Annotated in this window: 57 protein-coding genes and 4 tRNA genes (2 of these 61 running past the window's edge); 6 read left to right on the forward strand and 55 right to left on the reverse strand. The window is 64.2% G+C overall.

Translation table 11 applies throughout. The annotated features are described in order from the left end of the window. From secY to CEG14_RS25385, 28 genes are all read right to left on the reverse strand, one after another. Positions 1 to 1,043, reverse strand: partial view of a preprotein translocase subunit SecY gene (gene secY, locus CEG14_RS25250; RefSeq protein ID WP_094829170.1) — the 5' portion only. Its footprint begins 283 nt before the window's first position; the window shows 1,043 of its 1,326 coding nt (coding positions 1-1,043); the start codon lies at positions 1,041 to 1,043; its stop codon lies beyond the left edge, outside the window. A 14-nt stretch (positions 1,044 to 1,057) separates the two neighbouring features. Then, positions 1,058 to 1,498: a 50S ribosomal protein L15 gene (gene rplO / locus CEG14_RS25255; RefSeq protein WP_094829171.1), complete on the reverse strand. Its 441-nt coding sequence runs from the start codon at positions 1,496 to 1,498 to the stop codon at positions 1,058 to 1,060. A gap of 9 nt (positions 1,499 to 1,507) precedes the next feature. Then, a complete protein-coding gene (rpmD, locus tag CEG14_RS25260; protein ID WP_094798024.1) occupies positions 1,508 to 1,693 on the reverse strand; it encodes a 50S ribosomal protein L30 in 186 nt (61 codons plus the stop codon). Between the two features lie 3 nt (positions 1,694 to 1,696). Beyond that, positions 1,697 to 2,218 (reverse strand): 30S ribosomal protein S5, encoded by a 522-nt coding sequence (gene rpsE, locus CEG14_RS25265; RefSeq protein ID WP_094798025.1) that lies wholly within the window; start codon positions 2,216 to 2,218, stop codon positions 1,697 to 1,699. A gap of 15 nt (positions 2,219 to 2,233) precedes the next feature. Then, positions 2,234 to 2,599, reverse strand: coding sequence for a 50S ribosomal protein L18 (gene rplR, locus CEG14_RS25270; RefSeq protein WP_094829172.1), 366 nt, complete (start codon positions 2,597 to 2,599; stop codon positions 2,234 to 2,236). 21 nt (positions 2,600 to 2,620) lie between these two features. Then, positions 2,621 to 3,154, reverse strand: coding sequence for a 50S ribosomal protein L6 (gene rplF / locus CEG14_RS25275; RefSeq protein WP_094829173.1), 534 nt, complete (start codon positions 3,152 to 3,154; stop codon positions 2,621 to 2,623). A gap of 12 nt (positions 3,155 to 3,166) precedes the next feature. Continuing rightward, entirely contained in the window at positions 3,167 to 3,562 is a 396-nt protein-coding gene (rpsH, locus tag CEG14_RS25280) for a 30S ribosomal protein S8 (RefSeq protein ID WP_094798028.1), read from the reverse strand. 10 nt (positions 3,563 to 3,572) lie between these two features. After that, positions 3,573 to 3,878 (reverse strand): 30S ribosomal protein S14, encoded by a 306-nt coding sequence (gene rpsN / locus CEG14_RS25285; protein WP_094829174.1) that lies wholly within the window; start codon positions 3,876 to 3,878, stop codon positions 3,573 to 3,575. A 12-nt stretch (positions 3,879 to 3,890) separates the two neighbouring features. Further along, positions 3,891 to 4,430, reverse strand: a complete 540-nt coding sequence (gene rplE / locus CEG14_RS25290) for a 50S ribosomal protein L5 (protein WP_094829175.1) — start codon at positions 4,428 to 4,430, stop codon at positions 3,891 to 3,893. A gap of 12 nt (positions 4,431 to 4,442) precedes the next feature. Continuing rightward, positions 4,443 to 4,766: a 50S ribosomal protein L24 gene (rplX, locus tag CEG14_RS25295; protein ID WP_094829176.1), complete on the reverse strand. Its 324-nt coding sequence runs from the start codon at positions 4,764 to 4,766 to the stop codon at positions 4,443 to 4,445. Positions 4,767 to 4,776: 10 nt separating this feature from the next. Continuing rightward, a complete protein-coding gene (gene rplN / locus CEG14_RS25300; RefSeq protein WP_003806916.1) occupies positions 4,777 to 5,145 on the reverse strand; it encodes a 50S ribosomal protein L14 in 369 nt (122 codons plus the stop codon). A gap of 654 nt (positions 5,146 to 5,799) precedes the next feature. After that, on the reverse strand, positions 5,800 to 6,510 hold the full coding sequence (locus CEG14_RS25305) for a hypothetical protein (RefSeq protein ID WP_143277281.1): 711 nt from the start codon (positions 6,508 to 6,510) through the stop codon (positions 5,800 to 5,802). 45 nt (positions 6,511 to 6,555) lie between these two features. Further along, the gene (rpsQ, locus tag CEG14_RS25310) at positions 6,556 to 6,837 is read right to left on the reverse strand and encodes a 30S ribosomal protein S17 (protein WP_094829178.1); all 282 of its coding nucleotides are present in this window, start codon (positions 6,835 to 6,837) and stop codon (positions 6,556 to 6,558) included. Positions 6,838 to 6,839: 2 nt separating this feature from the next. Beyond that, positions 6,840 to 7,031 (reverse strand): 50S ribosomal protein L29, encoded by a 192-nt coding sequence (gene rpmC, locus CEG14_RS25315; protein WP_094829179.1) that lies wholly within the window; start codon positions 7,029 to 7,031, stop codon positions 6,840 to 6,842. Positions 7,032 to 7,043: 12 nt separating this feature from the next. Further along, entirely contained in the window at positions 7,044 to 7,460 is a 417-nt protein-coding gene (rplP, locus tag CEG14_RS25320) for a 50S ribosomal protein L16 (protein ID WP_094798034.1), read from the reverse strand. A 2-nt stretch (positions 7,461 to 7,462) separates the two neighbouring features. Beyond that, positions 7,463 to 8,254, reverse strand: coding sequence for a 30S ribosomal protein S3 (gene rpsC / locus CEG14_RS25325; protein ID WP_094829180.1), 792 nt, complete (start codon positions 8,252 to 8,254; stop codon positions 7,463 to 7,465). A gap of 9 nt (positions 8,255 to 8,263) precedes the next feature. Then, positions 8,264 to 8,593: a 50S ribosomal protein L22 gene (gene rplV / locus CEG14_RS25330; RefSeq protein WP_010925688.1), complete on the reverse strand. Its 330-nt coding sequence runs from the start codon at positions 8,591 to 8,593 to the stop codon at positions 8,264 to 8,266. Positions 8,594 to 8,596: 3 nt separating this feature from the next. Continuing rightward, entirely contained in the window at positions 8,597 to 8,872 is a 276-nt protein-coding gene (gene rpsS, locus CEG14_RS25335) for a 30S ribosomal protein S19 (RefSeq protein ID WP_094829181.1), read from the reverse strand. Between the two features lie 12 nt (positions 8,873 to 8,884). Beyond that, on the reverse strand, positions 8,885 to 9,712 hold the full coding sequence (gene rplB, locus CEG14_RS25340; RefSeq protein WP_094829182.1) for a 50S ribosomal protein L2: 828 nt from the start codon (positions 9,710 to 9,712) through the stop codon (positions 8,885 to 8,887). Then, positions 9,713 to 10,009, reverse strand: a complete 297-nt coding sequence (gene rplW / locus CEG14_RS25345) for a 50S ribosomal protein L23 (protein ID WP_094829183.1) — start codon at positions 10,007 to 10,009, stop codon at positions 9,713 to 9,715. Further along, positions 10,006 to 10,623 (reverse strand): 50S ribosomal protein L4, encoded by a 618-nt coding sequence (rplD, locus tag CEG14_RS25350; RefSeq protein ID WP_094829184.1) that lies wholly within the window; start codon positions 10,621 to 10,623, stop codon positions 10,006 to 10,008. Before rplD ends, rplW begins: the two co-directional genes overlap by 4 nt. Positions 10,624 to 10,627: 4 nt before the next feature. After that, positions 10,628 to 11,317 (reverse strand): 50S ribosomal protein L3, encoded by a 690-nt coding sequence (gene rplC, locus CEG14_RS25355; RefSeq protein WP_179280675.1) that lies wholly within the window; start codon positions 11,315 to 11,317, stop codon positions 10,628 to 10,630. A 502-nt stretch (positions 11,318 to 11,819) separates the two neighbouring features. Beyond that, positions 11,820 to 12,131: a 30S ribosomal protein S10 gene (gene rpsJ, locus CEG14_RS25360; protein ID WP_003806903.1), complete on the reverse strand. Its 312-nt coding sequence runs from the start codon at positions 12,129 to 12,131 to the stop codon at positions 11,820 to 11,822. Positions 12,132 to 12,191: 60 nt separating this feature from the next. Continuing rightward, positions 12,192 to 13,382, reverse strand: a complete 1,191-nt coding sequence (tuf, locus tag CEG14_RS25365; protein ID WP_094829186.1) for an elongation factor Tu — start codon at positions 13,380 to 13,382, stop codon at positions 12,192 to 12,194. Positions 13,383 to 13,460: 78 nt separating this feature from the next. Further along, positions 13,461 to 15,563, reverse strand: coding sequence for an elongation factor G (fusA, locus tag CEG14_RS25370; protein ID WP_094829187.1), 2,103 nt, complete (start codon positions 15,561 to 15,563; stop codon positions 13,461 to 13,463). A 17-nt stretch (positions 15,564 to 15,580) separates the two neighbouring features. After that, positions 15,581 to 16,051 carry a 30S ribosomal protein S7 gene (gene rpsG / locus CEG14_RS25375; protein WP_094798042.1) on the reverse strand — a complete coding sequence of 157 codons (471 nt, stop codon included), beginning with the start codon at positions 16,049 to 16,051 and terminating at the stop codon, positions 15,581 to 15,583. A 169-nt stretch (positions 16,052 to 16,220) separates the two neighbouring features. After that, the gene (rpsL, locus tag CEG14_RS25380) at positions 16,221 to 16,598 is read right to left on the reverse strand and encodes a 30S ribosomal protein S12 (protein WP_005017264.1); all 378 of its coding nucleotides are present in this window, start codon (positions 16,596 to 16,598) and stop codon (positions 16,221 to 16,223) included. Between the two features lie 839 nt (positions 16,599 to 17,437). Next, positions 17,438 to 18,157: a response regulator transcription factor gene (locus tag CEG14_RS25385; protein ID WP_094829188.1), complete on the reverse strand. Its 720-nt coding sequence runs from the start codon at positions 18,155 to 18,157 to the stop codon at positions 17,438 to 17,440. Positions 18,158 to 18,420: 263 nt separating this feature from the next. Between CEG14_RS25385 and CEG14_RS25390 the strand changes: the two genes are divergently transcribed. Genes CEG14_RS25390 through CEG14_RS25400 form a run of 3 tightly spaced genes read left to right on the forward strand, consistent with a single transcriptional unit; the run spans position 18,421 to position 22,610 of the window. Continuing rightward, positions 18,421 to 19,122, forward strand: coding sequence for a response regulator transcription factor (locus tag CEG14_RS25390; RefSeq protein ID WP_094829235.1), 702 nt, complete (start codon positions 18,421 to 18,423; stop codon positions 19,120 to 19,122). Positions 19,123 to 19,147: 25 nt separating this feature from the next. Next, entirely contained in the window at positions 19,148 to 20,260 is a 1,113-nt protein-coding gene (locus CEG14_RS25395) for a FecR family protein (protein ID WP_094829189.1), read from the forward strand. Positions 20,261 to 20,276: 16 nt separating this feature from the next. After that, on the forward strand, positions 20,277 to 22,610 hold the full coding sequence (locus CEG14_RS25400) for a CHASE2 domain-containing protein (RefSeq protein ID WP_256986059.1): 2,334 nt from the start codon (positions 20,277 to 20,279) through the stop codon (positions 22,608 to 22,610). On the opposite strand, the gene CEG14_RS25405 is transcribed toward CEG14_RS25400, so the two are convergent. Further along, positions 22,607 to 23,935, reverse strand: coding sequence for a hypothetical protein (locus CEG14_RS25405; protein ID WP_094829190.1), 1,329 nt, complete (start codon positions 23,933 to 23,935; stop codon positions 22,607 to 22,609). The two genes, CEG14_RS25400 and CEG14_RS25405, sit on opposite strands and share 4 nt — an antisense overlap. Before the next feature lie 225 nt (positions 23,936 to 24,160). On the opposite strand from CEG14_RS25405, the gene CEG14_RS25410 reads away from it, so the two are divergent. Next, complete coding sequence (locus CEG14_RS25410; protein WP_094829191.1) at positions 24,161 to 24,571, forward strand: TssQ family T6SS-associated lipoprotein; 411 nt, start codon at positions 24,161 to 24,163, stop codon at positions 24,569 to 24,571. 128 nt (positions 24,572 to 24,699) lie between these two features. Here CEG14_RS25410 and rpoC read toward each other — a convergent pair whose 3' ends face one another. The 20 genes from rpoC to CEG14_RS25510 form a co-directional block, all read right to left on the reverse strand. Further along, a complete protein-coding gene (gene rpoC / locus CEG14_RS25415) occupies positions 24,700 to 28,944 on the reverse strand; it encodes a DNA-directed RNA polymerase subunit beta' (RefSeq protein WP_094829192.1) in 4,245 nt (1,414 codons plus the stop codon). Further along, the gene (gene rpoB, locus CEG14_RS25420; protein WP_141243266.1) at positions 28,944 to 33,056 is read right to left on the reverse strand and encodes a DNA-directed RNA polymerase subunit beta; all 4,113 of its coding nucleotides are present in this window, start codon (positions 33,054 to 33,056) and stop codon (positions 28,944 to 28,946) included. Before rpoB ends, rpoC begins: the two co-directional genes overlap by 1 nt. Positions 33,057 to 33,216: 160 nt before the next feature. Then, on the reverse strand, positions 33,217 to 33,597 hold the full coding sequence (rplL, locus tag CEG14_RS25425) for a 50S ribosomal protein L7/L12 (RefSeq protein WP_094829194.1): 381 nt from the start codon (positions 33,595 to 33,597) through the stop codon (positions 33,217 to 33,219). Positions 33,598 to 33,676: 79 nt separating this feature from the next. Then, positions 33,677 to 34,201, reverse strand: coding sequence for a 50S ribosomal protein L10 (rplJ, locus tag CEG14_RS25430; RefSeq protein WP_094829195.1), 525 nt, complete (start codon positions 34,199 to 34,201; stop codon positions 33,677 to 33,679). A 241-nt stretch (positions 34,202 to 34,442) separates the two neighbouring features. Further along, a complete protein-coding gene (gene rplA, locus CEG14_RS25435; RefSeq protein ID WP_094829196.1) occupies positions 34,443 to 35,138 on the reverse strand; it encodes a 50S ribosomal protein L1 in 696 nt (231 codons plus the stop codon). 2 nt (positions 35,139 to 35,140) lie between these two features. Further along, entirely contained in the window at positions 35,141 to 35,572 is a 432-nt protein-coding gene (gene rplK, locus CEG14_RS25440) for a 50S ribosomal protein L11 (protein WP_094829197.1), read from the reverse strand. A 59-nt stretch (positions 35,573 to 35,631) separates the two neighbouring features. Further along, on the reverse strand, positions 35,632 to 36,165 hold the full coding sequence (nusG, locus tag CEG14_RS25445; RefSeq protein ID WP_094829198.1) for a transcription termination/antitermination protein NusG: 534 nt from the start codon (positions 36,163 to 36,165) through the stop codon (positions 35,632 to 35,634). Between the two features lie 8 nt (positions 36,166 to 36,173). Next, a complete protein-coding gene (gene secE / locus CEG14_RS25450) occupies positions 36,174 to 36,554 on the reverse strand; it encodes a preprotein translocase subunit SecE (protein WP_094829199.1) in 381 nt (126 codons plus the stop codon). A 51-nt stretch (positions 36,555 to 36,605) separates the two neighbouring features. Next, positions 36,606 to 36,681, reverse strand: a tRNA-Trp gene (locus CEG14_RS25455). 194 nt (positions 36,682 to 36,875) lie between these two features. After that, positions 36,876 to 38,066 carry an elongation factor Tu gene (tuf, locus tag CEG14_RS25460; protein WP_094829186.1) on the reverse strand — a complete coding sequence of 397 codons (1,191 nt, stop codon included), beginning with the start codon at positions 38,064 to 38,066 and terminating at the stop codon, positions 36,876 to 36,878. A gap of 73 nt (positions 38,067 to 38,139) precedes the next feature. After that, positions 38,140 to 38,214: transfer RNA gene (locus tag CEG14_RS25465), tRNA-Thr, on the reverse strand. Between the two features lie 4 nt (positions 38,215 to 38,218). After that, positions 38,219 to 38,292: transfer RNA gene (locus CEG14_RS25470), tRNA-Gly, on the reverse strand. 213 nt (positions 38,293 to 38,505) lie between these two features. Continuing rightward, a tRNA-Tyr gene (locus CEG14_RS25475) sits at positions 38,506 to 38,592 on the reverse strand. Between the two features lie 224 nt (positions 38,593 to 38,816). Continuing rightward, entirely contained in the window at positions 38,817 to 39,635 is an 819-nt protein-coding gene (locus CEG14_RS25480) for an amino acid ABC transporter ATP-binding protein (RefSeq protein WP_094829200.1), read from the reverse strand. 28 nt (positions 39,636 to 39,663) lie between these two features. Next, a complete protein-coding gene (locus CEG14_RS25485) occupies positions 39,664 to 40,356 on the reverse strand; it encodes an amino acid ABC transporter permease (RefSeq protein ID WP_094829201.1) in 693 nt (230 codons plus the stop codon). Between the two features lie 8 nt (positions 40,357 to 40,364). After that, complete coding sequence (locus tag CEG14_RS25490; protein ID WP_094829202.1) at positions 40,365 to 41,060, reverse strand: amino acid ABC transporter permease; 696 nt, start codon at positions 41,058 to 41,060, stop codon at positions 40,365 to 40,367. Positions 41,061 to 41,077: 17 nt separating this feature from the next. Beyond that, the gene (locus tag CEG14_RS25495) at positions 41,078 to 41,887 is read right to left on the reverse strand and encodes an ABC transporter substrate-binding protein (protein WP_256986063.1); all 810 of its coding nucleotides are present in this window, start codon (positions 41,885 to 41,887) and stop codon (positions 41,078 to 41,080) included. 128 nt (positions 41,888 to 42,015) lie between these two features. Then, positions 42,016 to 43,626, reverse strand: a complete 1,611-nt coding sequence (locus CEG14_RS25500; protein WP_094829204.1) for a rhodanese-like domain-containing protein — start codon at positions 43,624 to 43,626, stop codon at positions 42,016 to 42,018. Between the two features lie 16 nt (positions 43,627 to 43,642). Then, complete coding sequence (gene metC / locus CEG14_RS25505; RefSeq protein ID WP_094829205.1) at positions 43,643 to 44,821, reverse strand: cystathionine beta-lyase; 1,179 nt, start codon at positions 44,819 to 44,821, stop codon at positions 43,643 to 43,645. Between the two features lie 4 nt (positions 44,822 to 44,825). Then, the gene (locus tag CEG14_RS25510) at positions 44,826 to 45,413 is read right to left on the reverse strand and encodes a cysteine dioxygenase family protein (protein ID WP_094829206.1); all 588 of its coding nucleotides are present in this window, start codon (positions 45,411 to 45,413) and stop codon (positions 44,826 to 44,828) included. A 120-nt stretch (positions 45,414 to 45,533) separates the two neighbouring features. Here CEG14_RS25510 and CEG14_RS25515 point away from each other — a divergent pair, with 120 nt between their 5' ends. After that, positions 45,534 to 46,445: a LysR substrate-binding domain-containing protein gene (locus CEG14_RS25515; protein ID WP_094829207.1), complete on the forward strand. Its 912-nt coding sequence runs from the start codon at positions 45,534 to 45,536 to the stop codon at positions 46,443 to 46,445. Here the strand turns inward: CEG14_RS25515 and CEG14_RS25520 are convergent. The 6 genes from CEG14_RS25520 to mnmG all read right to left on the reverse strand — a co-directional run bounded on the left by CEG14_RS25520 (position 46,439) and on the right by mnmG (position 52,623). Beyond that, the gene (locus tag CEG14_RS25520; protein ID WP_094829208.1) at positions 46,439 to 47,446 is read right to left on the reverse strand and encodes an asparaginase; all 1,008 of its coding nucleotides are present in this window, start codon (positions 47,444 to 47,446) and stop codon (positions 46,439 to 46,441) included. The two genes, CEG14_RS25515 and CEG14_RS25520, sit on opposite strands and share 7 nt — an antisense overlap. Then, on the reverse strand, positions 47,439 to 48,353 hold the full coding sequence (locus CEG14_RS25525; RefSeq protein WP_094829209.1) for a ParB/RepB/Spo0J family partition protein: 915 nt from the start codon (positions 48,351 to 48,353) through the stop codon (positions 47,439 to 47,441). The genes CEG14_RS25520 and CEG14_RS25525 overlap by 8 nt, the downstream gene beginning before the upstream one ends. 44 nt (positions 48,354 to 48,397) lie before the next feature. Then, positions 48,398 to 49,171: a GNAT family N-acetyltransferase gene (locus CEG14_RS25530; RefSeq protein WP_176461373.1), complete on the reverse strand. Its 774-nt coding sequence runs from the start codon at positions 49,169 to 49,171 to the stop codon at positions 48,398 to 48,400. 61 nt (positions 49,172 to 49,232) lie between these two features. Beyond that, positions 49,233 to 50,030 carry a ParA family protein gene (locus CEG14_RS25535; RefSeq protein WP_094829210.1) on the reverse strand — a complete coding sequence of 266 codons (798 nt, stop codon included), beginning with the start codon at positions 50,028 to 50,030 and terminating at the stop codon, positions 49,233 to 49,235. Further along, a complete protein-coding gene (gene rsmG / locus CEG14_RS25540) occupies positions 50,027 to 50,704 on the reverse strand; it encodes a 16S rRNA (guanine(527)-N(7))-methyltransferase RsmG (protein WP_094829211.1) in 678 nt (225 codons plus the stop codon). Before rsmG ends, CEG14_RS25535 begins: the two co-directional genes overlap by 4 nt. Further along, on the reverse strand, positions 50,701 to 52,623 hold the full coding sequence (mnmG, locus tag CEG14_RS25545) for a tRNA uridine-5-carboxymethylaminomethyl(34) synthesis enzyme MnmG (protein ID WP_094829212.1): 1,923 nt from the start codon (positions 52,621 to 52,623) through the stop codon (positions 50,701 to 50,703). Before mnmG ends, rsmG begins: the two co-directional genes overlap by 4 nt. A 3,397-nt stretch (positions 52,624 to 56,020) precedes the next feature. Here mnmG and CEG14_RS25550 point away from each other — a divergent pair. Next, positions 56,021 to 56,402, forward strand: partial view of a formate/nitrite transporter family protein gene (locus CEG14_RS25550; RefSeq protein WP_094829213.1) — the 5' end (the start) only. The gene runs 509 nt beyond the window's last position; only the first 382 of its 891 coding nucleotides appear in the window; the start codon lies at positions 56,021 to 56,023; the stop codon falls past the right edge of the window.

The following is a 56,402-nucleotide window of genomic DNA, read 5'->3' on the forward strand; positions in this document are numbered from 1 at the left end:
ACGAACGCACCGCTCTTCTTCAGGTTATCTGCCGTTTCGCGGCTGTTGAACACCAGAGCCGTGTAGAAAAAGCAGAAGAAGATGATCGCGACCGAATAAAGCGTGATGTAAAGCGGTTGACGAGGTTCGAGCGCAGCAGCCAGGTCGCGCAGCCACAGCATGCTGTTGCTGCTCGAGAACCAGCTCGTGACCGTGGCCGGGAACAGAATGATCGACGATGCGAAGATCGGCGGAATCACCCCTGCCATGTTCAGCTTGAGCGGCAGATGCGAGCTCTGACCACCATAGACCTTGTTGCCCACTTGGCGCTTGGCGTAGTTGACCGTGATCTTTCGTTGACCACGTTCGACGAACACCACGAACGCCGTGACCAGCACCACCAGAGCGACGATGAAGAGGGCCGAAACCACCGACATCGCATTGGTACGCACCAGGTCGAGCAGACCCGCCAGCGCCGTGGGAAGACCCGCGACGATACCGGCAAAGATCAGGATCGAGATGCCATTGCCCAGACCACGTTCGGTGATCTGTTCACCCAGCCACATGACGAACATGGTGCCGGTGACCAGGGTCACCACGGTGGTGAAGCGGAAGATCATTCCCGCATCGATCACCAGACCAGGTTGCGATTCCAACGCCACCGAAATGCCCACAGCCTGCACCAGCGCCAGCAAAACCGTGCCGTAGCGGGTGTATTGGGTGATCTTGCGCCGGCCGGCCTCGCCCTCTTTCTTGAGCGCTTCCAGCGACGGCACCACCACCGACATCAACTGCATGATGATGGATGCCGAAATGTACGGCATGATCCCCAGGGCAAAGATCGAAAAGCGCGAAAGCGCACCGCCCGAGAACATGTTGAACAGGCCCAGGATCCCGCCCTGGTTCTGGCGGAACAAGTCCGCCAGCGCGTCCGGATTGATGCCCGGAACAGGGATGTGAGTACCGAGACGGTAAACCACGAGGGCGAGAATCAGGAACACGAGACGGCGCTTGAGATCGCCGTACCGCGAACCGGATTTGCCCAGTGCCTGCGCATTAGCCACGCGTCACCTCGCTATCAAGCAAGCGAACCGCCCGCGGCTTCGACAGCGGCGCGAGCGCCGGCCGTTGCCGTGATGCCGCGAAGCACCACTTTGCGCGAGAGTTCACCCGACTTGATGACCTTGGCGTAACGCACGCTTTGGCCAACCACGCCAGCCGCCTTCAGGGCCTGGACGTCGACTTCTTCGACGGTCAGGGCCTGCAGATCGGAGAGGCGCACTTCGGCGTACAGATGCTGACCGAGCGGGGTGAAACCACGCTTGGGCAGACGACGCTGCAGCGGCATTTGACCGCCTTCGAAGCCAACCTTGTGGAAACCGCCCGAGCGCGACTTCTGGCCCTTGTGACCACGGCCGGCGGTCTTACCCAGACCCGAACCGATACCACGGCCGACGCGGCGCTTGGCATGCTTGGAGCCCTCAGCGGGCTTCAGCGAATTGAGTTGAATATCCGACATCGTGATTCCTTAGGCTTCCGAGACGGTCACGAGGTAATCCACTTTACGGATCATCCCGCGCACTTCGGGCGTGTCGACCAGCACGCGGCTGCTGTTGAGACCGCGCAGACCCAGGCCGCGAACCGTGTCGCGGTGGGATTGCTTGGTACCGATCACCGAGCGCACGAGCGTAACTTTGATCTGTTTCTGAGCCATGATTTACCCCAGGATCTCTTCGACGGACTTGCCGCGCTTGGCAGCAACTTCCGCCGGAGTCAGGGATGCGCGCAGACCGTTCAACGTGGCGCGAACCATGTTGTAGGGGTTGCTCGAGCCGAGGCTCTTGGCAACCACGTTACGCACACCCATCACTTCGAAAATAGCGCGCATCGGGCCGCCGGCGATAACGCCAGTACCTTCAGCGGCCGGCGAGATCAGCACCGTCGAGGCGCCGTGCTTGCCCACAACGGTGTGGAACAGCGTGCCGTTCTTCAGAGCAACCTTGAACATGCCGCGGCGGGCCTGTTCCATCGCCTTCTGGACCGAGACCGGCACTTCACGCGCCTTGCCCTTGCCCATGCCGATGCGGCCGTCGCCGTCGCCAACCACGGTCAGCGCTGCGAAGCTCATGGTGCGACCACCCTTCACAACCTTGCTGACGCGGTTGACCGCGATCATTTTTTCGCGCAGGCCGTCGTCGTTCTCTTTTTCCGCGGCGCCCTTGCCTTGTACTTTAGCCATTTGACAGATCCTCGCTTAGAACTTCAGGCCGGCTTCACGCGCGGCATCGGCCAGCGCCTTGACGCGGCCATGGTAACGAAAGCCCGAGCGATCGAAGGCAACCAGTTCGATACCGGCGGCCTTGGCCTTTTCGGCAACACGCTTGCCCACCAGGGCGGCTGCGGCGGCATTGCCACCGGCACCCGACTGGCCAGCCAGTTGGTTGCGCACTTCGGCTTCCAGCGTCGAGGCGCTGACGACCACACGATCGCCTTCCGGCGAAATGATGTTGGCGTAGATGTGCAGGTTCGAGCGGAACACCGAGAGGCGATGAACGCCCAGCTGGGTGATCTTCCGACGAGTCGGAACTGCACGACGCAAACGGGATACTTTTTTGTCCATGATTCGTCCTTGCGTGCGCCGTTATTTCTTCTTGGTTTCTTTGATGACGACGCGTTCGTCCGAGTAACGCACGCCCTTGCCCTTGTAGGGTTCGGGTTCGCGGTACGCGCGGATTTCAGCGGCCACCTGACCGACGACTTGCTTGTTCGGGCCCTTGATGACGATTTCCGTCTGGGTCGGGCATTCGGCCTTCACACCGGCGGGCAGCTTGTGCACGACGTCGTGGGAGAAACCGAGCTGCAGCTTGACGGCTTCGCCCTGGATCTGGGCACGATAGCCCACGCCCACGAGGTTCAGCTTGCGTTCGAAGCCCTTGCTCACGCCGGTCACCATGTTGGCGACCAGAGCGCGCACGGTGCCCGACATGGCGTTGGCGTGACGCGAATCGTCGGCGGCGGCAAACGTCAGCTTGCTGCCTTCCAGAACGACATTCACGTCACCGGTCAGCGCCTGGTTCAGCGTGCCCAGCGGGCCCTTGACGGTGATCTGGTCCTGCTGGATGTTGGCTTCAACACCCTTGGGCAGTTCGACCGGATATTTAGCGATACGCGACATTAGAATTTCTCCTTAGGCCACGTAGCACAGCACTTCGCCGCCCACGCCATTGGCGCGAGCCTTGCGGTCGGTCATCACGCCGCGCGAGGTCGAAACGATAGCCACACCCAGGCCGTTCATGACCTGAGGAATGCTGGTACGGCCCTTGTAGATACGCAGACCAGGGCGCGAGACGCGTTCGATGCGCTCGATGACCGGACGGCCGGCGTAGTACTTCAGGGTGATCTCGAGTTCAGGCTTGGCCTGGGTACCCTTGATCTCGAAGCCATCGATATAGCCTTCATCTTTCAGCACAGTGGCGATAGCCACTTTGAGCTTCGAGGAGGGCATGTTCACCGTGACTTTGTCGACTTGCTGCGCATTGCGAATGCGGGTCAGCATATCGGCGATGGGATCGCTCATGCTCATATTCGTTCTCCTACCAGCTGGCCTTGGTCATGCCGGGCACTTCGCCCTTCATGGCCATTTCACGCAGTTTGTGACGGGTCAGGCCGAACTTGCGGAACACACCGCGCGGACGACCGGTGACCACGCAGCGATTGCGCTGGCGAGTCGGGTTGGCATTGCGCGGCAGCTGTTGCAGCTTGAGCCGAGCTTGGTAACGTTCTTCGTCGGTCTTCGACTGGTCGTCGATAATCGCCTTCAATTCGGCGCGCTTGGCAGCGAACTTGTCTGCCAGCTTGGCGCGCTTGATGTCGCGATTGATGAGGGAGAGTTTAGCCACGTCATCAGCCCCTTAGTTACGGAACGGGAAGCTGAAGGCCGTCAACAGCGCCTTGGCTTCTTCGTCGGTCTTGGCGGTGGTGGTGATGCTGATGTTCAGCCCACGCAGCGCGTCGATCTTGTCGTACTCGATTTCGGGGAAAATGATTTGCTCTTTCACCCCGATGTTGTAGTTGCCACGGCCGTCGAACGCACGACCCGAGATGCCGCGGAAGTCACGAACGCGCGGCAGCGCGACCGCAACCAGGCGATCCAGGAATTCGTACATGCGTTGACCACGCAGCGTGACCATGCAACCGATCGGGTAGTTTTCACGGATCTTGAAACCCGCGATAGCTTTGCGCGTCTTGGTGATGACGGGCTTTTGACCGGCGATCTTGGTCAGGTCCGAGACAGCGTGCTCGATGACCTTCTTGTCGGCGACCGCTTCCGAGACACCCATGTTCAGGGTGATCTTGGTGATGCGGGGCACTTCCATGACGCTTTTGTAGCCGAACTTGGCTTGCAGGTCGCCAGCGACCTTGCTCTTGTAAAACTCTTGCAAACGAGACATGTCTTTCGCCCCTTACGCCTTGGCGCCGACCACGGCACCATTGGAACGGAACACGCGAACCTTGCTGCCGTCTTCTTCGATCTTGATACCGACGCGGTCGCCCTTGCCAGTCGCAGGATTGAACAGCGCGACGTTCGAGATATGGATCGGGAGCGTCTTTTCGACGATGCCGCCGGGGTTGTTGGCCATGGGATTGGCCTTCACGTGCTTCTTCACGACGTTCACGCCTTCGACCAGAACGTGGTCGGCGTCAACGCGGGCCAGCACGGTGCCGCGACGGGTCTTGTCGCGGCCAGTCAGAACGATGACTTCGTCGCCTTTACGGATCTTGTTCATCGTGGGCTCCTTACAGCACTTCCGGGGCCAGCGACACGATCTTCATGAAGCGCTCGGTACGCAGTTCACGCGTAACGGGCCCGAAGATGCGGGTGCCGATGGGCTCCAGCTTGGCATTGAGCAAAACGGCGGCATTGCCACCGAAGCGAATCAGCGAACCGTCCTTACGGCGCACGCCCTTGGCGGTACGAACCACCACAGCGTTGTAGATTTCGCCTTTCTTGACGCGTCCGCGCGGGGCCGCATCTTTGACGCTCACCTTGATGATGTCGCCGATTCCGGCATAGCGGCGCTTGGAGCCACCGAGCACCTTGATGCACATGACTGCACGCGCACCAGTGTTATCGGCCACGTCCAGCGTGGTCTGCATTTGGATCATGATTTTTCCTGTTCCAACTTAACTGAAAACACGCCCTTCCCGGATGGGGAGGCCCGTCTTTCCTGCCAGTTTTGGTCCCGTCAGGTCCGCCACCTCGTCGAGAATGACGCGATGCCGACCCTGGGTTGAAATCCTGCGGAAATTTCCCTGCAAAGTTAGCCGAAGCGGCACTAGGCAGATCACCAGGTCATCCGCCCTGAACCTCGCATCCTCGGGCACTGCTGGAATCACTGCGGCTTGATCGCCGCTGCGGATTCTGCGTCGTGCGCCCGGGGGTTTCTGAAAAGCTCCAGCGAAACTGGTACCTAGGCCAACCCAACTAACAATTTGGGAAAGCTGGTTATTCTAGCCCGCCCATTTGGCAAACGCAAGTCTGTTTTGCCTGGAAAAACAAGGACGTGTGCGCTTGCCACAACAGCCGGCGCCCGGGACGAACCGCGGGATGCGGCATCCACCCTAGGCCTGGTGCCGCGCAGTCGCTCGCACTTTGCGCGAGACAGCCGCAGACAGGCGCCTGCAACGTAAGTGAGCACTTCCCTGACGCGGCGTCGGCGCGCCGCTCCCGGCATCCTGGGGCGGCATCGCCCCCGCCCATCGGGCCTCATGCGCTACTGTTGGCGCCCCGCGACGCCCGGCCGCGGCGGCGCCGTCCCTCTACTTCACGCGGCGGCTCAGGTCGCTGACGCTGCGCTGCGCGTCACCGGCGCTGTCCCGCGCCGACCTGGCTTCCTGCTGGGCCGATTTTGCATCCTGCTGCGCCGACTTGGCCGCCTGCTGCGCGGCGCTGGCGTCGCGCTGGACCGCGGCCAGCTCCTTTTGCAATTGGGCGACCGAACGCTGCAGGTCGTTCACCTGGTTGCCGCCGGCGGATTTGTCGACCACCTTGCCCTGCTGCTCGAGGCCGCGGCGCAGGTCGGCCAATGCCTTGGCCTGCTCATCCCCGGTACGTCGCAGCGCCTGGATCACCCCCGCCTGCTCCTCGACCTGGCGCTTGAGCGCCTCGTTGCCCTGCTGCAGCTTGTCGATGTTGCGCGTCGCCTCTTTCAGCTCCGTCAGCCTCACGTATACGGGCAAGCCGTTGGCGGCGTCGATCGCGACGAGGCTGCTCTCCAGGAGCGACGGCCATTTGATCTCGTCGGCCTGCACGCCGGCGGCCTGGACCGACATGCTGCCGAGCGCCAGCAGCAATGCGCCCGCGGCCAGGCGCAGTTGGCCGGCACGGGTTTGACACGCGGACTTGCCTGAATATGCACGCATCATGATTTCTCCGGATCGGTTCGCCCATTGCGAACGCGCGCTCAGCATAGGTCCGGATCCGGACGAAAAACCGCAGGCAAAAAAAAACGGCATGGAAACCTGTTCCATGCCGTTTCATCACCATCGCGGCGCGAGCCGCGAATGGCGTCGTACTCAGATGACGCGTGCCGCTTCGATCAGGCGCACCACCGTCCACGCCTTGGAGCGGGAGATGGGACGGCCTTCTGCGATTTCAACGGTATCGCCTTCGTTGTACTGGTTCGATTCGTCGTGCGCCTTGTACTTGGCCGAGCGCATGATGATCTTGCCGTAGATGGGGTGCTTCACGCGGCGTTCGACGAGAACGACCACGGTCTTGTCCATCTTGTTGCTGACGATCTTGCCGACCAGCGTACGTTGACGCTTCGCGACCTGGGTGTTTTGCGTTTCGCTCATGTTTAGTTCCCTGCCTTTTGGGTCAGCAAGGTGCGCACACGCGCGATGTCGCGACGCACATTGCGCAGCTGGCGGTGGTTAGCAAGCTGCTGCGTGGCCTTCTGCATACGCAGACCAAATTGCGCCTTCAGCAGGCTTTCGAGCTCTTTGCCCAGCTCGGCGGCGTCTTTCGAACGGAGTTCGCTAGCTTTCATATTGTGTACTCCTTAAGCACCGATATGACGCGCAACGAACGTGGTGGCGATCGGCAGCTTGGCAGCGGCCAGGCGGAACGCCTCGCGCGCCAGCTCTTCGCTGACACCTTCCATTTCGTAGAGCACCTTGCCGGGCTGGATTTCAGCGACCCAGTACTCCGGGTTGCCCTTACCGTTACCCATCCGGACTTCAGCCGGCTTTTGCGAGATCGGCTTGTCGGGGAAGATACGGATCCAGATCCGGCCACCGCGCTTGATGTGACGGTTGATGGCACGACGAGCGGCTTCGATCTGACGCGCGGTCAGACGGCCACGGCCGGTAGCCTTCAGGCCGAATTCGCCGAAGGACACGTGCGTACCACGAGTCGCCAGACCCGTGTTGCGGCCCTTCTGCTCCTTGCGATACTTTCTGCGAGAGGGTTGCAGCATGGTTATTCTCCTTCAGGAGCCGGAGCCGCGTCCGCCTTGCGGGGACCACGACCGCGACCACCCGGACGACCGTTGCGGGCACCTTCCGGACGATCGCCACGGGGGGCGCGACGCGGACGACGCTCTTCTTCACGCGGGGCGGCGGTCTCGACGGGCAGCTCGCCATTGGCCAGCATGTCGCCCTTGTAGACCCACACCTTGATGCCGATCACACCGTAGGTGGTGTGGGCTTCGGAGGTGCCGTAGTCGATGTTCGCCTTCAGCGTGTGAAGCGGCACACGGCCTTCGCGGTACCACTCGGTACGCGCAATTTCGATACCGTTCAGACGGCCCGAGCTCATGATCTTGATGCCCTGGGCGCCCAGACGCATCGCGTTCTGCATGGCGCGCTTCATGGCGCGGCGGAACATGATGCGCTTTTCGAGCTGCTGCGAGATCGAGTCGGCGATCAGCTGAGCGTCGGTTTCCGGCTTGCGGATTTCCTCGATGTTGACGTGCACGGGCACGCCCATCAGACGCTGCAGATCGGCCTTCAGGCTTTCGATGTCTTCGCCGCGCTTGCCGATCACCACGCCCGGACGAGCCGAGTAGACGGTGATGCGTGCATTCTTGGCGGGACGCTCGATGACCACGCGACCAACGGAGGCGCTCTTGAGCTTCTTCTTCAGGTATTCGCGGACGCGGATGTCTTCAGCGAGCATGCCGCCGAAGGCCTTGTCGTCTGCGTACCAACGCGAAGACCAGTTACGGGTGACCGCGAGACGGAACCCAGTGGGGTGAATTTTCTGACCCATCGTGACTCCTTAGGCTCCGACCTTGACCGTGATATGGCAGGTCTGCTTCTCGATACGGTTGCCACGGCCCTTGGCGCGAGCCGAGAAACGCTTCATCGATTGCGCCTTGTCCACGAAAATCGTGGTGACCTTCAGCTCGTCGATATCGGCGCCGTCGTTGTGCTCGGCGTTGGCGATGGCGGACTCGACAGCCTTCTTCAGGATGACGGCAGCCTTCTTCGGCGAGAAGGTAAGGATGTTCAGGGCTTGAGCCACCGACTTGCCGCGGATCAGGTCCGCGACGAGACGAGTCTTCTGAGCCGAGATGTGAACACCACGGATAATGGCAGTAGTTTCCATCGCTTACCTCTTCGCCTTCTTGTCCGCGGCGTGACCCTTGAACGTACGGGTCAGCGCGAACTCGCCCAGCTTGTGACCGACCATGTTCTCGTTGATGTAAACGGGAACGTGTTGACGGCCGTTGTGCACAGCGATCGTCAGGCCGATGAATTCCGGCAGGACCGTGGAACGACGCGACCAGGTTTTGATCGGCTTCTTGTCTTTGCCCGCGACTGCCGTATCCACCTTTTTGATCAGGTGGGCATCGACAAACGGGCCTTTCTTGATCGAACGTGACATAGTGTTCGCCTCTTACTTGCGCTTGCGCCGTTGGACGATCATATTGTTCGTCCGCTTGTTGCGACGGGTCTTGAAGCCCTTCGCCGGAGTACCCCACGGGCTGACCGGTTCGCGAGCTTCGCCGGTACGGCCCTCACCACCACCGTGCGGGTGGTCGATCGGGTTCATGGCCACACCACGAACCGTCGGGCGGATACCGCGCCAACGCATGGCGCCGGCCTTGCCGATCTGGCGCAGGCTGTGTTCTTCGTTACCGACTTCACCGATGGTGGCACGGCATTCGATGTGCACGCGGCGAACTTCGCCGGAGCGCAGGCGAACCTGAGCGTACGTGCCTTCGCGGGCCATCAGGACGGCGGAAGCGCCGGCCGAACGAACCATCTGAGCACCCTTGCCCGGGATCATTTCGATGCAGTGAATCGTCGTACCCACCGGGATGTTGCGGATCGGCAGGGTGTTGCCGGCGCGGATCGGGGCTTCGATGCCCGAGATCAGCGTGGCGCCCACTTCCAGACCGCGCGGAGCGATGATGTAACGACGCTCGCCGTCGGCGTAGCACAGCAGCGCGATGTGAGCCGTACGGTTGGGGTCATATTCCAGACGCTCAACCTTCGCCGGGATGCCGTCCTTGTTGCGACGGAAATCGACGATACGGTAGTGCTGCTTGTGACCACCACCACGATGGCGCACGGTGATGTGGCCATTGTTGTTGCGGCCCGAGCCACGGGTCTTCTTTTCGAGCAGGCCGGCGAACGGTTCGCCCTTGTGCAGGTTCGGGCTGACAACCTTCACCATGCCACGACGGCCAGCCGAGGTCGGCTTTACTTTAACGAGGGCCATTTACTTCACCTCCGCAAAGTCGATTTCCTGGCCTTCCTTGAGCGACACGTAGGCCTTGCGCTCATTACGGCGACGACCAACGAATCGGCCAAAGCGCTTGACTTTGCCCTTACGGTTGAGGACCTGCACGGCTTCGACCTGCACCTTGAACAGCAGTTCGACGGCAGCCTTGATCTCCGGCTTGGTGGCATCAGCCACGACACGGAAAGCGATTTGCTGATTCTTTTCGGCAACGAACGTGGCTTTTTCAGTCACGACCGGCGCCAGAATGACTTGCATCAAGCGTTCGGCGTTCATCCCAGCATCTCCTCGAGTTGAGCGATGGCCGGCTTGGTGATCAGCACTTTCTTGTAGTGGATCAGCGACAACGGATCGGCATAACGGGACTCGATCACGGCAACGTGCGGCAGGTTGCGCGTGGCGAGGTAAACATTTTCATCGACGGCGTCGGTGATGATCAGGACCGAATCCAGACCCAGCGACTTCAGCTTGGCGGCAGCCAGCTTGGTCTTGGGCGACTCGAGCGAGAAAGTATCGACAACAGCGATGCGGTCTTCACGGGCGAGCTGCGACAGAATCGAACGCAGGCCAGCGCGGTACATCTTCTTGTTGACCTTCTGGCTGAAGTTCTCTTCGGGCGAGTTCGGGAACGTGCGACCACCCCCACGCCACAGCGGCGACGAGGTCATACCGGCGCGAGCGCGGCCGGTACCCTTCTGGCGCCAGGGCTTCTTGGTGGAGTGCTTGACTTCGGTACGGTCTTTCTGGGCGCGGTTACCGCTGCGTGCGTTGGCCTGGTAGGCAACGACGATCTGGTGAACCAGCGCTTCGTTGAAATCGCGACCGAAGATGGTGTCGGGCGCGCTGAACGTAGCGGCCTGACCTTGATCGTTCAGGAGCTTGAGATCCATTTACTTACGCCCCCTTCTTCGCCGGCGCCTTGATGGCCGGACGGACGATGACATCGCCACCTGCGTGGCCGGGGACAGCGCCCTTGACCAGCAGCAGACCGCGTTCGACGTCGACGCGAACCACGTCGAGGTTTTGAACGGTGCGGGTGACATCACCCAGGTGACCAGCCATGCGCTTACCCGGGAAAATACGACCCGGATCTTGAGCTTGACCGATAGAACCCGGAACGCGGTGCGAGCGCGAGTTACCGTGCGAAGCGCGTTGCGAACCGAAGTGGTGGCGCTTGATGGTACCGGCGAAACCCTTACCGATGGTCGTACCCGTGACGTCGACCTGTTGGCCGGCTTCAAAGATCGATTCGACGGCGATCACCGAACCAGCCGTGAATTCGGCGGCGCGGGTGGGATCGAGACGGAATTCCTTCAGGATGCTGCCGGCTTCGGCGCCAGCCTTGGCGTAATGGCCGGCCTGAGCCTTGGCCACGCGCGAGGCGCGACGGGTGCCATAAGTCACTTGGATGGCGGCGTAGCCGTCGGATTCCAGGGACTTGACTTGAGTCACACGGTTGTTGGACACGTCCAGCACGGTCACCGGGATGGATTCACCTTCCTCGGTAAAAATGCGGGTCATGCCGACCTTGCGACCCACCAGACCCAGCCGATGGGCGGCGGGCGTGGGTGTCGTATTCGACATCGTTTTCTCCATTCCCGACTGCGATTGGTCGGGGCTAATCGGGCAAAAGGTAACGGCCTTTGCCCTACAGGACTAAGTAACCAAGACGCCTGCGCCACCAGCCAGTTGAGAGTCCTGACCGTAAAGCGTGAGGCACGCGCCCATAGTTGCTCTTGCCACAAAATGGCAAGCTTCGCATATTAGCATGCTTTTTTCTGACAACACAAGCACTTAGCGCGCTTATCCCCTGCGCGCGGGCCGCCCGGATGTGCAATCCGCACAACACCAAGCGCGGTGTTTTTTCGGGGCCGGTTGGGCGGGCTCGGCAGCGCTCGCGCTGCCCTGCCCCGCGGTCACCGCAGGAGCGCAAGCGGGCAGAAAAGTCAGTGGATGCTCACTGTCGTGCCACGTGGCGCCGCGGCGGGGCACGGCTTACCGCGCGCTCAAAAACAAAATGGCCGCGCCCCGGAGGGTGCGGCCACTTCTACGAACCTGCCTGTTGCCAGGCCAGCTCGAACCAGCCTTACTGCAGCGCGATTTCGACGTCGACGCCGGCCGGCAGATCCAGACGCATCAGGGCGTCCACGGTCTTGTCGGTCGGATCCACGATGTCCATCAGGCGCTGATGGGTGCGGATTTCGAACTGGTCACGCGAGGTCTTGTTGACGTGCGGCGAACGCAGGACGTCATAGCGACGGATACGCGTGGGCAGGGGAACCGGACCGCGCACGACAGCGCCGGTACGCTTGGCGGTGTCGACGATTTCCGCTGCGGACTGATCGATCAGCTTGTAATCGAAGGCCTTCAGACGGATGCGGATCTTTTGGTTTTTCATGGCGTTTCCTAAAGAACGAGATGCGGAGGCGGCGAACCGCCTCCGCTGATGGGTGCAGCTTTACTTGATGATCTTGGCAACGACGCCGGCGCCGACGGTACGACCGCCTTCACGGATGGCGAAGCGCAGGCCTTCTTCCATGGCGATGGGGGCCAGGAGCTTGACGACCATCGAGACGTTGTCGCCCGGCAGGACCATTTCCTTGTCTTGCGGCAGATCGATCGTGCCGGTCACGTCCGTCGTGCGGAAGTAGAACTGGGGACGATAGCCGTTGAAGAACGGGGTGTGGCGGCCGCCTTCTTCCTTCGACAGGATGTACACCTCGGCGCTGAAGTCCGTGTGCGGGGTGATCGAACCCGGCTTGGCCAGAACCTGGCCGCGCTCGACGTCTTCGCGCTTGGTGCCGCGCAGCAGGATGCCCACGTTGTCGCCGGCCTGACCTTGGTCGAGCAGCTTGCGGAACATTTCCACGCCCGTGCAGGTGGTCTTCACGGTGGGCTTGATACCGACGATTTCGATTTCTTCGCCGACCTTGACGATACCGCGCTCGATACGGCCGGTCACCACGGTGCCGCGACCCGAGATCGAGAACACGTCTTCCACCGGCATCAGGAACGCGCCGTCGATGGCACGCTCAGGCGTCGGGATGTAGGTGTCCAGCGCTTCGGCCAGGGCCAGAATCGCTTGCTCGCCCAGTTCGCCCTTGTCGCCTTCCAGCGCCAGCTTGGCCGAACCCTTCACGATCGGGGTGTCGTCGCCCGGGAAGTCGTACTTCGACAGAAGTTCGCGAACTTCCATTTCCACCAGCTCGAGCAGCTCGGCGTCGTCGACCATGTCTGCCTTGTTCAGGAAGACGATGATGTACGGCACGCCAACCTGGCGCGACAGCAGGATGTGTTCACGCGTCTGGGGCATCGGGCCGTCAGCGGCCGACACCACCAGGATCGCGCCGTCCATCTGGGCCGCGCCGGTGATCATGTTCTTCACGTAGTCAGCGTGACCCGGGCAGTCAACGTGCGCGTAGTGACGCGTCTGCGTTTCGTATTCCACGTGGGCCGTGTTGATCGTGATGCCGCGGGCCTTTTCTTCAGGAGCCGCGTCGATCTGGTCGTAGCCCTTGGCTTCGCCGCCGAACTTGGTCGACAGGACCGTCGTGATCGCTGCCGTCAACGTCGTTTTGCCGTGGTCAACGTGACCAATCGTACCCACGTTCACGTGCGGCTTGGTACGTTCAAACTTGCCTTTTGCCATGATCTCAATCCTTCAACTTTCAAGGAAATTTGGATATTTGCCGCGCCCCCCGGATCACGAGAGACGCGGCGACGGTTTTTACTTGGCCCGAGCGGCGATGACTTCGTCAGCGACGTTCTTGGGAGCCTCGGAGTAATGCTTGAATTCCATCGTGTACGTGGCACGACCTTGCGTCAGCGAACGCAGGTTGGTGGCGTAACCGAACATCTCGGCGAGGGGAACCTCGGCCTTGATGATCTTGCCGCCGCCGACCATGTCGTCCATGCCCTGGACCATGCCGCGACGCGAGGACAGATCGCCCATCACGCTGCCAGCGTAGTCTTCCGGCGTTTCGACTTCAACGGCCATCATGGGCTCGAGCAGGACCGGCGATGCGCGACGCATACCTTCCTTGAACGCCATGGAACCGGCCATCTTGAACGCGTTTTCGTTCGAGTCCACATCGTGGTACGAACCGAAGAACAGCGTCGCCTTGACGTCGACCACCGGGTAACCAGCCAGAATACCAGCCGGCAGGGTTTCCTGGATGCCCTTGTCCACCGCGGGGATGAACTCGCGCGGCACCACGCCGCCCTTGATGGCGTCCACGAACTCGTAACCACCGCCCGGCTCGAGCGGCTCGAGCTTCAGGACGACGTGACCGTACTGGCCGCGACCGCCCGACTGCTTGACGAACTTGCCTTCGACTTCGTCGCAGGTCTTGCGGATCGTTTCGCGGTAGGCAACCTGGGGCTTGCCCACGTTGGCTTCCACGCCGAACTCGCGCTTCATGCGATCGACGATGATTTCGAGGTGGAGCTCGCCCATGCCCGAAATGATGGTCTGGCCGGATTCTTCGTCGCTGCGCACGCGGAACGACGGATCTTCCTGCGCCAGGCGCGACAGCGCCAGGCCCATCTTTTCCTGGTCAGCCTTCGATTTGGGTTCGACGGCCTGCGAGATCACGGGCTCGGGGAACTCCATGCGTTCCAGCGTGACGTGTGCATCGACGTCGCACAGCGTTTCGCCGGTGGTCACGTCTTTCAGACCCACCACGGCGGCGATGTCGCCGGCCAGAACTTCCTTGATTTCTTCGCGGTTGTTCGCGTGCATCTGCAGAATGCGGCCGATACGCTCTTTCTTGCCCTTGATGGGGTTGTAGACCGTGTCGCCCGACTTCAGGACGCCCGAGTAGACGCGCACGAAGGTCAGCTGACCCACGAACGGATCGCTCATCAGCTTGAATGCCAGCGCCGAGAACTTCTCGGTGTCGTCAGCCTTGCGCTTGACTTCGTTGCCGTCGTCGTCCATGCCGTCGACCGGCGGGATGTCGATGGGCGAAGGCAGGTAGTCGATGACCGCGTCGAGCATGCGCTGCACGCCCTTGTTCTTGAAGGCGGTGCCGCACAGCATCGGCTGGATTTCGCCAGCGATGGTGCGTTGACGGATGGCCAGGTTGATCTCTTCTTCGTCCAGCGTGCCGGTCTCGAGATACTTGTTCATCAGGTCTTCCGACGACTCGGCGGCGGCTTCGACCAGCTTTTCACGCCATTCTTCGGCGGAGGCTTGCAGTTCGGCCGGGATGTCGGCGTAGTCGAACTTGGTGCCTTGGCTGGCTTCGTCCCAGACGATCGCCTTCATCTTGACCAGGTCGATGACGCCGGTGAAGGTGTCTTCGGCACCGATGGGGATCACGATGGGGATCGGATTGGCGCGCAGACGCGTCTTCAGCTGGTCATAGACCTTGAAGAAGTTCGCGCCGGTGCGGTCCATCTTGTTCACGAAGGCCAGACGCGGCACACCGTACTTGTTGGCTTGGCGCCAAACGGTTTCCGACTGGGGCTGCACGCCACCCACGGCGCAGTAGACCATGCAGGCACCGTCCAGGACGCGCATGGAACGTTCCACCTCGATGGTGAAGTCCACGTGACCCGGGGTGTCGATGATGTTGATGCGGTGCTCGGGGTAGTTGCCGGCCATGCCACGCCAAAACGCCGTCGTTGCTGCCGACGTAATGGTGATGCCACGCTCTTGCTCTTGCTCCATCCAGTCCATGGTGGCTGCGCCATCATGCACTTCGCCAATCTTGTGATTGACGCCGGTATAGAACAGGATGCGTTCGGTCGTGGTGGTTTTCCCTGCATCGATGTGCGCAGAGATACCAATGTTGCGATAGCGCTCGATCGGGGTTTTGCGGGCCATGGTAGATAGTCCTTGATTTACCAGCGGAAATGGCTGAAGGCCTTGTTGGCTTCGGCCATCTTGTGCGTGTCTTCGCGCTTCTTCATTGCGGCGCCACGACCTTCGGAGGCGTCGATCAGTTCGCCAGCCAGACGCAGATCCATCGACTTCTCGCCACGCTTCTTGGCGGCTTCACGGAGCCAACGCATAGCCAGGGCCAGGCGGCGCACGGGGCGCACTTCAACCGGCACTTGGTAGTTGGCACCGCCAACGCGGCGGGACTTCACTTCGACGATCGGCTTGATGTTGTTGATGGCCAGGGAGAAGACTTCGATCGGCTCTTTGCCGGTCTTGGCCTGGACTTGCTCGAGGGCACCATAGATGATGCGCTCGGCGACGGCCTTCTTGCCGTCCAGCATCACAACGTTCATGAACTTGGCGAGCTCGACGCTGCCGAACTTGGGATCGGGCAGGATCTCGCGCTTGGGTACTTCGCGACGACGGGGCATTTTGCTTCCTTGTGTCTGTTCAGTTGAACCGTGTTGTTTTCACACGGCCATGGCCGCCTAGAGAGACGACCCCTTACGTGCTGCACACCATTCCAGCATTGCTACTGGCGCAGCTGCACACCTCCCGGGTGACGCCATTGCGTCCCTGGGGTACTTCCGGATACTGCGATTAAGCCTTCTTCGGGCGCTTGGCGCCGTACTTCGAGCGGGCTTGCTTACGGTCCTTGACGCCTTGCAGGTCGAGGGAGCCGCGCACGATGTGGTAACGCACACCGGGCAAGTCCTTCACACGACCGCCACGCACCAGAACGACCGAGTGCTCCTGCAGGTTGTGGCCTTCGCCGCCGATGTACGAAATGACTTCGTAACCGTTGGTCAGACGCACCTTGGCAACCTTACGCAGAGCGGAGTTCGGCTTCTTGGGGGTGGTGGTGTAGACACGGGTGCAAACGCCGCGACGCTGGGGGCAATTTTCCAGCGCGGGGCTCTTGCTCTTGATGATGCTGACTTCGCGCGGCTTGCGCACGAGTTGGCTAATGGTAGGCATGACCTTTGAAATCCCTTTTACGTACCACTGGTAAGTACTTTCGTACTCGTGTCCTCCGGGCGCCTTACTGCGGGGCCTGGAGAGGCAGTTCACGCAAAACCGCCCCTGACGTGTCATCTACGTAAAAGAGCGGGTCTTGCGGGCAAAAACGCGCAGAGTCGTCCGTGTCGAACCGGGGCAGACATCGCCTCGGGGCGGCTTGGAAACCGGATATTGGACTGGGACAGTAGCGGGCGAAGAATTCGGCAGTATGACGCCCCGAATACACCGTATCGGAAACGCCACAAAGACTGGCTTGCGGCCTGGCGGATTCGTGACGCACCCACCCTGGCCGGACCCGGGTAGCCCGGATCTGCGCTGCCGGCCTGCCATGGGAGTAAACCCCGCGCGACAAGACCACCAGCAACTCCTCTTTATCCCGGCACCGCAACCCCACGATCAGTGACCGGAAGTGGCTTTGCGCGCGCATAAAGCAGTAAGCCCTTCAGCTTAGCTTAGTTATCCACCGCTGTCAAAGCGGGGTGCTCATTTTTTGCACGACGAGGCCGGGAGGCCGGCGACAGTGTCGCATCGACGCCCCTTCGGGGCAACCGCGGGAGCCGCGTGCGCCCCCCAGCAGCGCCTGGACGTGGCGCCCTTCCCGGGGGCACGCCTGCGCCCGGCAACGCCGTCGCCGGATCATGCGACCCCGTTATCCACAGGCCTGTGCACACGGACGCTGACGGTGTTTGTACGAGTGCAAGCGTTCACTTATCCACAGGGCGCGGGCGTGCGATCGCGCGCCGCGCCGCGGCCACACGGGAGAACGCCGCGCAGGCAATGGCGGCGCGCGGCCGCCGTCAGGGGTTGGCGAACAGGTAGCCGCTGCCGTAGACCGTGCGGATCGGCAGGATCACGCCCGCCTGCTCGGCCTTGCGGCGCAGCCGGCTGACCACCACGTCGATGCTGCGCGCCCCGGTCACGCGGGTGGCGACACCATCCGCGGCCAGCTCCTCGGCGAGCTGCTCGCGCGTCACCGCGCGGCCCGGCGATTCCAGCAACACCCGCAGGATCTGGCGCTCGTTGGCCGACAGCGACAACAGCACGCCGTTCGGCGCCCCCAGGGTCCAGTCCTGGTCGCGCAGCTCCCAGCGGCTGGTGTCCGCAGGGTCGAGCGCGATCAGGTCCGTGGGCGCGGGCTCGTTGAGCCAGACCGGCAGGCGCCGCGCCAGCGCGAGCAGCACGCCGGCGAGCTCGCGATCATCGAGCGGCGCGGGCAGGCAGGCGTCCGCCCCGCTCTGCAGGCAGCGCAGGCGCGCCTCGGTGGGCAGGTCGGCGCCCGTCACGATCACGCCCAGCCCGGCGGAGCCGCGCAGACGTGCGATCAGGGCGTAGCCGAGTTCTCCCAGATCGGAGATATCCAGGATCACGGCGTCGTAGTTTTCCTCGGCCATCAGGCCGAAGAGTTCAAGCGGGGTCGAACAGCCCCGCGCGGAGATACCCGCTTGCAGCAGCACAGAGATGGTTTGAGTGCGGCTGGCTGCATCGGGCACCATGAGGAGTGTGCTCAATTGCTTCATGACCAGACCTTGTCTCGCCGCGGCACCGTGCCGTGGCGTCGCACCCGTTGGAACCCACTGCGACAGGGACCTCGATGCGAATGCACCCAGTGTGGCGCTTTATTGCGTCAATCCCCAGTCAATATTCGTCAAGTTTGCAGTGTTTAACCCTCGAAATCCGGTCAATCTGTATCACAATACGTCACGCATGTTTATGATGCGCTTCGCCCCGAAGCGTTTTATGCGCGTGGCGCCCGAGCGGCGCGACGCTCTCCTCCATGGCCATGAAAATCGCATCGCTCGAAGACGACCTGGACCAGGCGCGGCAGATCCAACAGGTGTTGGTGGATGCCGGGTATGAATGCCGCAGTTTCCAGAAGAGCCAGGACCTGCTGGCGGCCCTGCGCACGGACGCATTCGATCTGATCCTGGTCGACTGGCAGCTGCCGGACATCGACGGCGACGAAGTCGTGCGGCGCCTGCGGGCGCGCTACGGCAACAGCGCCGCCATCATTTTCCTGACCAGCCGCAACCAGGAGGAAGACCTGGTCGAAGGCCTGCGCGCGGGCGCCGACGATTACATCGTCAAGCCGCTGCGCCCCGCCGAGCTGCTGGCACGCGCCGGCGCGCTCCTGCGCCGCACGCAGCCCTCGCGGCCCGATCTCACGGCGTTCAGCGTGGCGCAGTACCGCATCGATCCCGCCGAGCGCACGATCACCCTGCACGGCGAAGCCATTTCGCTGCCGCCCAAGGAATACGAGCTGGCGCTGATCTTCTTTCGCAACGTGGGCCGGCTGATGTCGCGCGATCTGCTCGCCGAAAGCGTGTGGAACCGCGAGATTCCCGCCACCTCGCGCACGCTCGACACGCACCTGTCCAACGTGCGCCAGAAGCTGCAGCTGCGCCCCGAAAACGGCGTGCGCCTCACCTCGTCATATGCGCTGGGCTATCGCCTCGACCTGGTGGCCGATTCGCCCGCCGCCTGATTTGCGCAGCACAAGGAGTATGTCAATGAACCGGATCGCCCGGTACGTCTGTGCATGGATCGCAGGCGCCCTCGCCCCCCTCGCCATCGCCCAACCGGCCGGCGCACTCGGCGACGACTTCATCTTCCGCATCCGCTCGGGCGATACCCTGATCGCGCTTGCGGCGGCCTACACGGGTTCGGAGGCGAACTGGAGCCGGCTGCAGTCGCACAATGCCATCTCCAATCCGTATGCGCTGCCGGTCGGCATGGAGCTGCACATCCCGCTGTCCATGATTCCGATGGTGACCAGCGCCGCGCAGGTCGTGCACGTCGCTGGCAGCGCCAGCATGGCGACCGCGTCGCTGCGCGCCGGCATGACGGTGCCCGAAGGCGGCACCATCACCACCGCCCCCGACGGCTTCGTGACACTGCGCCTGTCGGACGCCACCGAAGTGACGATCCCGCCCTCAACCTCGATCACGCTCGAACGCGTGCGGCAGTTTGCACGCGTGCCGCTCACGGATTCGGTCATGCGCGTGAACGCCGGCAGCGTCGAATCGCGCGTGGCGCCGGCGGGTCAGGGCGTGGGCCGCTTCGAGATCCGCACGCCGGTGGCGGTCACGGGCGTGCGCGGCACGCGCTTTCGCGTCGACAGCTCGGCGCAGGGCGCGAGCCAGACCGTGCTCGAGGGCAGCGTGCGCCTGCAGCCGCACGCCCCCGACACGGCCGCGGCCCCGGCCACGACGACCAGGCCGATCAACGTGCAGGCCGGCCAGGGGGCGCAGGTGCGCGCCGACGGCTCGTTTGCCGGCGTGCGTGCGCTGCTGCCGGCGCCGACCCTGGGCGAGCCCACGCGCGGCGGCGCCGCCAGCGTCGAGGTCGTGCCGGTGCCGGGCGCGGTCGCCTATCGGGTGCGCGTGTCGCGCGATGCGCAAGGCATGCTGCTGGTCTCCGAACAACGCGCGCCGGGCCCGGTGCTGCGCTTTACGGCGCCGGGCGCCGGCACCTATCATGTCGGCGTCAGCGCCATCGACGCGGAGGGCCTGGCAGGCTTCGAGACGCGCCGTCCGTTCGAAGGCGCCAATGCGCTGGTCTCGGCCGGCGGCCTGCCGGTCCAGAGCGGCACCGGTGGCATCATCATCCTGAGCGACTACTGAGCCTGCCCATCGCATCGTGCCCCCTGTCCTGCCCCATGATCGCCGGCAACTGACGCAACGCTCCAGCATCGCGCTCACCTGCCTGCTGGTGGCGTTCGCCGCGCTGATGGGCGCGCTGGCAGGACTCGGGCGCATCGACCAGACCCTGTACGACCGCGCCATCTCGCTCATCAGCCGGCCCGCGCCCACCGACCTGGTGCTCGTCACGGTCGACGACGAAAGCATCGCGGCGCTCGGGCGCTGGCCCTGGACCCGCCGTACGCATGCCGCCCTGCTCGACCAGCTGCGCGAGGCGCGCGCGGTCGGGCTGGACCTGATCTTTTCCGAGGCCGACAGCAACGACCCGCAGGCCGACGCCGTCCTGGCCGATGCCATCCGGCGCCACGGGCATGTGGTGCTGCCCATCGTGCTCGACGACCTCGCGCGCGCGCAGACCTATCAACCGCCCATCCCCACGCTCGCCAACGCGGCGGCCGGCCTGGGCTTCATCAACATTCCGCTCGATCCCGACGGCGTGGTGCGCGAGACCGCGTGGAATCGCAAGGTGGGCGGCGTGCCCGTGCCGCACTTCGTGCTGTCGCTCATGGCGACGGGCGGCGAAGCCGCCGCGGCGCGCGCCTTCGGCCAGCGTTTCGGCGCGGAAGACCAGTCGCTGATTCCGTTCGCCGGGCCCCCGGGCCATCTGCGCACCGTGTCGTATCTGAGCGTTCTGCAGGGCCAGGTGCCGCCCGAATGGTTTCGCGACAAGTATGTGCTGGTGGGGGCCTGGGCCACGGGTCTGAGCGATGCCTTCCCCACGCCGGTCTCGCATCGCGCCAGCGGCATGGCCGGGGTCGAGATCCTCGGCAATCTGCTGCAGGCCGCGCGCCAGGAGATTTCGTTGCGCGCCGCAACCCCGTGGGAGAACGCGCTCGCCGCCGCCCTGCCGGTGCTGCTGCTGTGCCTGGTGCTGCGCCACGCATCGCCCAAGACCTCGCTGCTGCTGACCGTGTTGCTGCCGTGGATCATCCTCCCGGGCGCGTTGCTGATGCTGCGCTACGGCGGCATCTGGTTTCCGCCCGCCGCGGCGCTCCTGGGCGTGGCGATCTGCTATCCGATCTGGAGCTGGCGCAGCCAGGAGACGGTGCTGCGCTACATGGACACCGAGCTGCGCCGCTTGCGGCGTGACTATGCGCCGGTGCTGAACCTGCCACGCCAGCCCTCGCTGCTGGGCCAGCGCTCACTCGAAGACCGGCTGGGCCAGCTGCGCGACGCGCTGGCGCTGGTGCGCAACCTGCGGCGCTTCCTCACCGACGGGCTCGAGGGCATGCCCGACCCGACGCTGGTGTTCGACGTGACGCAGCGCCTGCAATTCCGCAACCGCGCGGCCGTGACCTTCTTCCGCAGGCTCAGCGCACGTTCGCCGCACGTGGGACAGCAGGCGGCGGACCTGCTGGCGCGGGCCGTGCCCGGCGATGCCTCACGCGCGCAGATCCGGCTGGCGATGGACCGGGCCGCCGAGTCCGATGCGCGCGCGGGCTGGAGCGCGGAGGTCGAGGTACGGGACGGCGCGGCGCGCGACCTGATCGTGAAGTGCGCCCCCATCCACAACACCGACGGCCAGTTCGTGGGGACCATACTCACGCTCAGCGACATCACGACGATCCGGCAGGCGGAGCGGCACCGCGAGGAAACGCTGCGCTTCATTTCGCACGACATGCGGGCGCCGCAGAACTCGATCCTCGCGCTGATCGACATGCGCGCGCGCGAACTCGACGCGCCCGACGAAACGCTGACGCGCATCGCCCAGCTCTCGCATCGCACCTTGCACCTGGTCGATGGCTTCGTGCAGCTCACGCGCGCGGAGTCGGTGAAGATGGCCGTGGTGCCTTTCGATCTGGCGGAGCTGCTGCGCGAAGTGGCCGACGACTTCTGGGCGGCCGCGCGTGCGCGCGAGATCACCGTGACGCTGACCGAGCCGCTGCCCGCCGCCGACGTGGCGGGCGATCAGGCGCTGTTGCGCCGCGCGTTGGGCAACCTGCTCGACAACGCCATCAAGTACAGCCCCTTGGGTAGCAACGTGACCTGCAGCGTCGCGGCACAAGGCACGACGTGGGTGGTGTCGATACACGACGAAGGGCCCGGCATCGCCGCCGCCGATCTGCCGACCGTGTTCCAGCCGTTCACGCGCGTGGGCGCGGCGGAACGCGCCGACGCGGGCGGCGCGGGCCTGGGCCTGGCGTTCGTGCGGGCCGTGGCCGAACGCCATCACGGCAGCGCCGACGTCATCAGCATGCCCGGCCGCGGCTCGACCTTTCTGTTGCGCCTGCCGCGCGCGATCCAGACGGCCGAACCCCGCGAGACGCCCTAGCGGAACGTGTGGGTGATGGTGGTGGTGCGGCCCGGCTTGACCTCGATCGTGGTCTGGTAGGGCGGCAGCTCGGCATTGCGCACGGTGACGCTGTATTTGCCGGGCAACAGGCGCAGCTCTTTGAGCGGCGGACTGATGCCGCGCTTGGCGCCGTTGATCCAGATCTCGCCCCATGGCATCACGTTGATGCGCACCAGCACGCGCGCGGGCGCGGGCTCGTTGGCGGGTGCCGCGGTTTCGCCCGGCGTCTCGGCCGGGGCGGCGTTCGGGCCGGTGCCTGTCTGCGGCCGTTCGCCGGTGTCTCCCGCCGTGGCCGCGCCGGGCGCCGCGGCGGTGCCGGCCGGATTCGTCGTGCCGTTGCCGGTGGCAGGCGGCGTGGCCGCGCTGCGGGTCTCGGGCTTCGCGGCGGCGCCATTCGCCGGCGTCGTGGCGGCCGGCAGGCCGCCGAGCGGCGGCGGCTCGGGCGGCAAGGCAGGCGGCGACACGGCCGGGCCGGCCTGCTGGCCCGCCGAGCCGATCGGCGGGACCATGGATTCGGAAGCGGTAATCACGCCCTTGGGCACGGCTGCGAGCCGGTTCCACCAATAAAAGCCGACACCGGCGGCGATGGCGATCAGCAACAGCACGAACAGCACCGCGCCGACCGAGGGCCGCGGCTGCTGGGGCTGGACCTGCTCGGCCCGCGGCGCGTCCACGCTGACCGAAATGGGCGCGATGGTGGCGAGCTCGGTGTCGTCCTGCACGGGGGCGAACGCGAGCAGCGCGGCCAGCGCCTCGATGCTTTGGGGCCGGTCGGCGGGACGCACGGCCAGGCCGGCATCGATGGCGGCCAGAAACTCGCGGTCGTAGCGCGGCAGCTCGCGCTCGGCGAGCGGCACGTAGGTGTCGTTCACGACACGCTCGGGCGCCGGCGGCGGCACGCTGCCGGTGACGAGCGAATGCGCCATCGCACAGAGCGAATAGATGTCGCTCCAGGGGCCGCGCGGCCAGTCCGGCGTCTGGGCGTAGAACTCGAAGGGCGCGAAACCGGGCGTGGGCGCGGGCAGGTGCCCGTCGTGCTGGCGCGGCTGGGCCTGCGCGGCCAGCAGGTGGGCCCGGCCGTTTTCATCCAGGCCGACCGAATGGGTGCTGATGTCGGCGCAGATCCGGCCGCGTTCGTGGATGGAAGACAGGGGCGCGAGCAGCTCCGCCAGCACGCGCTTGATGCGCGATTGGGGAACGCCACCGCCGATCGTGGCCGCGATGGCGGACAACGGGCGGTGGGCCAGGGGGGCGGCGCCGTCGAACGGGCCGCGCGGAGTCGAGGAGCCGGCGGGAAAGGACATATCACTCAGTACGCGCCGCCGGGCCCCGTCGGGATCCTGCCTCGGCGGATCCGACACGGCACCACGGCGCATCAGCACGAAAAACAATCGGAATCGCCAGGGCGGCCCAGGTAAAACCGTACACCAGGAAGCCCGCCTTGACGATATCATTTGCACCGCCGGTAGCCTCGTTGCGACATCCCGGCGGCGCAAGCATAAACCACAGCCACAGGATTGCCCGTCACCATGTCTGTAAAGACCCTCCCAACCGTTGCCGCACGCTGCCTTTCCCCGCTGCTTTTCGCCGCCCTGGCGGGCTGCGCCGTGACCCGTGGCGAGGCGCCCGAAGCGCCGGCCACCACCGAAGCGGTGGCCGCCGTGGAACAGGCCCGCGAGAGCTACGCCGCCGGACGCTACGGCGAGGTCATCCGCCTGGTCGCCACCTCCGACGACATCGCGCTGGCCCCGCGCGCACTGCGCGTCGAGGCCTTCAAGCTGCAGGCGTTCAGCTATTGCGTGAGCAACTATCGCCAGCTCTGCGAGGACGCCTTCGTGCGCATCCTGGCGCTGCAACCGGACTTCGCGCTGGCGCCCAACGAGGCCGGCCACCCCAACTGGGGCCCGGTGTTCCGCACCGCCCAGCAGCGCGTGCGCTGACACCGCTCCCCGGCCCGGCCGCGAGCGGCGAGCCAAGCTTACTTGACGCACAAAAGAAAACGCCGGCATCGCTGCCGGCGTTTTCTTTTTGGGGCGGGCACGAAGCCCGCCCCGAGGGGCGATGACGATTACTCGTTCGAACCTTCGGCGTCGGCCTGGGGCGCGTCGCCTTCCGGCTCGGAACCCACCGTGACCGGTGCGTCTTCGAACGGGTTGGCGAGCTGACGAGCGGCTTCGCGCTCGGCGGCTTCCAGCGCTTCCTTGTCCTTGCGGGCAAGGTGATACGCCAGACCGGTACCTGCCGGGATCAGACGACCCACGATCACGTTTTCCTTCAGACCGCGCAGATCATCACGCTTGCCCATGATCGCCGCTTCGGTCAGCACGCGGGTCGTTTCCTGGAACGACGCCGCGGAGATGAACGAATCGGTCGACAGCGAGGCCTTCGTGATACCGAGCAGCACGTTATCGTAGATGGCCGGACGCTTGTTCTCGGCGAGAACGCGATCGTTCTCGTTGAGCAGCTCCGAACGCTCGACCTGCTCGCCGGGGATGAACTCGGCGTCGCCCGGATCGGTGATGTTCACACGGCGCAGCATCTGACGAACAATCACTTCGATGTGCTTGTCGTTGATCTTCACGCCCTGCAGACGGTACACGTCCTGGACTTCGTCGACGATGTAGGTCGCCAGTTTCTCGATACCCTGCAGGCGCAGGATGTCGTGCGGGTCGGCCGGGCCGTCGACGATCATTTCGCCCTTGTTCACCACCTGGCCGTCGTGCACCAGAACCTGCTTTTCCTTCGGAATCAGGAACTCGTGGCTCACGCCTTCGAGGTCGGTGATCACCAGACGCTGCTTGCCCTTGGTGTCCTTGCCGAACGAGACCGTGCCAGTGACTTCGGCGAGCATGCCGGCATCCTTGGGCGAACGGGCTTCAAACAGCTCGGCCACGCGCGGCAGACCGCCGGTAATGTCGCGGGTCTTCTGCGATTCCTGCGGAATACGCGCCAGCACTTCACCCACGGCCACTTGCTGCGAGTCACGCACGGTGATCAGCGCGCCCACCGGGAACGAGATGTTCACGGCGTGATCGGTGCCGGCGATGCGGACGTCGTCGCCCGCTTCGTTGACCAGCTTGATCTGCGGACGCATGACGACCTTGCCGCCGCGCGTCTTGGGCGTGATCACGACCAGCGTGGACAGGCCGGTGACTTCGTCGACCTGCTTGGCGACGGTGACGCCTTCTTCGATGTTCTCGAAGCGCACGGCACCGGCGTATTCCGACACGATCGGACGGGTCAGCGGATCCCACGTGGCCAGACGGGTACCGGCCTTGACGGCTTCGCCGTCGCCGACCAGCACGGTCGCGCCGTACGGGATCTTGTGACGTTCGCGCTCACGACCGTTGTCGTCGAAGATCGCGAGTTCGCCCGAACGCGAGATCGCCACGCGCTCGCCCTTGGCGTTGGTCACGTAACGCATCGTGCTCGTGAAGCCGACCGTACCGTTGGACTTGGTTTCCACGGCGCTGGCCAGTGCCGAACGCGACGCCGCACCACCGATGTGGAACGTACGCATCGTCAGCTGCGTGCCCGGTTCACCGATCGACTGAGCGGCGATGACGCCGACGGCCTCACCGACGTTCACGTGCGAACCGCGGCCGAGGTCGCGGCCATAGCAGTGCGCGCACAGACCATGACGGGTTTCGCAGGTCAGCGGCGTGCGGACCTTCACTTCGTCGACGCCGATGCGATCGATCATGTCGACCAGATCTTCGTCGAGCAGCGAGCCGGCGGTGATCGCGGTTTCCTGCGTGTCGGGGTTGACGATGTCGATCGCAGCCACGCGGCCGAGGATACGGTCGCGCAGCGGTTCGATGACTTCACCACCTTCGACCAGCGCCTTCATCGAGTAGCCGTGCGAGGTGCCGCAATCGTCTTCGGTGATCACCAGATCCTGCGTCACGTCGACCAGACGACGGGTCAGGTAACCCGAGTTTGCCGTCTTCAGTGCCGTGTCGGCCAGACCCTTACGCGCACCGTGAGTCGAGATGAAGTACTGAAGCACGTTCAGGCCTTCACGGAAGTTCGCGGTAATCGGCGTTTCGATGATCGAGCCGTCCGGCTTGGCCATCAGGCCGCGCATGCCGGCGAGCTGGCGGATCTGGGCGGCGGAACCCCGCGCGCCCGAGTCGGCCATCATGTAAATCGAGTTGAACGACTCCTGGCGCACTTCCTCGCCGTGACGGTTGGTCACGGGCTCGGTCGCCAGTTGTTCCATCATCGCCTTGCCGACCTTGTCGCCAGCCTTGCCCCAGATGTCAACGACGTTGTTGTAGCGCTCTTGCGACGTGACCAGACCCGACGAGTACTGCTTGTCGATTTCCTTCACTTCGCGGCTCGCCTCGGCCAGGATGACTTCCTTGGCCTTGGGGATCAGCATGTCTTCCATGGCGATCGAGATGCCGCCGCGCGTGGCCAGGCGGAAGCCCGACTGCATCAGCTTGTCGGCAAAGATCACCGTGTCGCGCAGGCCGCAACGGCGGAACGACTGGTTGATCAGGCGCGAGATTTCCTTCTTCTTCAGCGCCTTGTTCAGCACCGTGAACGGCAGACCCTTCGGCAGGATCTCCGACAGCAGCGCACGGCCGACCGTCGTCTCGTGACGACGGATCACCGGCTGCCATTCGCCGTTCTCATCACGCTCGTGCTCCTTGAGGCGCACGGTGATGCGGGTCTGCAGCTCGACTTCGTTGTTGTCGTAGGCGCGCTGGACTTCAGCCACGTCGGCGAAGAAGATGCCTTCGCCGCGGCCGTTGACGCGCTCGCGGGTCGTGTAATACAGACCCAGCACGATATCCTGCGACGGCACGATCGACGGTTCGCCGTTGGCCGGGAACAGCACGTTGTTCGAGGCCAGCATCAGGGTGCGGGCTTCGAGCTGGGCTTCGAGCGACAGCGGCACGTGAACGGCCATCTGGTCACCGTCGAAGTCGGCGTTGAACGCCGCGCAGACCAGCGGGTGCAGCTGGATGGCCTTGCCTTCGATCAGCACGGGCTCGAACGCCTGGATGCCCAGACGGTGCAGCGTCGGTGCGCGGTTGAGCATCACCGGGTGTTCGCGGATCACCTCTTCGAGGATGTCCCACACCACCGGTTCCTGGCTCTCCACCAGCTTCTTGGCAGCCTTGATGGTCGTGGCCAGGCCCATCATCTCCAGACGATTGAAGATGAACGGCTTGAACAGTTCCAGGGCCATCAGCTTGGGCAGGCCGCACTGATGCAGCTTGAGCTGCGGACCCACCACGATGACCGAACGGCCCGAGTAGTCGACGCGCTTGCCCAGCAGGTTCTGACGGAAACGACCGCTCTTGCCCTTGATCATGTCGGCCAGGGACTTGAGCTGGCGCTTGTTGGCGCCGGTCATGGCCTTGCCGCGGCGGCCGTTGTCGAGCAGCGAGTCGACGGCTTCCTGCAGCATGCGCTTTTCGTTGCGCAGAATGATTTCGGGCGCCTTCAGCTCGAGCAGACGCTTGAGGCGGTTGTTGCGGTTGATCACGCGGCGGTACAGATCGTTCAGATCCGAGGTCGCGAAGCGGCCGCCGTCCAGCGGCACCAGCGGACGCAGGTCCGGCGGCAGCACGGGCAGCACTTCCATGACCATCCACTCGGCCTTGATGCCCGACTTCTGGAAGCCTTCCAGCACCTTCAGGCGCTTGGAGATCTTCTTGATCTTGGCTTCCGAGCTGGTGGCCTTGAGCTCGCCGCGCAGCGTTTCCACTTCGCGATCGATGTCGATGGTGCGCAGCAGTTCGCGCACGGCTTCCGCGCCCATCAGGGCACGGAAGTCGTCACCGTATTCTTCGGTCTTGGCGAGGAAATCGTCGTCCGACATGATCTGGCCGCGCTTGAGCGGCGTCATGCCGGGTTCGATCACGCACCAGGCTTCGAAGTACAGGACGCGTTCGATGTCGCGCAGCGTCATGTCGAGCACCATGCCCAGGCGCGACGGCAGGCTCTTCAGGAACCAGATGTGCGCAACCGGGCTGGCCAGTTCGATGTGGCCCATGCGCTCACGGCGCACCTTGGCCACGGTGACTTCGACACCGCACTTTTCGCAGATCACGCCACGGTGCTTCAGGCGCTTGTACTTACCGCACAGGCACTCGTAGTCCTTGATCGGGCCAAAGATCTTGGCGCAGAACAGGCCATCACGCTCGGGCTTGAACGTACGGTAGTTGATGGTCTCGGGCTTGCGAACTTCGCCGTAGGACCACGAACGGATCTTCTCGGGCGAGGCGATGCCGATCTTGATGGCATCGAATTGCTCGTCTTGCGAGACTTGCTTGAAGAGATCGAGTAGCGCTTTCATTAGTTACGCTCCAAATCCATGTCGAGGGCCAGCGAACGGATTTCCTTCACCAGCACGTTGAACGATTCCGGCATGCCGGCGTCGATCACGTGATCGCCCTTGACGATGTTTTCGTAAACCTTGGTGCGGCCGGTGATGTCATCGGACTTCACCGTCAGCATTTCTTGCAGGGTGTAAGAGGCGCCGTACGCTTCCAGGGCCCACACTTCCATTTCCCCGAAGCGCTGACCACCGAACTGCGCCTTGCCGCCCAGCGGTTGCTGGGTAACGAGCGAGTACGGACCAGTCGAACGGGCGTGCATCTTGTCGTCGACCAAGTGATGCAGCTTCAGGTAGTGCATGTAGCCCACGGTGACCGGACGCTCGAATTTCTCGCCGGTACGGCCGTCGAACAGCCAGGCCTGCGCACGCGAAGGCGTGAGCTGCATGCGCTGGGCGACTTCGTCCGGGTAGGCGAGTTCGAGCATCTTGCCGATCTCTTCCTCGGTCGCGCCGTCGAACACGGGGGTGGCGAACGGCACGCCGTTCTTCAGGTTGTGCGCGAGCTCGATCACGTCCTCATCGCTGAGGTCGTTGATGCGGGCGCTCGAACCCGTCGTGTTGTAGACCTTCTCGAGGTAGGCACGCACGTTCTTGACCTGTGCGGTGCGCTCGTCCTTGAGCATGTCGGCAATCCGGTGACCCACGCCCTTGGCGGCCCAACCCAGGTGAACCTCGAGCACCTGACCGACGTTCATCCGCGAGGGCACGCCCAGCGGGTTCAGAACGATGTCGGCGGTGGTGCCGTCGGCCATGTGCGGCATGTCTTCGACCGGGGTGATACGCGAGACCACACCCTTGTTGCCGTGACGGCCGGCCATCTTGTCGCCAGGCTGCAGGCGGCGCTTGACGGCCAGGTACACCTTGATCATCTTGAGCACGCCCGGGGGCAGCTCGTCGCCTTGCGTCAGCTTCTTGCGCTTCTCTTCGAAAGCCAGGTCGAACTGGTGGCGCTTCTGCTCCAGCGATTCCTTGGCCTGCTCGAGAACGACAGCGTGCGGCTCGTCGGCCAGACGGATGTCGAACCACTGCCAGCGATCCAGATCAGCCAGGTATTCCTTGGTGATCGAAGCGCCCTTGTTCAGCTTGCGCGGGCCGCCGTTGACGGTCTTGCCGACCAACAGCTTCTCGATACGATCGAACTGGTCGTTTTCAACGATGCGCAGCTGGTCGTTCAGGTCCTGGCGATAGCGGCGCAGTTCGTCGTCGATGATCGACTGGGCGCGCTTGTCGCGCACGATGCCTTCACGCGTGAACACCTGCACGTCGATGACGGTGCCGGTCATGCCCGAGGGCACGCGCAGCGAGGTGTCCTTAACGTCCGAAGCCTTCTCGCCGAAAATCGCGCGCAGCAGCTTTTCTTCCGGCGTCAGCTGGGTCTCGCCCTTCGGCGTGACCTTGCCCACCAGCACGTCGTCGGCGCTGACTTCGGCGCCGATGTAGACGATGCCCGAATCATCCAGGCGATTGAGCTGGGTTTCGGCCAGGTTGCTGATGTCGCGCGTGATTTCCTCGGGTCCGAGCTTCGTGTCGCGAGCGACGACGGTGAGCTCTTCGATGTGCACCGAGGTGTAGCGGTCATCGGCGACGACGCGTTCGGAGATCAGGATCGAGTCTTCGAAGTTGTAGCCGTTCCAGGGCATGAACGCGATCAGCATGTTCTGACCCAGGGCGAGTTCGCCCAGGTCGGTCGATGCGCCGTCAGCCAGCACGTCGCCCTTGGCAACGCGGTCGCCACGCTTGACGATCGGACGCTGGTTGATGTTCGTGTTCTGGTTCGAGCGGGTGTACTTGATCAGGTTGTAGATATCCACACCCACTTCGCCCGCGACGTTTTCTTCGTCGTTGACGCGGATCACCACACGCTCGGCGTCGACGTGGTCGACCAGGCCGCCACGCAGGGCTTGCACGGTCGTGCCCGAGTCAACGGCCACGGTGCGCTCGATGCCGGTGCCGACCAGCGGCTTTTCCGGACGCAGGCAGGGCACGGCCTGACGCTGCATGTTGGCGCCCATCAGTGCACGGTTCGCGTCGTCGTGCTCCAGGAACGGAATCAGCGAAGCCGCGACCGAAACGATCTGCGACGGCGCCACGTCCATGTAGTGCACGTTGGCCGGCGAGGTCAGCATGGTTTCGCCTGCTTCGCGGCAAGCCACGAGGTCGTCGACGAAACGGCCTTCCGCGTCGAGCGCGGCGTTGGCCTGCGCGATGACGTAGTGGCTTTCTTCGATGGCCGACAGGTAGTCGATCTGGTCGCTCACCTTGCCGTCGATGATCTTGCGATACGGCGTTTCCAGGAAGCCGTACTCGTTCAGACGAGCGTACAGCGCCATGGAGTTGATCAGACCGATGTTCGGGCCTTCCGGCGTTTCGATCGGGCAGACGCGGCCGTAGTGGGTCGGGTGCACGTCACGGACTTCGAAGCCGGCGCGCTCGCGGGTCAGACCGCCCGGGCCCAGTGCGGAGACACGACGCTTGTGCGTGATCTCGGACAGCGGGTTGGTCTGGTCCATGAACTGCGACAGCTGGCTCGAACCGAAGAACTCCTTGATGGCAGCCGAGATCGGCTTGGAGTTGATCAGGTCGTGCGGCATCAGGTTTTCCGTCTCGGCCTGGCCCAGACGTTCCTTGACGGCGCGCTCGACGCGCACGAGACCGGCGCGGAACTGGTTTTCGGCCAGCTCGCCCACGCAACGCACGCGGCGGTTACCCAGGTGATCGATGTCGTCGATCTGGCCGCGACCGTTGCGGAGCTCGACGAGGACCTTGATGGTCTCGAGGATGTCTTCGTTGGTCAGCGTCATGGGACCGTTCGAGTCGTCGGCGCCGCCCAGGCGGCTGTTGACCTTCATCCGGCCAACGCGCGACAGATCGTACGTTTCTTCGCTGTAGAACAGGCGCTGGAACAGCGCTTCGACGGCTTCCTCGGTGGGCGGCTCGCCGGGGCGCATCATGCGATAGATGGCAACGCGCGCGGCCATCTGGTCGGCGGTTTCATCGGTGCGCAGGGTCTGCGAGATGTACGGACCACGATCCAGGTCGTTGGTGTACAGCGTCTGGAATTCGAGCACGTTGGCGGCGCGCATGGCGTCCAGCACGCTTTCCGTGATTTCGTCGTTGGCGTGCGCGATCAGCTCGCCCGTTTCCGAGTCGACGATGTTCTTGGCCAGCACGCGGCCGTACAGGAAGTCTTCCGGCACGGAGATGCGCTGGATGCCGCCGTTGGCGAGATCACGCAGGTGCTTGGCGTTGATGCGCTTGTCTTTCTCGACGATCACCTTGCCCGAACGGTCGGCGATGTCGAAGCGGGCCATTTCGCCCTTCCAGCGCTCGGCCACGAATTCCATCATGCCGCCTTCGCTCTTCAACTCGAAGTTGTCGAAGTCGAAGAAGTGCGCCAGGATCGATTCCGGCGTCATGCCGATGGCCTTCAGCAGGATCGTGACGGGCATCTTGCGACGACGGTCGACGCGGAAGAACAGGACGTCCTTCGGATCGAATTCGAAGTCGAGCCACGAACCGCGGTAAGGAATCACGCGGGCCGAGAACAGCAGCTTGCCCGAGCTGTGGGTCTTGCCGCGATCGTGTTCGAAGAACACGCCGGGCGAGCGGTGCAGCTGCGAGACGATGACACGCTCGGTGCCGTTGATGACGAACGAACCGGTGCCGGTCATGAGCGGAATTTCGCCCATGTAGACTTCCTGTTCCTTCACTTCCTTGATCGTCGGCTTGCTGACCTCGCGGTCGAGCAGCACGAGGCGAACCTTCGCGCGCAGCGGCGACGCGTAGGTCAGGCCACGTTGCTGGCATTCCTTGACATCAAACACCGGCTCGCCGAGCGCGAAGCTCACGAACTCCAAGCGCGCCATACCGTTGTGGCTGACAATCGGGAAAATCGACGTGAACGCCGCCTGCAGACCTTCGTTGTGACGCTCCGCGGAGGGGGTGTCAGCCTGCAGGAAAGTTAGGTAGGATTGAAGCTGCGTCGCAAGCAGGAAAGGGACGTTCTGCACGTCCTCACGCTTGGCGAAGCTTTTGCGGATGCGCTTTTTTTCGGTGTACGAGTAAGGCATGAGCACTCCGACTCGAGGTTGCATGGGCCGTAAACCACGGCCCCGGGTGATACGACTCCAGGAAACCACCCTGAAACCACCTGTTCAGAAGGGGTTTCCTGGAAACGCAAAAGCCCGGGGACGGCAAACTGCGCTGTCCCCGGGCAGATGACGCGAAGGCTTACTTGACTTCGACCTTGGCGCCAGCTTCTTCCAGCTTCTTCTTGGCGGCTTCGGCGTCAGCCTTGGCCAGACCTTCCTTGACGGGCTTCGGAGCGCCGTCAACCAGGTCCTTGGCTTCCTTCAGACCCAGACCGGTCAGCTCGCGCACGGCCTTGATCACGGACACCTTGTTGGCGCCGGCTTCAGCCAGGACAACGGTGAACTCGGTTTGCTCTTCAGCAGCAGCGGCACCAGCGCCAGCGGCGGGGGCAGCGACGGCAACAGCGGCGGCAGCAGCCGACACGCCGAACTTCTCTTCCATTTCCTTGATCAGCTCGGACAGTTCGAGCACGGTCATGCCAGCGATGGCGTCAAGGATTTCAGCTTTGTTAAGGGCCATTTTTTAGAACTCCAGAATTGGGTAAAGCCAGGTTTGGTTGTCGCTATGTCGTTCAGCGAATTCCGAACACCGTGCCAAATTAGGCAGCGGCCTTTTGGTCGCGCACGGCCGCGAGGCCACGGGCGAACTTGGTCGGAACTTCGTTGAGCGTACGCACGAATTGCGCGATCGGGGCTTGCATGGTGCCCAGCAGCTTCGAGAGCAGTTCGTCGCGCGAGGGCATCGTGGCCAGGGCCTTGACACCTTCTTGGCTCAGCAAGTTGTTGGGCAATGCCCCACCCTTGATGACCAGCTTGTCGTTGCTCTTTGCGAAGTCGGCGAGGACCTTGGCAGCCGAAACCGGATCAGCGCTGATACCGTAGATCAGCGGACCGGTGAGTTGTTCGGACAGCGACTCGAAAGCCGTGCCAGCAACAGCTCGGCGGGCCAGCGAGTTCTTCAGAACACGCAGGTAAACGCCCGATTCACGCGCAGTTTTGCGCAGTACGGTGACAGAGGCGACGTCCAGACCACGGTACTCGGCGACAACGATCGATTGGGCCTGGCCGACTTGGGCCGAGACTTCCTCGATCACCACCGCCTTTTCTTGGCGATTGAGACTCACGGTTTGAACACTCCATCAAAAGACGTTTGGGGCAGAGCCTTGCACGTCAACCGAATGCGGCGCCTGGTTGAGTTCTTGAGTAAAGAATTCTTCCTGGGGACGCCGTCTACGCTGGATTCCGGGAGGTCCCGGGGATTAAGCGGCTTGCCTGTACTGCCGGCTTGCCGCTCCAGCGGTCTTTGACAGCAGCATCCGAAAAATCCGGATGCGGCCCAAAGTACTGTTTGCGATCAGCCTGGAATCAGGCCGACAGCGAAGCGATTTCCACGCGAGCACCGCCGCCCATGGTGGACGAGACGGCCAGCTTGCGCAGGTAGATGCCCTTGGCGGCGGCGGGACGAGCCTTTTGCAGGGCGTCGACCAGGGCGGCCAGGTTGGTTTGCAGTTGTTCGACTTCGAACGACGCACGACCGATGGTGGCGTGGATGATGCCGGCCTTGTCGGTGCGGTACTGCACCTGACCTGCCTTGGCGTTCTTCACGGCGGTGGCGACGTCGGGGGTCACGGTGCCGACCTTCGGGTTCGGCATCAGGCCGCGCGGGCCCAGGATTTGACCCAGGGCGCCGACGACACGCATCGTGTCGGGCGAAGCGATCACCACGTCGAAGTCCATCTGGCCAGCCTTGATCTGGTCAGCCAGGTCGTCGAGGCCGACCACATCGGCGCCAGCGGCGCGAGCGGCTTCAGCCTTGTCGCCTTGGGCGAACACGGCGACGCGAACCGACTTGCCGGTGCCGGCGGGCAGCACGACCGAGCCACGGACCAGTTGGTCCGACTTCTTCGGGTCGATGCCGAGCTGGACGGCGACGTCGATCGATTCATTGAACTTGGCGGTGGCGGTTTCCTTGACCAGGGTCAGGGCTTCAGCAACCGGGTACAGCTTGGTGCGATCGATCTTTTCGGCGATCGCGGCAGCGCGCTTGGACAGTTTTGCCATGATTAGATCCCCTCAACCGTGATGCCCATGCTGCGGGCGCTACCGGCGATCGTACGAACGGCGGCATCCAGATCAGCAGCGGTCAGGTCGGGCTGCTTGGTCTTGGCGATTTCTTCAGCTTGCGCGCGGGTCAGCGTGCCCACCTTGTCGGTGTGCGGCTTGGCCGAACCCTTTTGCACGCCGGCGGCCTTCTTGATGAGGACCGTCGCGGGCGGGGTCTTCATGATGAAGGTGAAGCTCTTGTCGGCGAAAGCGGTGATCACCACCGGAATCGGCAGACCCGGCTCGAGGCCTTGGGTCTTGGCGTTGAACGCCTTGCAGAATTCCATGATGTTCAGGCCACGCTGACCCAGGGCCGGGCCAATCGGGGGGGAGGGGTTAGCCTTACCAGCCGGGACTTGCAGCTTGATAAAGCCGACGATTTTCTTCGCCATGCTTTGCTCCTAACGGGTACATGCGCTGCCGCGAAAACGGCAGCTCCCCGGGGTTGAGATCAGGTCTTTTCGACCTGGCTGAAATCGAGTTCGACGGGGGTGGCACGACCGAAGATCGTGACCGACACACGCACCTTGCTCTTTTCGTAATTGACTTCTTCGACGTTGCCGTTGAAGTCTGCAAACGGACCTTCCTTGACGCGCACCATCTCGCCCACCTCGAAGAGGATCTTGGGCCGGGGCTTCTCGACGCCCTCTTCCATCTGGGAGAGGATCTTCTCGACTTCACGCTCGGAAATCGGAGTGGGACGGTTGCCCGAACCACCGAGGAAGCCGGTGACGCGATTCGTGTTCTTGACCAGGTGCCAGGTTTCGTCGGTGAGATCCATCTCGACCAGCACGTAACCCGGGAAAATCCGGCGCTCGGAAATCGACTTCTGACCGCCCTTGACCTCGACGACTTCTTCGGAGGGCACAAGGATGCGACCAAACGACGTTTGCAGCGCAGCCCGGTCGATACGCTCGATCAGGGCTTTCTGAACACTCTTTTCCATGCCGGAATACACATGGACGACATACCAACGTTTACTCATGTCTGTCCTTATTTCCAGCCCAGCAGCAGGCCGTAGAGCACCCACTCGATGCCCTTGTCGAGCACCCACATGAAAATGCCCATCACCGCGACGAACGCAAAGATGATCCCAGTCATCTGGAACGTTTCTTTGCGCGTGGGCCACGCGACACGCTTGACTTCGTTGTACGATTCGCCGGCAAAGCTGATCGTGCGGCGGCCGGGCTCACTGAACCAGGCGATCAACGCGGCGACCACGAGGCTGCCCACGAACACACCGACACGGGCGGCAGTCGGTTGCGCGCTGAGCACGGAAAAACCAACGATGCCAGCAATAACGACAAGAACCGCCAACCCGAGTTTGATCCGGTCAGCGGTACTGGTAACGGTTTCGACGCTGGTATTAGACATTTTGCGACGCGAGCCCGCCGTGAATGCGCAACTCGCGAGATCTCCGGCGGGTGGCAGGGGCAGTAGGAATCGAACCTACAACCTTCGGTTTTGGAGACCGACGCTCTGCCAATTGAGCTATACCCCTAAAACTTACACTTGCAGCGTGCTGCCGAACTTGGCTAGCTTGCTTCTGCTTGAATCAGCGGGACTCCCGCGACGTGATCGCACGTCTCAAGAGTTTGGCACCTGACGGAACCAAGCAGTGTACTACTTTTTTGCCTGATATGGCAATTATGGATAGCGGGCCCCGGGGGGCCGGCTATCCATATCGGGTACTGCTTACTTGATGATCTTGGCAACGACGCCGGCGCCGACGGTACGACCGCCTTCACGGATGGCGAAGCGCAGGCCTTCTTCCATGGCGATGGGGGCCAGGAGCTTGACGACCATCGAGACGTTGTCGCCCGGCAGGACCATTTCCTTGTCTTGCGGCAGATCGATCGTGCCGGTCACGTCCGTCGTGCGGAAGTAGAACTGGGGACGATAGCCGTTGAAGAACGGGGTGTGGCGGCCGCCTTCTTCCTTCGACAGGATGTACACCTCGGCGCTGAAGTCCGTGTGCGGGGTGATCGAACCCGGCTTGGCCAGAACCTGGCCGCGCTCGACGTCTTCGCGCTTGGTGCCGCGCAGCAGGATGCCCACGTTGTCGCCGGCCTGACCTTGGTCGAGCAGCTTGCGGAACATTTCCACGCCCGTGCAGGTGGTCTTCACGGTGGGCTTGATACCGACGATTTCGATTTCTTCGCCGACCTTGACGATACCGCGCTCGATACGGCCGGTCACCACGGTGCCGCGACCCGAGATCGAGAACACGTCTTCCACCGGCATCAGGAACGCGCCGTCGATGGCACGCTCAGGCGTCGGGATGTAGGTGTCCAGCGCTTCGGCCAGGGCCAGAATCGCTTGCTCGCCCAGTTCGCCCTTGTCGCCTTCCAGCGCCAGCTTGGCCGAACCCTTCACGATCGGGGTGTCGTCGCCCGGGAAGTCGTACTTCGACAGAAGTTCGCGAACTTCCATTTCCACCAGCTCGAGCAGCTCGGCGTCGTCGACCATGTCTGCCTTGTTCAGGAAGACGATGATGTACGGCACGCCAACCTGGCGCGACAGCAGGATGTGCTCACGCGTCTGGGGCATCGGGCCGTCAGCGGCCGACACCACCAGGATCGCGCCGTCCATCTGGGCCGCGCCGGTGATCATGTTCTTCACGTAGTCAGCGTGACCCGGGCAGTCAACGTGCGCGTAGTGACGCGTCTGCGTTTCGTATTCCACGTGGGCCGTGTTGATCGTGATGCCGCGGGCCTTTTCTTCAGGAGCCGCGTCGATCTGGTCGTAGCCCTTGGCTTCGCCGCCGAACTTGGTCGACAGGACCGTCGTGATCGCTGCCGTCAACGTCGTTTTGCCGTGGTCAACGTGACCAATCGTACCCACGTTCACGTGCGGCTTGGTACGTTCAAACTTGCCTTTTGCCATGGCTGACTCCTGACCTGGATTTGCGCTTCTGACTTGAAGAAATGACCCGAAGCGAATACTTCGGAGAATTCGGTGGTGCCCATGACGCGGATCGAACGCGTGACCTCTCCCTTACCAAGGGAGTGCTCTACCACTGAGCCACATGGGCATTCTGGAGCGGGTGAAGGGAATCGAACCCTCGTCGTAAGCTTGGAAGGCTTCTGCTCTACCATTGAGCTACACCCGCGGCTACCCTTTCACCTTGCTTCAATTTCCAATCCGCACACGCCTCACGGCATGCCGCACACCCTAAGCCAAGCATCGAACGCAACCAGCTGGTAACCCGCTGCGTAGCCCGCTCGCCCCTCAGACTTGGCTGAGATTCGAAAGGCTTCCCTCGATGCGAGGGCCTTACGATGCAAATCCAGGCAGACATCGCCTGGATTTGAAATTGGTTCGCTGGTGGAGGAGGTTGGATTCGAACCAACGTAGGCGCAAGGCCAACAGATTTACAGTCTGCCCCCTTTAACCACTCGGGCACCCCTCCAGCGAAGACTTGAAATTATGAACACATTCGTTGCCCGTGTCAAACGAATGGAGGCAAAAAAATGGTCATACTCGCAAGAATTTCCGGGACCGACCCTGGATACGTGGTTTTCGTGCAAAAACGAGACCGCGCTGCGCGCCGTCATGCGGTCGCAATGCGCGCATGCCCGAGCGGCCGACGCCGGCTCGGGCATGTGAGGCGCTGCGGCGCGCGGGTGCCGTTGCTCAGCCGGGCATGAGGGCCGCCCCGGCGCCGCCCTGACGCGCGGCGCCGGCCGCAAGCACGCCCGCGCCAGGAGCCTGTGGCACGGACACGCCGGGGCGCAGGATGTCGGCCAGGAATTTGCGCGTGCGGGGATGGCGCGGCGCCGTGAAGAACGTCTGCGCATCGGCCTCTTCGAGGATCTCGCCCGCGTCCATGAACCAGATCCGGTCGGCCACCTCGCGCGCGAAGCCCATTTCGTGGGTCACCACCATCATCGTGAGCCCGTCGGCGGCCAGCGCCTTGATCACCGCCAGCACCTCGCCCACCATTTCCGGATCCAGCGCGCTGGTGGGCTCGTCGAACAGTATCAGCGGCGGACGCTGCGCCAGCGCGCGTGCGATCGCCACCCGCTGTTGCTGGCCACCGGAGAGGTTGACCGGCATCGCGTCGGCCTTGTGTGCGAGCCCGACCTTTTCGAGCAGCTCGCACGCCATGCGATCCGCCTGCGCCCGCGTCAGATGTCCCACCTTGAGCGGCGACAGCATGATGTTCTCGCGCACCGTGAGATGCGGGAACAGATTGAATTGCTGGAACACGAAACCGATGCCGGCACGCAGCTGATTCAGGTTCTGCGAGGCGGCATGCACGTCGCTTCCGCCCACGCGGATGCTGCCGCCCTGGATCGGCTCCAGCCGGTTGATGGTGCGGATCATGGTGGACTTGCCCGAGCCCGAAGGCCCGCACACCACCACGACCTGGCCCTTCTCCACCCGGCCCGAGATGCCCTTGAGCACCTGTTGCGAGCCGTACCATTTTTCGACCTTGCTCAGTTCTATCATCGAGACTCTCCCAAATCGATACGGGCCGTCAGGCCGGCGCGAGGCGGCGGTGCGAGATGCGCTGCTCGAGCAGGCGCGCCAGGCGCGTGAGGGCAAAGCACGCGGCGAAGTAGAACGCCGCCAGGATGCCGAAGGTCTGCAGCGCCCGCGTCATTTCGATGCTGTTGACCTGCTGCGCCGCGAACGTGAGTTCGTGCACGCCGATCACGTACACGATCGACGTGGCCTTGATGGTGGACACGAACTGGTTCACCAGCGAAGGCAGCATGTTCAACAGCGCCTGCGGCAGGATCACGTGACGCATGGTCTGCAGGTACGACAGCCCGCTCGCGCGCGCCGCTTCGGTCTGGCCTGCCGGCAGGCCTTGCAGACCGGCCCGCACGATCTCGGCGAGAAAGGCCGATTCGTAGGCCACGATGGCACAGAGCGCCGTATGGAACGCCGAGATCGACGTGCCCGTGATCACCGGCACCAGGAAGTAGGCCCAGAAGATGATCATGACCAGCGGCACGCCGCGAAAGGCATATACCCAGGCGGTGGCCGGCCAGCGCAATCCTCGCCACGGCGACACGCGCGCCAGCGCCAGCAGCAGTGCCAGCGGAAACGACAGCAGCATGCCCAGCCCCGCGAGGATCAGCGTGGCCACGAAGCCGCCCATGGGCTCGTTGGGCCACGAGCCCACCAGGAACATCATGCCGTATTGATGCAGTATGTCGAGCATGGCGCCCCCTACCCTCTGAACGCCGGCGGATACCGGCGTGCGAACCAGGCGCCCAGCGCCATCAATGCCAGCGACGCCATCAGATACAGCGCGGTGGACGCGGCAAACACTTCGAACGAACGGAAGGTGAGGTTCTCGATCGCCTTCACCTGATAGGTGAGCTCGGCGACGCCGATCACCATCGCCAGGCTGGTGTCCTTGAACAGGATCAGCGTGCGATTGATGAGCGGCGGCACGCCGATGCGCAGCGCCTGCGGCACCAGCACATGCCGCAAGGCGCCCCATGCGCTCAGGCCTACCGAACGCGCGGCCTCGCCCTGCGTCGCGGGGATCGCGCGCAGGCCCGAGCGTATGTCTTCCGACATGTAGCCGCTCACGTTCAGCGCCAGCGCAATCAGCGCGAACATGAACTCCGTGTCGCCCCGGTTGAGCCACAGGCGGATGCCGTCGGGCAGGATCTGCGGCATGCCGAAGTACCACACCATGATCTGCACCACGGTCGGCACGTTGCGGTGATACTCGACGAACGCGGCCACCAGCCACTGCAAGGGCTTGAACGGCACGCTGCGCAGGCATACCAGCACCAGCGACACCGCGAAGCCCAGCAGCCACGCGCCGGCAAACAGCCGGAACGTGGTCTGTACGCCTTGCCACAGGAGCTGCGCGTAGTTCCCGTCAGTCAGGAACGAGAGATCGAACTGCATGATGGCCCCCGCCGTGCTCAGGGCGCCGCCACGGGCTCGACCTTGAATTCCCGCTTGAGCTTGTAGATCGAGCCAGCGCCCAGCCACTTGTCGAAGTTCGCCGACAACGCGCCGCTCGCATCCATATCGGTGATGACCTTGTTGATGGCGGCAAGCATGGCCGGGTTGCCCTTGTTCACCACGAGGCCGATGCGCTCGGTGTAGGTGGGCTCACCGATCAGCACGGTGGGCGCGCCCTTCTCCTGCGACTCGACCTCGAAGCGCTTGAGCACCAGCTCGCCAGCGGTGAAGCCCTCGACCTTGTCGTTCTGCAGGCCGAGATAGCACGACGCCACGTCCTGGAACGTGAGCACCTGCGATTTGTCGAGCACGCGCGCGGCAACGGCCGCCGAACTCGAGCCCTTCGATGCGCACACCTTCTTGCCCGCAAGGCCGGCGAGCGAGGTGATGCCGGCATCCTTCTTCACCAGGACCTTGATGCTGCCCTGCAGATACTGGAGGCTGAAATCCACCTGCTGGGCGCGCTCGGGCAGGTACGCCATGGCGCCCGCCACCACATCCACGCGGCCCATCTTGAGCTCGGGAATGCGCGCCTCGGTCGAGAGCGGCTTGTGCTCGAGCGTCACGCCCAGGCCCTGCGCCAGCGCCTTGCACATGTCGACGTCGTAGCCCACGAACGAGCGCGTGGCCGGATCCTGGAAGGCATACGGCACGCTGGCGTTCTGCGTGCCGCAGACAAGCTTGCCGCGCTTCTTCACGTCGTCGAGCACATCGGCATGCGCGCTACTGGCCAGGGCGAGCGCCCCCGCCAAGGCACCTGCGCTCAACCCCTTGATGCAAACAGACTGCAAAACCCTGGTGTTCATTTTTTTCCCCTTAGGTTTGTCATGCCGGCGTGTGCGCCGGCTGTGCTGCTGCGAAGGCGCGGCCACGCAGGCCGCGCCCGCCCCGCCCGTCAGGCCGGCATGGGCGGCAGGCGAAACGTTGCGCGCTCCTGCGCGTCGATCTGATGGATCAGGTCGGTTTCCCATGCCAGATACTGGCGCGCCGCGGCCTTGTTGCCGTCGTGCCGGTCATGCACGAAAAACAGGTAGTCGATGCACTGCGCGTCCGGCGGGGACTGCGGCGTGGCCACGACTTCCCTGCCCGCCGCCCGCACCGCGTCGGCATCCCAGCGCAGCCAGGCCTGTTCGCCGCGATGGCCCTGTTCGCGCAGCGTGCGCGCCGCCAGCGCCGCCACGCCGGACTCGTCGGCGACGAACAGCACACGCGCGTCGGCGGCCACGGCGGCGTCCGCCAGGCGCGCGCGGATCGTCCACTCCGCCGCCGGCAGATGCGCGGCGCGATAGGCCATGCTCGAACGCACGTCGAGCATGCGCGCGTCCGGCGCATGCCACGCCGCCAGCGCGTCCGGCAGCACCTGCGGCAACGCATCGACCGCGGCAGGCAACGCCGCCGCAGCGGGCAGCTGCGCCTGCAGCCCTTCGCGCAACACGAAGGCCTCCCACCCCATCTGGCGCAGCCACGATGCCACCGCGGGCGCGCGCACGCCTTCGGCGTCGAACAGCACGAGACGCGCACCGCGGCATGCCACGTATTGATCCGTGGCCTGCATCAGCTGGCCACCGGGGGTGTGCTGCGCGCCCGGCAGGGAGCCGGCGGCGAACTCTTCGGGCGTGCGTACGTCGCACAGATACGTGCTGCGATCGGACTGCGCCAGCCACTGCGCGACCGTGTCGGCATCGACGAATTCCACGGCGTGCTTTTCCGCCAGTGCGCGCGAACGGGCCCGCAGCCGTTCGTCGACCGTGCCGGCGTCGGGATACTTGCGGCGCGCCCCGTGTTCGAGCGGCAGGTCTTCGAGATACCAGCCCTGCGTGCCGTTCTCCAGCGCGAGCACCGGGTTGTCCACACCCAGGTTGATGAGGGTCTGCGCGCCGATGATGCTGCGCGTGCGGCCGGCGCAGTTGATCACGATGGTGGTCGCGGGATCCGGCGCCAGCAGCTCGGCGCGCAGCGCCAGCTCGCCATTCGGGCAGCAGATGCCGCCCGGGATGTTCATCTTGTTGAACTCGCCGAGCGGCCGGCCGTCGAGCACGACCAGGTCGTCGCCGCGCGCCTGGCGTTCGGCCAGTTCGCGCGCGCTGATGCGCGGCGTGTGGAACGCCAGTTCGGCGAGTTCGCCGAAGGTCTTGCTCGGCACGTTGACGCCGGCGAACACCGCCAGCCCCGCCGCACGCCAGCCTGCGATGCCGCCGTTCAACACATGGACCTGTGGATAAGCCATGGCGCGCAATGCGCGCGCCGCCAGCGGTGCCACGCCGTTGCCGTCGTCGTCGTACACCACCACGCGCACGGACTGGCGCGGCATCAGGCGGCGCGCCTCGAGCTCGAGGCGGCTGAACGGCAGCGGCACGGCGTAGAACAGATGGCCTTCGCCATAGAGCCCGTGCTCGCGCACGTCCAGCAAGGCGATCTCGTCGCCGTCGTGCAGCCACTGCTTGAGCGTACGTGCGTCTATGCCGGCGCTTGCCGCAGAAGAGGAATTCTCGGGGGAGTACGTCATCGCGTTGCTTGTGTGTTCAGGGATGAGAAGGGGAAAGACATTGCATGGCCAGCCGCAGGTCCTCGATCAGGTCTTCGGGGTCTTCCAGGCCGATGTGCAGCCGTAGCATCGGGCCGTGACCGGTCCAGTCGGAGAGACTGCGCGCGGCGCGCATGTTGACCGGCACCACCAGGCTTTCGAAGCCGCCCCACGATGCGCCCAGGCCGAAGAGCGCGAGCGAGTCGATCATTGCCTCGACCGCCGCCTGCGTGATGTCGGCGCGAAACTCGACCGTGAGCAGCCCATTGGTGCCACGGCAATCGCGGCGCCAGCGATCGTGCGACGGATGATCCGGCAACGCGGGGCTCCACACGCGCGCCACAACCGGTTGCGTATGCAACCATCTCGCCACCTTGAGCGCGGCCGCGCCGTGCGCCGCCATCCGTACCGTGAGCGAACGCATGCCGCGCAGCACCAGCCACGCGTCGTCCGCCCCCACCGTCTGGCCGAAATCGATGCTGGCCTGCTGGACCGCCGGCCAGGCGCGCGCATTGCATACGACCGCGCCCATCATCACGTCGGCGTGGCCGCCCAGGTATTTGGTGGCGGCCAGGATGGAGATGTCGGCGCCCAGCGCCAGCGGCTGGCACAGCACGCCGCACCCCCAGGTGTTGTCCACAGCCAGCAGCGCACCATGGCGATGCGCGAGATCCGCCACCGCGGGCAGGTCGATCATCTCGTAGGTGAGCGAGCCGGGGCTCTCCGCATAGATCAGCCGGGTTTCGGGGCGGATGCGGGCGGAAAGGTCGCTGCCGTCAGGTGGGTAGAACTCATAGGCGATGCCGAGGCGCGAGAGATGGTTGGCGCAGAAGCGCCGCACCGGTTCGTACACCGCGTCGGTGATCAGCACGTGGTCGCCCGCGCGCAGGGCCGCCAGCAGCACCACGGCGATGGCGGCCTGCCCGGTGGGATAGAGCTGGGCGCGATGCCCGCCCTCCAGCGCCAGCAAGGCATCCTCGAGCGCGTGGGTGCTGTCGGTGCCGCGCGCGCCATACGAGGCGAGGCGTTCCTTCTCGCGGCGCTCGCGCGTGTCGCGCCACTCGGCCACCGAGTCGAATACATAGGTGCTTGCGCGGGTGACGGGCGTGTTGATCCAGCCGCGATGCGGCCGGCCCGCGCGCAGCAGGCGCGTCGCGGGCTTGTGGGTCGTGGTCATGGGATCAGCGGCGCGTCTGCACGCCGATGGGCATGACGCTGCAGGTGTGGGTGTCGAGGTCGAAGGCCAGGCGCTGGTCCAGCGTCTCGAGCGCACGGCCATACATGTGCAGATGGCGGATCACGCTGTCGCCCTCGATCTGGACGGCGTGGATGTCGTCGGGCATCAGGGCGATGCCCTGCCCCGGCGCCACCGTCACGACCTCGGCCAGGCGCAGCTCGCCGACGCCGGGCTGCGCGCCATCGTCGAGGCGTTCGTAGACGAAGTTCTTCTCCACGCCCTCGACGGCTGCGATACAGGCCCAGGTGGTGTGGTTGTGCGGCACGATCTTCTTGCCCGGCCGCATCACGTTCAGATAGAGCGCGTACGACTTGTCGGCGTCTTCGCTGATGAGGTAGCGGGCCTGGCGCTCGTCCGCCTCGGGCGCGGGATAACGGTCCGCCTGCCACCAGCTGGTTTGCCCCGCCAGCGCCACGAGCTGATCCAGCACCTGCGCGAGGCTGTCGCGGTTCAGGCCTTTATTATCTACAGTGTTCTTTATATTTCCGATGGCTTGGGAAATCGCTTGCTGCTGCGGATGCTCACGGCTCATTTGCGTACAACCCCTTGGTTTTAGGATTCGTTGGGTACACTGTACGCAGCGGCGCATCGCAGAACAATTTAAATTGTCGACGCAACGCATTAGCATCGCTGAAGTTTCCTAGGGAAAACCATGCGTCATCTCGAGCTCGACCTGCTGCGCACGCTGGTGGCCATCGCCGATGGCGAGACCTTCGCGGTGGCGGCCGCCAAGACCCACAAGACCCAATCGGCCGTGACCCAGCAGATGCAGCGGCTCGAGGCCATGCTCGCGCTGCCGCTGTTCGAGAAGCAGGGGCGCAACAAGCGCCTCACCGCGCACGGGGTCAAGCTGGTGCAGTATGCGCGGCACCTGCTGGCCATCAACGACGAGGCACTGCGCGCGCTGCAGGACGAGCAGCTCGAAGGCCAGCTGCGACTGGGCGCGCCACACGATGTGGCCGACACCATCCTGCCCACCGTACTCACGCAGGTGGCGCGCTATCTGCCGCGCATCAAGCTCGAGATCCGCGTCGACCGCAGCCCGTTCCTCATGACCGCGCTGGCCGCCGGCGAGATCGATCTCACCATCTCCACGCGCTTCGACCCCGAGCTCGAGGGCGTGGTGTTGCGCACCTCGCCCACCGCCTGGATCTGTTCCGCCGATTACGTCCACGATCCGTATGCGCCGGTACGTCTGGTGCTGGCCGACGAACCGAGCATCTTCCGCCGCATCGCGCTCAATGCACTGGAACAGTCACGCGTGCGCTGGCATACCAATTACGTCGCGCCCAATCTCGTGGGCATCAAGGCGGCCCTGCGTGCCGGCCTGGGCGTGACGGCGCGCAGCATCGAGCTGCTGGGCCCCGACATGCGCGTGCTGGGCGAAAAAGACGGCTTGCCGCCGCTGCCGGACGTGAGCTATTTCCTGTGGCTGCGGCCGGACCTGATCAATCCGCTCACGCGCCATGTCTATGAGATGCTGAAGGAGAAGCTGGGCCTGGCGGGGCATCGCGCGCAGGCGGACTGGACACCGGCCGGCAATGCGGCCGGCCAGGATCAGTAGCGGTCGAAGAGCGCCTGGATGTCGGCGCGATCGCGCCTGGACATGAGGGCGAGCGTGAGCAGCACGCGCGCCTTCTGCGGGTTGAGCTCGTACGCTGCGATGAAGCCGCCGTGGTCGTCATCGACCTCGATGTTGCGGCCCACCGACCCCGAGCCGCAGCGCGTGCTGCGCACCACGGCAACGCCGTTGCGCGCCGCATTCATCAGCGCATCGACGGCGGCATCGGTGGCGTTGCCGTCGCCCACGCCGGCCAGCACGATACCCTGGGCGTGCGACGCCATGAAATCGATCAGCACGCCGTCCATGTCGGCGCAGGCATACGCGATATCGACGCGCGGCCATACCGTGGCGGGCAGCTGGTCCAGCGGAAACACCTTGGCCGCCGCGGCGCTGGCGATGCCCGATTGACCATAGAACGTCACCCGGTTGCCGCGCACCACACCGGCGCGGCCGGCGTTGGGCGAATCGAACGCGTCGACGCCGCCGCATGCCATCTTCTGCACGTGACGGGCGTAATGGACCTCGTCGTTCATCACGACGAGCGGCCCGCGATCTTTCGCCTGCGCCGACGCGGCTACGGCCACGGCGCTGTGGATGTTGCGCGGACCGTCGGCGCTGATGGCGGTGGCCGGACGCATGGCGCCGACCAGCACCACCGGCTTGGCATGCGGCAGCACGAGGCTGAGGAAATACGCGGTTTCTTCGAGCGTGTCGGTGCCGTGCGTGATGACGACGCCGTCGACCGCATCGCTGCGCAGCAGCTCATCGACGCGGCGTGCCAACGCGTGCCAGACCGCGTAGGTCATGTTCTGGCTGCCGACGTTGACCAGCTGCTCGGCCTGGATCTGGGCGAGGCTCGCGAGCGACGGAATCGCCTCGAGCAGCGTGTCGACCGAGAGCGCGCCCGACTTGTAGCCGCTGCCGCTGGTTTCGGTCTGGGCGCCGGCGATGGTGCCACCGGTGGCGATCAGCGCGATGCGCGGCAGGCGGCGTTCAGGCATCGATCACTCCGGACAGGCCCTGGCGCTCGAGCAACGCGTTGAGGTGCTCGTAGCCGTGGAAATCGATCACGATCTGGCCCTTCTCGCGCGCGCCGACCTTCAGCGTGACGCGCGTGCCGAGGTGATCGGACAGCGCCTCTTCGAGACGGGTGAGATCGCGCGAGGCGCCATTGGCCTTCTTGCGCGGCGAGGTCTCGGCATCCTTGAGCGTCTTGGTGACGAGCTTTTCGGCTTCGCGCACCGACAGGCGCTTGGCGATGACCTGGTTGGCGAGCTGGATCTGCGTGGCCGCGTCGGCCGACAGAAACGCACGCGCGTGGCCCATGTCGATGTCGCCGGCCAGCAGCATGGTCTGCACCGGCGACGCCAGGTTGAGCAGGCGCAGCAGATTGCTGGTGGCCGAGCGCGAACGACCGATGGCTTGCGCCGCCTGCTCGTGCGTCAGGCCGAATTCGTCGAGCAGCCGCCGCACGCCCTGCGCTTCTTCCAGCGGGTTGAGATCTTCGCGCTGGATGTTTTCGATCAGCGCCATCACCGCGGCGTGCTCGTCCGCCACCTCGCGCACCAGCACCGGCACTTCTTTCAGGCCGGCCAGCTGCGCGGCACGGAAGCGGCGTTCGCCGGCGATGATTTCGTAGTGACCGACATCGGCGCCATTGAGCGCGCGCACCAGGATCGGTTGCATGATCCCTTGCGTGCGAATCGAGTCGGCCAGCTCGTTGAGCGCACCCTCGTCCATGCGCGTGCGCGGCTGGTACTTGCCGGCGCGCATCTTGGACACGGGCAGGACGGAGGGGGGGCCTTCCGCCCGCACGGGTTCTTTGCCGAGGTTGTCGATGGCGGGCGCGTCGGCGCCCAGCAATGCATCGAGCCCGCGGCCCAGGCCCTTGGGTTTCTTGGTGGCCATAACGATGAGTTCCTCTTTCCTTCAGCCTGTACTCTGGTTCTCGATCACTTGCCCACGGCGGCAGGCAGCGACCGATACCAGTATGAATAACAATCCGCGAAACCAAACCGCGCATACAATGCGCGGGCAGCGATGTTGTCCGTCTCGACTTGCAGGTACGCGTGACGGCTGCCACGCGCAGTTGCGCGCGCAAGCAGTTGCGTGACGAGCGCGGCGCCATGGCCTTGCCGGCGCTGCGCCGGGTCGGTCACGACGTCGAAGATGCCGACCAGGTCGTCTTCGAGCACGGCGAGGCCGGCGGCCACGACGGTGCCATCCGGTGTACAGGCCACGACGGGCATCGCATCGACCACGAGGCCGGCGAGCCGGGCCGTGTGCTCGGCAACCGCCGCTGCACTCGCGCCCTTGAGCCGGCCCACCTCGGCTGCGAACACCTGCGGCGTGACGTCGCGGTATTGCATGCCTTCGACGACCTGCGCCGGTGCGGCCGCGGTGAGGTCGGCGCGCATCACGCAGGTGCGGTCATACCCCTCGTAGCCGCGTTCGGCCAGCGCGTGATCGAGCCCGAAATCGGGCCCGATGGACGTGAGGCGAAACACCACCGGCTGACCGGTGCGCGCATACCATCCGTGACAGTACGCCAGACGGTCATCGAGCGCGCGTGTGGATAACCCGAGGATGTTGATGCTGCGCATCCGGCGCGCCGGCGACGGTGCGCATCGCAACAGCCACCCGTCGTAGAAGACCTGCTCGCGCACCGCCGTGGCGTTGAGCGCGGCCTCCTCGATACGCGCGAGCAAGGCATCGCGCGTCTGCATGACGGGGGTGAATGCGGTGGGTGCGGCAGCAGCCAGATTCTCGAGCATCATGATGACCGGATCAGTTCATTTCCTTGACGCGCTCGATCATCTCGGCGCCGAAAGAGATGTAGGCCTGCGCGCCGCGCGAGTTGCGGTCGTAGACCACGCCCGGCATGCCGTAGCTCGGCGCTTCGGCCAGGCGCACGTTGCGCGGCACGACGCTCTTGAACACCTTGTCGCCGAAGTGCGCCTCGAGCTGCGCGGAAACCTGTTGCTGCAGCGTCATGCGCGGATCGAACATGACACGCAACAGGCCGATCACGCGCAGATCGTTGTTGATGTTGCGGTGGACGCGCTTGATGGTGTTGACCAGGTCGGACAGACCTTCGAGCGCGAAGTACTCGCACTGCATCGGAATGATGACGCCATGCGCCGCGGCCAGCCCGTTGAGGGTGAGCAGCGAAAGCGTGGGCGGGCAATCGATCAGCACGAAATCATATTGGTCGGCCACGCTGTCGATCGCGCCCTTGAGCTGGCGTTCGCGTTCGTCCATCTGCACCAGGTCGATCTCGGCACCGGACAACTCACGGTTGGCCGGCAGCACGTCGTAGCCGCCGGACTCCGAGCGCACGCGCGCGTCGGCGATCGTCGATTCGCCGATCAGCACCTGGTACAGGTTCGCGGGCAGCGCATTCTTGTCGATACCGCTGCCCATGGTGGCGTTGCCCTGGGGATCCAGGTCGACCAGCAGCACGCGCTGGTTCAGCGTGGCCAGGCCCGCCGCCAGATTGATGGCGGTCGTGGTCTTGCCCACCCCTCCCTTCTGGTTGGCGATGCAGAAGACGCGTGCGGATTTGCTGGGCGGTATTGAGTTCATTGGTTTCCTTGACTGCGGCGCATCCAGATGAGGCAACGCTGCGCGTCGAGCTCGGGGACGTTCAGGGTTTGAATGTCTTCCACTTTCCACTCGCCCTGCGCAGCCAGCGCGGCGAGTTCATCATCCGGGACCTTGCCTTTCATCGCGACGAGGGTACCACCGTTGCGAACATGGCGGCCCGACCAGGCTGCGAAATCCTGCAGGGACGCAAATGCGCGTGAAATCACCACGTCGCATTGCGCGGGTTCGACCTGTTCGATGCGTGCGTGCAGCGCATGCAGATTGGGCGCATGCAGCGCACCGCTCATCTGTCGCACGAACGCGGTCTTCTTCTCGACCGCATCGACGCAGGTCACGTCCCACTCGGGTTGCATCAGCGCCAGCACGACACCGGGCAGCCCGCCGCCGGAACCCACGTCGAAGATCCGCGCCGGTCCGTCGCCCAGGTGCGCACGCAAGGGACCGACGATCGAGAGGCTGTCGAACAGGTGCTGCACCAGCATCTGGCCCGGGTCACGAATGGCCGTCAGGTTGTAGGTGCGGTTCCAGCGCTGCATCTGGGCGACATAGCGCAGCAGCGCCTCGCGCTGCGCGGCGTCGGGCGCGAGACCCAGGGCCTCGCATGCCTGCGCGAGCCGCGCTTCGGCGGCCGGATCGTGGACGGCTGCGTTCATGCTGCGGCTTGCTTGCGCGAGCCGTAATGCAGGCGCTTGAGATGGATCAGCAGCAGCGAGATCGCCGCCGGCGTCATGCCCGAGATCCGGCCGGCCTGGCCGATGGTCTCGGGACGGTGCGTCTTGAGCTTCTGGCGCACTTCGAACGAGAGGCTCGTCACGGCGTCGTAATCGATGTCGGCCGGGATGGGCTGCTGTTCGTGATTGGCGTGCTTCTGCACCTCATCGCGCTGGCGCGCAATGTAGCCCGCGTACTTCACCTGGATTTCGACCTGTTCGGCCAGCACGTCATCGCCGAGCACGCCCGGCCCGCCCAGCAATTCGCCGTCGGCGCCGCGCGCCTGCATCAGGCCTTCGTACGACACATTCGGCCGCTTCAGCAGATCCGATAGTGAGTACTCACGTTCGATCGCCTTGCCCAACAGCGGCTCGGCCACCTCGGCCGGCAGGGTGCGCGGGTTGAACCACGTCGACTTCAGACGCTCGACCTCGGCGGCCACCGCATCGCGCTTGCGATTGAAGGCATCCCAACGCGCATCGTCCACCAGGCCGAGCTTGCGGCCGATCTCGGTGAGGCGCAGATCGGCATTGTCTTCGCGCAGGCTGAGACGATACTCCGCGCGCGAGGTGAACATGCGATAGGGCTCCGTGACGCCGCGCGTCACCAGATCGTCGACCAGTACACCGAGGTAAGCCTCGTCGCGACGCGGCGTCCAGGGCTCTTTGCCCTGGGCCTGCAGGGCCGCATTCAGCCCGGCCAGCAAGCCTTGCGCGGCGGCCTCTTCATAGCCGGTCGTGCCATTGATCTGGCCGGCAAAGAAGAGTCCGCTGATGCTCTTGGTCTCGAGCGTGCTCTTGAGCGCGCGCGGGTCGAAGTAATCGTATTCGATCGCATAGCCGGGCCGCAGGATGTGGGCGTTCTCCAGGCCGGGCAGCGAATGCAGCAATGCCAGCTGCACGTCGAACGGCAGACTGGTCGACACGCCATTCGGATAGACCTCGTGCGTGTCCAGCCCTTCGGGCTCGAGAAAGACCTGGTGCGAGGCCTTGTCGGCGAAGCGATGGATCTTGTCCTCGATCGAGGGGCAATACCGCGGCCCCACCCCTTCGATCACGCCGCTGTACATCGGCGAGCGGTCGAGACCGCCCCGGATGATGTCGTGCGTGCGTTCGTTGGTGTGGGTGATCCAGCATGGCAACTGGCGCGGATGCATCGCCGCGTTCCCCATGAAGGAGAAGACGGGAATCGGATCGAGGTCGCCGGGCTGCTCTTCCAGGATCGAGTAGTTGATGGTGCGGCCATCGATCCGCGGCGGGGTGCCGGTCTTCAGGCGACCTTGCGGCAGCTGAAGCTCCTTGAGGCGTTGCCCCAACGAAATCGCCGGCGGATCTCCCGCGCGGCCACCCGAGTAGTTCTGCAGTCCCACGTGGATCAAGCCATTGAGGAAAGTCCCGGCGGTAAGCACGACGGTGCGCGCGCGGAACTTCAAACCGACCTGCGTGACGGCGCCGACGACGCGGTCGCCCTCCACCATCAGGTCTTCGACGGCCTGCTGGAACAACCAAAGGTTGGGCTGGTTCTCGAGACGACCGCGGATCGCCTTGCGGTAAAGCACGCGATCGGCCTGTGCGCGCGTGGCGCGCACGGCCGGGCCCTTCGAGCCGTTGAGAATGCGGAACTGGATCCCCGCCTCGTCGGTAGCAATGGCCATTGCTCCGCCCAGGGCATCGACCTCTTTGACCAGGTGTCCTTTGCCAATACCGCCGATCGACGGATTGCAGGACATCTGCCCAAGGGTCTCGATATTGTGGGTAAGCAGCAGCGTCTGGGCGCCTGCGCGTGCAGCTGCCAGCGCGGCTTCGGTGCCGGCGTGACCGCCACCGACGACGATGACGTCAAATTCGCGGGGGAAATCCATGATGGGGGAAAGATGAAAGAGCTTTGAGCTGCATTATAGAGGCTGCCCATGGCATGTTTCACGTGAAACATGGTAAGGCTCCCAAAAACAACGGAAAAGTGGATGACTAGCGTGCCCCAGCACCCGCCTGGGCGGGGGTTCACGCCGGTTACGTGCCCGATCCGATCAGGGAGCAAGCACTAACTCAGTCCGCGGGTAGCGCAGGCCGCCTGCCCTGCTTGGCGGCGGAAGTATGTTCCACGTGAAACATCGCTCGCCGACAAGCCTATGAATGTCTTCGTAAGTCATGGTCCTGGCTACGCAAGAGAGCGAAAACAGCAGCGAGCGGGCCTGACCTTGGCCACCAGGTTCGATGTTTCACGTGGAACATCGCCCAGGCATGGCACACCCTGAACCCAGATGAGAACAGCTCGCATTTGTCGAGCGAGTGGTTCTACTCGATTTCGCTTATGCAGACGACGTTCCACGTGAAACATCGCGCGAAAGGCGATTGATCCGTGACAGCAGCTGGTGTTCCACGTGAAACATCGGGCGGGACTTAGCCCTTGAAACCGCTGTCTCGCCTGCCAAGGCAACGCCCCGATCACCGAAAGCAATGAGCTACTCCGGCGGATCTCGACAAAAACAACGGACATTTTCGCCCTATACCTACCCTAGGCCAAAAACATCCTCATTATTCGCGCACGCCGTCTCCCGAAAACCAAGGTGGTTTGTGCGGAGAACCGATGGCAGTGGATGAGACGGAGCAGAAGCCCCGGCGCACTCTCGATGCCGGACGCCTCACCCCGGAGAAGGTTTCACGTGAAACAACGGCACGGGCACGCCACATGCGGTAGCGTCGAGCTGGGCTGCAGCTTCAAAAACCCGCTGGGCGCGCACGCGCTGACACTGCGCTGCGAGACGAATAGATCCCTTTCGGCCCGCGTTCCAGGGTGGACCGCACCACTGCGCAAGCACAAGGGCGACTCTTGATTCGAGCCGATAGTCCGGGATTGGTTCCTGCAATTGCCCGGATATCCACAGATGTACCCACAGCCGTTCGACCCGCAATCGTGAGCGTGTCCAGGGCCTCGGACCGGCACCAAGCTCGGAAAATGCGGTGCCTCCAGCAGTGGCGTCATAGGGGAAACGGGGGAAGCGCCGCTCCACTTCCTCGCAGGGCCAACCCTGTCCAAGCGGTCTACGCCGAATGGTGGAGGCGATTTCTCCACAAAGTTGTCCCCAGAAAAAGCCAGCCCCCTGACAGCCATTCTGGGCGGCAACCCGCCGAGGTTCCGCGTGGATAAACATGTGGAGAACGCGCGTGTCGCGGACCCGCGAGCAAGCGATGCGCCCCACCCTTTGCCGTCCAAAAAATCGGCCTTGCTGGCCAAGTCCGTGGACAAGCCTGTGGAGAACGCGCGGCTCTCCGCGCTGCGCTACGCATGCCGCTCGGCATGGATGGGCAAGGCATCGCCGCCGGTTTCTCGTGGAAAATTTTGTGGAGAACTGCAGCGGTCGGCGCCCCGATACCCGGGCAAGGTCACAACTTTTCCCTGGTGAATCAATGCATAACTCCGCCCCGCGCCCATCCTGCCCCTGGGGAAAAAATTGTGCAGAACTCGCGCCCGAGGTGCGGCCTACGGCCCCTGGATCCGTCGCCTGGCCCTCCCCGATGCCTATCTGGGCCCGCCCTCCTGACGCGGGCCTGGCCAAGGCCGGGCTTACGTGAAGAGCCGTGTGGGCAACCAGTGCCCTGCCCCTGCCCCTGCCTTCGCGGCCGGGACGGAGCCGGTGGGGTTCAACGTGGAATCGGTGTGCCTCCGGGCCGGCGGGCCCACCCACCCCGAACTGCCGTGGCTTCCCACGCCACCGCCGGCCACCTGCGGCGAGCGCGGCGAGCGCCGCGGGCGACACACGAGTTACCCACACCCTCGCGCACCCGGACATCGCGGGGCCGCCAAACGCCACAGGCAGCGCTGGGGTGCGGCGAGTCCGCGTGGACAACGCTGTGCAGAACTCTGTAGGCAGGCGCTCGCACCGAGCGCAGAAAACGCCTGCCGACCCTGCCGCGAATGTCGGGCGCGTTCCCCGTGGATAAGTGCCGGATGGCGAGCGACCAGCAGCGCCAAACGGAGACGGAGTCATCCAAACGCCATGAGAGCGGACGAGAGCCCATGCACGGTCCGCCTTTCCGTGGACAAGTTCGGACCGGATCAGCTGGGCGCGACTGCCCCGGCTTGCGGACCATGCTCGCAAGCTCTCGATTTCACGGGAAAAGTCGCGGTCGCGGCGCCACCCGGGCCGCCCTGAGGGCCCGTGGACAACTTTGTGCAGAAGCAGGGACGGACTTGCTGGAAACAGCGGACCAGAGGCGCCTGTGGGCTTCCTGGCACGCCCAAGACATACGCCGAACCGCGGCCGGGAGCGCGGTGGAAAACTTTGTGGAATAGCGGGGCCGCCACTGCCCTCTCGGCGCCCTGAATGGATGGACCAAAGCGCATCGTTCGCCATGCTGGCGAGCTGGATCGTGTGTCACGTGGAAAACTTCGATTCTTGCTCAAGCCAGGAGATGGCCGTGCCGCCCGCGCGGGTACGGGCTCGGCTACCCCTACGTGCCGGCTGCAAAGCCGGCGAGCGTCAGCGTAAAAGTTGGTTCTCTTTTGCGCAGCCGCCCGCCCCGCGGCGGGCGCACCGAGCTCGAATCCCCAAAACTATCCACAGCCGATTCGACGCCGATGCCGGGTGGCGGCGCCACCAAGTGCCGTAGCGTCCTGGGGATATCTTTGTGAACAACATCGCCGATCCGCCGTGAAAAAACGGCCGCGCGGACGGATTCACGTGGACACGAAAATCCTCCGCCCGCACGCGCCTTCGCACGCTCCATTGCGTAAATCCCCGTAAACACGGCGAAATATCGCGGCAAAGGCCCGGAAACGCCGGGAATTTGGCCTGCTGTACTGTACATATCCACAGGTCATCGGTGCCGTCCCCCACCGGTCACTGTTCTGTGCAGAACTCCGATCGCCCCGCCTGTTCTCCGCACGGCCGCTTTCCACGGCGCCGTCGAAGGACGTTGTCGGGAAAATTATCCACAAAGTTATCCAGAGGCCGGCACGTCCGCGCGAGAGGCCACTTTTGACGTTAGTAAGCACTAACTGAAGCTGAGCGCGCGCTCGCGCGGCCTGCCCCGTGGCCGACGGCGGGAGCCCCGCGCTTCCCGGGTCGCAAACGGGTTGCCAGCAGCGACTGCTTACGGATGATGCAGATCCGTCAGCGGCAGTTGCGGGGGTTACGTCTGCTTGCCGTGAGACACCGCGGCCTGACGCCACAAGCGCGAAGACTGACATATGGTTGAAAGCATCGCCGCGCGTTGCGGCAAGACCCCCTCACTCGGCTCACCAGGTCGGAGGCACCCATGTCGGATAACGGCACCACGAACGAGAAAAAAGAATCGGCTGAAGAGCTGACCGAAAAGCTACCCTCCAAGGCGGCAGCGGTGCACGAGATCATCCGCAAGGAAGGCGAGAAGGAAATGCGCCGCGACTTCTTTGCGCTGTTCTGGTCCGCCATCGCGGGCGGCTTGATCATGAGCACCTCGATGCTGGGCCGAGGCGTGCTGCAGGCCTATCTGCCGGATGCGCAGTGGGCGATCCTGGTCGAGGCCATGGGCTACACCCTGGGCTTCATCTTCGTGATCACGGCCGGCCAGCAGCTCTTCACCGAAAACACGGTGACGCCGGTGCTGCCCTTCATGTCGCAGCCGACCTGGCGCAAGCTGATGCAACTGATGCGGCTCT

This window comes from Bordetella genomosp. 1 (genome assembly GCF_002261335.1).
GTDB lineage: Bacteria > Pseudomonadota > Gammaproteobacteria > Burkholderiales > Burkholderiaceae_B > Bordetella.

Coding starts and splice junctions, on each gene's coding strand:
- CEG14_RS25410 (WP_094829191.1), top strand. CDS start 24,161: ATGTCTGTAAAGACCCTCCCAACCGTTGCCGCACGCTGCCTTTCCCCG.
- mnmG (WP_094829212.1), bottom strand. CDS start 52,623: ATGGATTTCCCCCGCGAATTTGACGTCATCGTCGTCGGTGGCGGTCAC.
- CEG14_RS25515 (WP_094829207.1), top strand. CDS start 45,534: ATGCGTCATCTCGAGCTCGACCTGCTGCGCACGCTGGTGGCCATCGCC.
- CEG14_RS25385 (WP_094829188.1), bottom strand. CDS start 18,157: ATGAAGCAATTGAGCACACTCCTCATGGTGCCCGATGCAGCCAGCCGC.
- rpsL (WP_005017264.1), bottom strand. CDS start 16,598: ATGCCTACCATTAGCCAACTCGTGCGCAAGCCGCGCGAAGTCAGCATC.
- rpsJ (WP_003806903.1), bottom strand. CDS start 12,131: ATGAAAAACCAAAAGATCCGCATCCGTCTGAAGGCCTTCGATTACAAG.
- CEG14_RS25500 (WP_094829204.1), bottom strand. CDS start 43,626: ATGACGTACTCCCCCGAGAATTCCTCTTCTGCGGCAAGCGCCGGCATA.
- rplD (WP_094829184.1), bottom strand. CDS start 10,623: ATGGATCTCAAGCTCCTGAACGATCAAGGTCAGGCCGCTACGTTCAGC.
- rplO (WP_094829171.1), bottom strand. CDS start 1,498: ATGTCGGATATTCAACTCAATTCGCTGAAGCCCGCTGAGGGCTCCAAG.
- metC (WP_094829205.1), bottom strand. CDS start 44,821: ATGACCACGACCCACAAGCCCGCGACGCGCCTGCTGCGCGCGGGCCGG.
- fusA (WP_094829187.1), bottom strand. CDS start 15,563: ATGGCCCGCAAAACCCCGATCGAGCGCTATCGCAACATTGGTATCTCT.
- rpsC (WP_094829180.1), bottom strand. CDS start 8,254: ATGGGTCAGAAAATTCACCCCACTGGGTTCCGTCTCGCGGTCACCCGT.
- rpsG (WP_094798042.1), bottom strand. CDS start 16,051: ATGCCCCGTCGTCGCGAAGTACCCAAGCGCGAGATCCTGCCCGATCCC.
- CEG14_RS25480 (WP_094829200.1), bottom strand. CDS start 39,635: ATGATAGAACTGAGCAAGGTCGAAAAATGGTACGGCTCGCAACAGGTG.
- rplV (WP_010925688.1), bottom strand. CDS start 8,593: ATGGAAACTACTGCCATTATCCGTGGTGTTCACATCTCGGCTCAGAAG.
- CEG14_RS25485 (WP_094829201.1), bottom strand. CDS start 40,356: ATGCTCGACATACTGCATCAATACGGCATGATGTTCCTGGTGGGCTCG.
- tuf (WP_094829186.1), bottom strand. CDS start 13,382: ATGGCAAAAGGCAAGTTTGAACGTACCAAGCCGCACGTGAACGTGGGT.
- rpmD (WP_094798024.1), bottom strand. CDS start 1,693: ATGGCTCAGAAACAGATCAAAGTTACGCTCGTGCGCTCGGTGATCGGT.
- CEG14_RS25405 (WP_094829190.1), bottom strand. CDS start 23,935: ATGTCCTTTCCCGCCGGCTCCTCGACTCCGCGCGGCCCGTTCGACGGC.
- CEG14_RS25535 (WP_094829210.1), bottom strand. CDS start 50,030: ATGAACTCAATACCGCCCAGCAAATCCGCACGCGTCTTCTGCATCGCC.
- CEG14_RS25305 (WP_143277281.1), bottom strand. CDS start 6,510: ATGGAACAGGTTTCCATGCCGTTTTTTTTTGCCTGCGGTTTTTCGTCC.
- rplC (WP_179280675.1), bottom strand. CDS start 11,317: ATGTCGAATACGACACCCACGCCCGCCGCCCATCGGCTGGGTCTGGTG.
- CEG14_RS25490 (WP_094829202.1), bottom strand. CDS start 41,060: ATGCAGTTCGATCTCTCGTTCCTGACTGACGGGAACTACGCGCAGCTC.
- rplB (WP_094829182.1), bottom strand. CDS start 9,712: ATGGCCCTCGTTAAAGTAAAGCCGACCTCGGCTGGCCGTCGTGGCATG.
- rplK (WP_094829197.1), bottom strand. CDS start 35,572: ATGGCGAAGAAAATCGTCGGCTTTATCAAGCTGCAAGTCCCGGCTGGT.
- rplF (WP_094829173.1), bottom strand. CDS start 3,154: ATGTCGCGTATCGCTAAATATCCGGTCGAACTGCCCAAGGGTGTTGAA.
- rsmG (WP_094829211.1), bottom strand. CDS start 50,704: ATGAACGCAGCCGTCCACGATCCGGCCGCCGAAGCGCGGCTCGCGCAG.
- CEG14_RS25390 (WP_094829235.1), top strand. CDS start 18,421: ATGAAAATCGCATCGCTCGAAGACGACCTGGACCAGGCGCGGCAGATC.
- rplR (WP_094829172.1), bottom strand. CDS start 2,599: ATGGACAAAAAAGTATCCCGTTTGCGTCGTGCAGTTCCGACTCGTCGG.
- secE (WP_094829199.1), bottom strand. CDS start 36,554: ATGTCTAATACCAGCGTCGAAACCGTTACCAGTACCGCTGACCGGATC.
- CEG14_RS25520 (WP_094829208.1), bottom strand. CDS start 47,446: ATGCCTGAACGCCGCCTGCCGCGCATCGCGCTGATCGCCACCGGTGGC.
- rpmC (WP_094829179.1), bottom strand. CDS start 7,031: ATGAAAGCTAGCGAACTCCGTTCGAAAGACGCCGCCGAGCTGGGCAAA.
- rpsE (WP_094798025.1), bottom strand. CDS start 2,218: ATGGCTAAAGTACAAGGCAAGGGCGCCGCGGAAAAAGAGAACGACGAC.
- rplW (WP_094829183.1), bottom strand. CDS start 10,009: ATGAACGCCGAACGCTTGATGCAAGTCATTCTGGCGCCGGTCGTGACT.
- tuf (WP_094829186.1), bottom strand. CDS start 38,066: ATGGCAAAAGGCAAGTTTGAACGTACCAAGCCGCACGTGAACGTGGGT.
- rplX (WP_094829176.1), bottom strand. CDS start 4,766: ATGAACAAGATCCGTAAAGGCGACGAAGTCATCGTTCTGACTGGCCGC.
- rplA (WP_094829196.1), bottom strand. CDS start 35,138: ATGGCAAAACTGTCCAAGCGCGCTGCCGCGATCGCCGAAAAGATCGAT.
- rplP (WP_094798034.1), bottom strand. CDS start 7,460: ATGCTGCAACCCTCTCGCAGAAAGTATCGCAAGGAGCAGAAGGGCCGC.
- CEG14_RS25530 (WP_176461373.1), bottom strand. CDS start 49,171: ATGCAGACGCGCGATGCCTTGCTCGCGCGTATCGAGGAGGCCGCGCTC.
- rpoB (WP_141243266.1), bottom strand. CDS start 33,056: ATGCCTTACTCGTACACCGAAAAAAAGCGCATCCGCAAAAGCTTCGCC.
- rpoC (WP_094829192.1), bottom strand. CDS start 28,944: ATGAAAGCGCTACTCGATCTCTTCAAGCAAGTCTCGCAAGACGAGCAA.
- CEG14_RS25525 (WP_094829209.1), bottom strand. CDS start 48,353: ATGGCCACCAAGAAACCCAAGGGCCTGGGCCGCGGGCTCGATGCATTG.
- rplE (WP_094829175.1), bottom strand. CDS start 4,430: ATGTCTCGTTTGCAAGAGTTTTACAAGAGCAAGGTCGCTGGCGACCTG.
- nusG (WP_094829198.1), bottom strand. CDS start 36,165: ATGAGTAAACGTTGGTATGTCGTCCATGTGTATTCCGGCATGGAAAAG.
- rplN (WP_003806916.1), bottom strand. CDS start 5,145: ATGATCCAAATGCAGACCACGCTGGACGTGGCCGATAACACTGGTGCG.
- CEG14_RS25395 (WP_094829189.1), top strand. CDS start 19,148: ATGAACCGGATCGCCCGGTACGTCTGTGCATGGATCGCAGGCGCCCTC.
- rpsS (WP_094829181.1), bottom strand. CDS start 8,872: ATGTCACGTTCGATCAAGAAAGGCCCGTTTGTCGATGCCCACCTGATC.
- rpsQ (WP_094829178.1), bottom strand. CDS start 6,837: ATGAGCGAAACGCAAAACACCCAGGTCGCGAAGCGTCAACGTACGCTG.
- CEG14_RS25510 (WP_094829206.1), bottom strand. CDS start 45,413: ATGAGCCGTGAGCATCCGCAGCAGCAAGCGATTTCCCAAGCCATCGGA.
- rpsH (WP_094798028.1), bottom strand. CDS start 3,562: ATGAGCATGAGCGATCCCATCGCCGATATGCTGACCCGCATTCGCAAT.
- rplL (WP_094829194.1), bottom strand. CDS start 33,597: ATGGCCCTTAACAAAGCTGAAATCCTTGACGCCATCGCTGGCATGACC.